The following is a 57,209-nucleotide window of genomic DNA, read 5'->3' on the forward strand; positions in this document are numbered from 1 at the left end:
AGCGGCGAATTGTCGTTAGAAAAAATTGATGAAGTGATCCTCATCCTGACCAATCTGCGCACAGGCTGGGAAGGCCTGTCGGCAAAATTGGGATAAGGCTATGCAAAGAGAGCATCAGCAACAGCAGCTTTATGCCCTGGTAAAAGAGATGAACGACGCGCTGGATAACAAGCGTTGGCGACGATTACCCGGCCTGCATCAGCAGGTGATGCGCGTTTTTCATGACTATGCCGCCTGGGAAACTGATGCCGGGGAGCTGAGGGAAGTGAAAAGCAAAATGCATGCGGCGTTTGAGGCGCTAATTGCCCGGCGAACGCAGCGTGCGGAAGAACTCAAAGCGCGCATGGATCAGCATCAGCAAAACCAGGAAGGAATGTTGGCGTATTCAATGGTTAATTTAATTTCGGAGAAGGCATGAATCCTGTATTACTGGCCTCGGCCAGTGCGTTGGCAGAGGCCACACCGGAAAAGGCGGCTATTTCGGCCCCAACGACTTCCACGGGCGGCAGTACGTTTTCTTTGCCGCAGGCTGGGCTTAACGTTGTAGCTGAACGGCTGATCGGTGCAAAAGTAAACCAACAGCAGGCTTCAGTGGCTGAGCATCAACGCAATGACGCAGATCCTGCGGCCATGCAGGCACTGCTGGCGATGCTGCTGGCACAGCCGGCTCAGGCGACAACGCCTGAGGTGGGGCAGAAACAGCCGGATGGTGAGATGCTGAAAATGCTGGCGCAGGTGCAAACCTCCCGTTCCGGGTCATCGCTTTTGCGTCAACTGGCGGACGCGATGGCTCAACAAGGAAAAACGTCCTCGCCGTCGGCTGAGCAGCATGCAACGGATTTATCGTCACTGCCGCCTAAGCTGCAAACGTTGCTGGCGTCGATCGGCGAGGATTTGCCTCAGGCAACTGCGGATCAGCAGGCCAAACTGGCGACATTCTCTGCCCAGGATCTGCGTGTTATTGCGCCTGAACCAGCATCTCTCTCGACTTCACAGCAAATTTCCGCCCGTGTGAAGTCTGCGGATCATAGCGTCCCTCGCCCGGTGGCAGTGAGAAAAGCGGATAGCGTGACGGTTAACCCAACGCTTGCGACACAAAGTTTGCTCACTACGGCGGCGCAGGGAAATCAGCCGATGAACGCCCTGAGCGACCATAACGTTGTGTCGACGCAAGTTTCGGCGCCGACCACTCTGTCAACAGAGGAACTTGGAGAGAAGCTTACCGCACTGCTCAAAGACAGAATTTAATTCCAGTTGGGCCAGCAACAGCAGGTGTCGACTATTCGTCTTGATCCTCCTTCGCTTGGCAAACTGGAAATTGCCGTGCAGCTGGATGCCGGAAAGCTGATGGTTCATATCGGTGCAAATCAGAGTGATGTCTGCCGCTCGTTGCAGCAATTTAGCGAAAACTTACGCCAGCACCTCACGGCACAAAACTTCATGGAAGTGAATGTTCAGGTCTCTTCCGAAGGGCAATCGCAACAGCAGCAACAGCAGTCAGGTAATCAACAGGACGAGGTGGCGTCGGCGCTAACGCTTAACGATGAACCTCAATTTCAACAGAACGAATCCGTTCTGATCAAAGTGTAAAAGCAAGATGAAGAAAATTGTTATCGCGTGTCTGATTAGCTCCGTCGTGGCGCTGGGTATTGCAGGGGGCGCAGGATGGGGCATTTATCATTCTATGACTAAAGGAACCGCAACTGCAGCAGATAAGCCTGCGCATGAAGCGGAAGATAGCCAGGATGAGTCCAGCAGTATTTTTGTCTCCCTGCCGGAAACGGTGGTTACGCTTCATGATAATGAAGGTAGCGATCGCTATATGGTCGCGGAACTGGTAATGGTCGTTGATTCAGAGAAAGACGCTGAAAAAATTAAGAAGGACGAACCGCTTTATCAAAGTATTACCGTAGATGAGCTCTCGAATATGAAATATGAAGATATTCGGGCGCTGAAGATCTCCGATATCAGAAAGAAAGTTTTTGAAAACCTGAAAACTGAATTAGCGAAACGCAAAATGGCGACACCTTATAAGGACATTTTGGTGAAAAAAGTCGTGTTTCAATAAGCGACACGCCAGGAAATAACATGATCCAGGATGCTTACGAGTCAGAAGACTTTAATGCGACGCCCGTGCTAACGCCAAAGCAAGAGAGCCATTATTTACAGGCTTATCTTCCTTTGGTGCGCAAAGTAGTGCGTCAACTTGCGCCGCAATGTACCTGCGTTATGGACAGGCAGGATATGGAACAAACGGCGCTGATGGGATTGCTGAACGCGATTCGCCGCTATGGTCAACCGGATGAGGGCTTTGCCGGTTATGCCGTCCACCGTATCCGTGGCGCCATACTCGATGAGCTGCGCAGCCTCGACTGGCGGCCTCGTCAGCTACGACAAAAATACCATCAGATTAAAGATTTGATTCGTGATGCGCGTACCCGGCTCGGGCATGAACCCTCATGTGAGGAGCTATCCCGGCTGGGATTGTCGTCTGAAGATTATCAGGAATACCAACAGCTGGAAGGCGCCGAATCGCTGGCCAGTCTGGATGAATTACTAAATGGCGATATGCCGATTGCACCGCTCGAAGGGCGGGGGCTTGAGGAACAATTCGTCACGCAGGAAATGTTGGGTTATGCCCTGAGCCAACTCAGCGAAAAAGAGGGACTGGTGCTCTCAATGTATTATCAGCACGATATGAATTTAAAAGAGATTGCGCTGGTATTAGGGCTGACTGAAGCCCGTATTTGTCAAATGAATAAAAAAATCACGCACAAGATTCGTGATTGTTTATATCCAGATTAACAATTCCGAATCAACATGCGGAGGACGTAATGCAAAAGATTTTTGGTTTATTGGTGGTTTTAGGCTGCGTATTTGGTGGTTATTTTGAAGCGGGTGGACAGCTTATTGCTATCTGGCAGCCAGCCGAGATTATTATTATTATGGGGGCCGGTCTGGGCGCGATGATTATCGGTAACCCGATGCATGTGCTGAAAGAGATCGTTCGCCAGATTAAAGGCGTAATCAGTAAAAAGAAAATGGGCCCGGAGTTTCAGCGTCAGCTGCTGATGTGTCTGTATGAGCTGCTGGAAATGGTGCAAAACGGCGGTCTGCGTATGCTGGATCAGCATATCGAACAGCCGGAAGAGAGTACCATTTTCCAGAAATACCCGCTGGTGCTGACCCAAAAACGCCTGGTGACCTTTATCGCCGACAACTTCCGTCTGATGGCGATGGGCAAAATTGATGCCCACGAGCTGGAAGGTATCCTCGATCAGGAACTGGATACCGCGGAAGAATCGCTGTTAACGCCTTCGCGCTCCCTGCAACGTACCGCCGAGGCCATGCCTGGTTTCGGTATTTGCGCGGCGGTGCTGGGTATCATCATCACCATGCAGTCAATCGACGGTTCCATTGCGCTTATCGGCCTGAAAGTGGCGGCGGCGCTGGTGGGGACATTCTTAGGGGTCTTCATCTGTTATTGCCTGATGGACCCACTGGCAAACGCCATGGAACAGCAGGCACGGGCGGAGCACTCTTTGCTTGAATGCGTACGTACCGTGCTGGTGGCGCAAGCAGGCGGTAAGCCGACGCTGTTGGCGGTCGATGCAGGGCGTAAACTTCTTCATCTGGCATCCAAACCTACATTCGCCAACCTGGACGCGTGGGTCAATGCGATGCTGGAGCAAGAATAAGCATGAGGAAGGGGCCAAATCGTCGCGATCGCGGCGCGAAAACCACTATTATCCGCCGACAAATAAAGAAGAGTCATGCAGGTCATCACGGAGGAGCGTGGAAGGTGGCATTTGCTGACTTTACGCTGGCGATGATGGCACTGTTTATGACGCTGTGGATTGTGAACAGCGTCAGTAAAGCCGACCGTGAAAATATTGTGGCGGCGCTGCATGGTCAGTCAATCTTTAACGGTGGCGGCATGGCACCGTTAAACAAACTGGGCAAGCAGCCGATAGCGCCGGGTGCGCAGAAGAAAAACGTCACGCGCAATAAGCTCGATAAAACCACCAACCCGCAGGAAACGGCGAAGATTACGGAAGATAACGCGAAAAAGGCGTTGGACGTAAACGAAAAAACGGCGTTACTGAAGCAAAAATCAGCCCGCGAATTGGGTGAGCTGGCGACCGACATTAACGTCATCGCCCGCAATGCGCATATGGAAACCAACCTTGAAATGGAAATTGTTCCTCAGGGGCTGCGCGTACTGATTAAAGATGACCAGAACCGGAATATGTTTGAACGCGGTAGCGCCAAAATTATGCCTTTCTTTAAATCGCTGCTGGTTGAGCTGGCCCCCGTGTTTGACTCGCTGGATAACAAGATAATCATCACCGGACATACGGATGCGATGAGCTATAAGAGCAACATTTACAACAACTGGAACCTCTCCGGTGACCGCGCCTTGTCAGCACGACGCGTGCTGGAAGATGCTGGAATGCCGCAGGATAAAGTCATGCAGGTCAGCGCAATGGCGGACCAAATGCTGTTAGATGCGAAAAACCCGGAAAGCGCCGGTAACCGTCGCATTGAGATTATGGTGTTGACGCAAAGCGCTTCCGATACGCTGTATCAATATTTCGGCCAGCAGGGAGAGAAGGTTGTGCAACCGCTGGTTGATAAACTGGACAAGCAAAAGCAGGTGACTTCTTTACGTCAACAATCTGCTCCTGTCACTCATTAACTACGTTCTCCGTCCCCCACGCAACGTGGGGGCAAACTATCCCTCAGGAAGGCAATATGATAGATGTAACCCATATTATTCCATTGGATATTCATATTGATAACGTCACCGATGTGGCCTGTCAGGGCGCACATTTCGACCAGGTTTCAGGTATCTGGTACACCGAGCCTCATGAGTTAAACGGGGCGCTGCGTGACTATGTTTACAATATCGACAGTTTCAATATTGTCGCGCCGTACTATCTGGTGATTACCTCGAAGATGCACTGCTGGAGCTGTCACCAAATTACCCGTATTCATGGCGTGATGTTTACCCGCTTTATTAAGAAAAATCAGGATGGTCAGGGCTGGCAGTCGGTCAGGCGTAACAGCTTTTTGTTCCACATTAATTCTCTGCCTGAAGAGATAAAAAAGAACATCAAAGCCAGCAATTACTACCTCGATAAAAGTAAAACCACCGGGCTACGCTACTGGATGAATCACTGTGAGATTTGCGGTGAACGTCTGGGTGATTACGAGCTTTTCTGCGTTGAAAATGATGCCTTTCGTCTGATGACGATCGAAAAACTGCTGCGGGCAAATATTCGCAAAGTGAATAAACTGTTTGTCAGCACGGCGGGCAATCCCGCGGAGCATACGAAAACGGATGTCGTGCGTTACCTGTGCGATGCACGCTTCGTTATGAATGGTCCGGCGTAAGGCATAATCATACTTCTCACATCATAAAAATACTGTATACTTAAACAGTGTTGTGGGAGGCGAACGATGCGTAAAATCATACATGTCGATATGGACTGCTTTTTCGCGGCGGTGGAAATGCGCGACAACCCCGCCCTGCGTGATATTCCCATTGCTATTGGCGGCAGTCGCGAACGCCGGGGAGTCATCAGCACCGCCAATTACCCGGCACGAAAGTTTGGTGTGCGTAGCGCAATGCCTACGGGAATGGCGCTAAAACTGTGCCCGCATCTCACCTTATTACCCGGCCGTTACGACGCTTATAAAGAGGCCTCTCGCCAGATTCAGGCCATCTTCTCTCGCTACACCTCGCTCATCGAACCCCTTTCGCTGGATGAAGCCTATCTGGATGTGACCGACAGCACCCACTGCCACGGCTCAGCTACGCTAATCGCTCAGGAAATCCGCCAGACAATTTTTAACGAGTTACAGTTAACCGCCTCGGCCGGAATTGCGCCGGTAAAATTTCTGGCAAAAATAGCCTCCGATCTCAACAAACCCAATGGGCAATATGTGATTACTCCCGCGGATGTTCCCGAATTTCTCAGAACATTACCGTTAGGCAAAATTCCCGGCGTCGGCAAAGTCTCCGCTGCGAAGCTGGAATCAATGGGGTTACGTACCTGCGAGGATGTTCAAAAATACGATCTGGCCCTGTTGCTTAAGCGGTTTGGTAAGTTTGGTCGTGTGCTGTGGGAACGCAGTCAGGGTATTGATGAACGCGATGTGAATAACGACAGGCTGCGAAAGTCAGTCGGCGTGGAGCGCACGCTGGCGGAAGATATTCATGAATGGTCGGAGTGTGAGGCGATTATTGAGCGACTCTACCCGGAACTGGAGCGGCGGCTGGCAAAGGTTAAGCCCGATCTCTTCATCGCTCGTCAGGGGATAAAACTCAAGTTTAATGATTTTCAGCAGACCACGCAGGAACACGTCTGGCCGCGCTTAAATAAAGAGGATCTGATCGCGACGGCGCGCAATACCTGGAACGAACGTCGGGGAGGGCGAGGTGTCAGGCTGGTGGGATTACACGTCACGCTGCTGGACCCGCAGATGGAAAGACAACTACTGCTGGGAATTTGACTCTGATGTATTGCCGGATGGCGGCATAAAAACTTTCTCTGGCCTACAAATTAGCATGTAGGCCGGATAAGCGTAGCGCCATCCGGCATTTAGCGCAGAATCTTACTTCGCTGGAATAGACTTCAGCAGCTCGGTCAGAAGCGTCCAGTAATGACCGACGCTTTCAATATGAACCTGCTCATCCGGAGAGTGCGGACCGGTGATGGTCGGCCCAATGGAAACCATGTCCATATCCGGATACGGTTTCTTGAACAGACCGCATTCCAGACCAGCGTGGATAATCTGGATGTTCGGTGTCTTGTTGAACAGACGCTGATAGGTTTCACGCACCAGGTGCATAACCGGTGAGTTTGCATCCGGCTGCCAGCCAGGATACGCACCTTTGGCTTCCGTTTTCGCGCCAGCCAGTTTGCCCAGCGAATCCAGCATGCTTACCACGTAGTCTTTACCGCTGTCGATCAGCGAACGAACCAGGCAGTGAATCTGCACGTTGTCGTCCGTCATGGTGACAACGCCAACGTTCAGCGAGGTTTCCACCACGCCTTTTGCCACGTCGGAATTGCGGATCACGCCGTTTGGCGTTGCGTTCAGCAGACGAACAAAGGTATCGCGGGACTGAACGGTCAGTGCGGCTTTGTCGTTGCTGACGGCATCCAGCAGCAGCGCCAGATTTTTCTCTTTGGCTGCCAGCTCGTTTTTCAGGATTTCCTGATACGTGCTGACCAGCGCTTTTAACGCATCGACTTTATCTGCGGCAACAGCAAGGGTAGCGAAGGCTTCGCGCGGAATCGCGTTACGCAGCGTACCGCCGTTGAAATTAACCAGACGCAGATCCAGCTCTTGGGCATGGCCTGCCAGGAAGCGTACCAGCAGCTTGTTCGCGTTACCAAGACCCACGTGGATTTCGCCGCCGGAGTGACCGCCTTTCAGGCCTTTTAAGGTCAGCTTAAAGCTCTGGAAGCCAGCAGGAATGGCTTCACGGGACAGCGGCAGGTTAGAGGTGAAGTCGATACCCCCTGCGCAACCCATGTAGATCTCACCTTCTTCTTCAGAGTCGGTGTTGATCAGGATATCAGCCTGCAGCCAGTTCGCCTGCAGACCAAATGCGCCGTCCATGCCCGCTTCTTCGGTCATGGTCAGCAGCACTTCCAGCGGACCGTGTACCACATTGTCATCAGCCAGTACCGCCAGCGCAGACGCCATACCGATACCGTTATCTGCACCCAGCGTGGTACCACGGGCTTTTACCCATTCGCCATCAATATAAGGCTGGATCGGATCTTTGGTGAAATCGTGCACGGTGTCGTTATTTTTTTGCGGGACCATATCCAGGTGCGCCTGCAAAACGACCGGCTTGCGATTTTCCATTCCTGCGGTAGCGGGTTTACGAATCAGGATATTACCAACCTGATCGCGCTCGACGTGGAAACCTTTCTCCTGGGCCCAGCTCAGAATGTGTTCAGCGAGTTGCTCTTCATGGTAGGACGGATGAGGAATAGAACAGATTTTGGCAAAAATATCCCACAGCGGTTGCGGGGATAACTGAGACAGTTCAGACACGTTGAGTCTCCTTGGCGATGTCCTACAAAATTGACTTGCAGGCCACGGGGTTAGCGGAATTAAAAACACCACAAGTCAGGCTTGCGCGATGCGATTGAGAATACCACTTTCTTCGCTGACGGCTAGTATAAAGCATGCAAAAAGAGGCGCGGATTCCGCGAAACACTGGTTTTTAGTGCGTCAGGTCTCTATAATCTCGCGCAACCTGGTTCACCCTCAATTTATTAATTAGCCGTAGATAAACAGGCTGGGACACTTCACATGAGCGAAAAATACGTCGTCACCTGGGACATGTTGCAGATCCATGCACGTAAACTGGCAAGCCGCCTGATGCCTTCTGAACAATGGAAAGGCATTATTGCCGTTAGCCGTGGTGGTCTGGTGCCGGGCGCATTGCTGGCGCGTGAATTGGGTATTCGCCATGTCGATACCGTATGCATCTCCAGCTACGATCACGACAACCAGCGCGAACTGAAAGTGCTGAAGCGTGCGGAAGGTGACGGTGAAGGTTTCATCGTGATCGATGACCTGGTAGACACCGGTGGTACCGCCGTTGCTATCCGTGAAATGTATCCTAAAGCGCATTTCGTCACGATCTTCGCTAAGCCGGCTGGTCGTCCGCTGGTGAATGACTATGTGGTTGATATTCCGCAGGATACCTGGATTGAGCAGCCGTGGGATATGGGCGTGGTATTTGTTCCGCCGATCTCTGGTCGCTAATCTAAAAAGTTTTCAACGCCCGCACTGTCGGGCGTTGTTCTTTTTGTGCGGTGTCAGGTTACACTATGCCTTAGTGAGTACTCATGGAGGCCGTAATCATGTCGCAGGCTAACCTCAGCGAAGTTCTGTTTAAACCCCGCTTCAAACATCCTGAAACGTCAACGTTGGTTCGTCGTTTTAACCACGGCGCGCAGCCGTCTGTGCAGTCCGCTCTGGATGGCAAAACAATCCCGCACTGGTATCGCATGGTGAATCGCCTGATGTGGATCTGGCGTGGGGTCGATCCGCGTGAAATCCTTGAAGTGCAGGCGCGTATCGTCATGAGCGAAGCCGAACGCACGGATAAAGAGCTCTACGATACGGTCATTGGCTATCGTGGTGGAAACTGGATCTACGAGTGGGCGAAGCAGGCGATGGACTGGCAACAGAAAGCGTCTATGGAAGAGGACCCGCAGGTGAGTGGTCGCCACTGGCTGCATGCTTCCACGCTGTACAACATTGCAGCATACCCACATTTAAAAGGTGATGAGCTGGCAGAACAGGCGCAGGCCCTGGCCAACCGCGCTTACGAAGAGGCGGCTCAACGACTGCCAGGTACGCTGCGCGAGATGGAATTTGCTGTTGCCGGCGGTGCGCCGATAACCGGCTTCCTGCACATGCCAAAAGGCGACGGCCCGTTCCCGACGGTGCTGATGTGCGGTGGCCTGGATTCCATGCAAACCGACTACTACACCCTGTATGAGCGCTATTTCGCACCGCGTGATATTGCCATGCTGACGCTGGATATGCCTTCAGTCGGATTCTCGTCAAAATGGAAATTGACCCAGGATTCCAGCCTGCTGCATCAACATGTATTAAAAGCGCTGCCGAATATTCCCTGGGTCGATCACACCCGTGTGGCGGCATTCGGTTTTCGCTTTGGCGCTAACGTCGCAGTACGCCTGGCCTATCTTGAATCATCGCGCCTGAAGGCGGTGGCCTGTCTCGGACCGGTGGTGCATGCGCTGCTTAGCGACCCGCAACGTCAGGCTTCAGTACCGGAAATGTATCTTGACGTTCTGGCCAGCCGTCTGGGGATGCACGATGCGTCTGATGAAGCGCTGCGCGTCGAGCTAAACCGCTATTCATTAAAGGTGCAAGGGCTGCTGGGCCGTCGCTGTCCAACGCCAATGCTGTCGGGGTTCTGGAAAAACGATCCATTTAGCCCGGAAGATGAGTCGCGTTTAATCACATCTTCATCTTCCGACGGTAAGCTGCTGGAGATTCCGTTCAACCCGGTGTATCGCAATTTTGACAAAGCGCTGCAAGAAATTACCGGGTGGATCAATCATAGATTGTGTTAATAGATTGCTAAATTTTATTGGTTTGGTAAAACAGTTGCTTCACCTAAGGAGATCGCAATGACGTTACCGAGTGGACACCCGAAAAGCAGATTGATCAAAAAATTCACCGCGCTTGGCCCCTACATCCGCGAAGGGCAGTGCGAAGATAATCGATTCTTTTTCGATTGTCTGGCTGTTTGCGTCAACGTGAAACCGGCACCAGAGAAACGTGAATTTTGGGGCTGGTGGATGGAGCTGGAAGCGCAGGAGAAACGCTTTACGTACAGCTACCAGTTTGGTTTGTTCGATAAAGACGGCAACTGGACCGCCGTGCCGATTAAAGAGACTGAAGTGGTAGAGCGACTGGAATACACCTTACGCGAGTTTCATGAAAAGTTGCGTGGGTTGTTAACGACGCTGAATCTGGCGCTGGAGCCTGCTGACGACTTTAAGGATGAGCCGGTTAAATTAACGGCATAATGAACAGAAAAAAGCCGGATGGCGGCGCAACCCCATCCGGCTTTTTTTATGCTATATCAAAACTGATAGACCATACCGACAGCGACGATATCATCATCGTTGATGCCCAGCTTATTATTGCTATCCAGTTGGTTGATTTTATAATCAACAAAGGCCGACATATTTTTGTTGAAATAATAGGTCGCGCCCACGTCGATATAATTCACCAGATCCTCATCGCCTACGCCTTCAATATCTTTGCCTTTTGACAGCACATAACCCAGGGATGGACGCAGACCAAAGTCAAACTGGTACTGAGCGACCACTTCGAAGTTCTGAGTTTTGTTAGCAAAGCCACCGGAAATAGGTGTCATATTGCGCGTTTCAGAATAGAACGTTGCCAGATAAATATCATTGGCATCATATTTTAAACCTGTCGCCCAGGATTCTGCTTTATCGCCAGTACCCCGGTTTTGCAGGTTCTGCTGATTGGTACGGTCAGAGTTGGTATACGCACCACTGATGGCGAAATCGCTGCCGCCAAAGTCATACGTCACGGAGGTACCAAAGCCGTCGCCGTTCTGTTTTTTTACATCGCGGTCCTGGTTTTTGCCCTGATATTGCAGGGTAAGATCCAGACCATCGACGACGCCGAAGAAGTCGGTATTACGGTAGGTGGCCAGGCCGCTGGCACGTTTGGTCATAAAGTTATCGGTCTGCGCGGAAGAGTCACCGCCGAATTCCGGGAACATATCCGTCCACGCTTCCACGTCATACAGCGCACCCAGGTTACGACCATAATCAAACGAGCCAAAATCTTTTAATTTCACACCGGCGAAAGCCAGACGTGTTTTTTGCTGGTTGGTTTCGTTTTCCGCTTTATTCCCTGCAAACTCAGCTTCCCAACGACCATAACCGGTCAGTTGATCGTTAATTTGTGTTTCGCCTTTAAAACCTAAGCGGATATAGCTCTGGTCGCCGTCTTTGCTGTCATAATCAGTCATGTAGTGCATCGCTTTGACTTTGCCATACAAGTCCAGTTTATTACTGTTCTTGTTATAGACTTCTGCCGCCTGTACGGACGCCGATGCAACAATTCCCATCACCACTAATGCCAGAGTGCTCTTTTTCATTTTCATTCCTGATTTAAAGTACGCGCTAATATTTACTGGGTGTGATCCCCGTTAAAAGACAGGAGGGTTTTTAACGTCTGGCAATGAACGTTTTATGACAAAATAAGAATATTTTTAAAAAAGAATGTTTTTTTGTGTCTGTAATAAATGCGTCAAAATCTGCCGCTACGCTTGCTGATCCTGCGCAATAAAATTCCATGCTTTGTGCGCTGGCTGTTGGCAACCGGGGCCAGTCCTGCTAAAACGTTCGTTTGATATCATTTTCCCCAATTTTGAATGGCAGAGAATCATGAGTGACAGCCAGACGCTGGTGGTAAAACTTGGCACCAGTGTGTTAACGGGCGGATCGCGCCGCCTGAACCGCGCCCATATTGTCGAACTGGTTCGCCAGTGCGCGCAGCTCCATGCCGCAGGGCATCGTATCGTTATCGTTACCTCGGGCGCGATTGCCGCCGGACGCGAGCATCTTGGTTACCCTGAACTCCCGGCGACGATAGCGTCGAAACAACTGTTGGCGGCGGTAGGGCAGAGTCGATTGATTCAACTGTGGGAACAGCTGTTCTCAATTTACGGTATTCATATCGGCCAGATGTTGCTGACGCGTGCGGATATGGAAGACAGAGAGCGCTTCCTTAATGCCCGCGATACGCTACGTGCGCTGCTGGATAACAACATTGTTCCCGTCATCAATGAGAACGACGCAGTGGCGACCGCTGAAATTAAAGTCGGTGATAACGACAACCTTTCGGCGCTGGCGGCGATCCTGGCGGGTGCCGATAAGCTGCTACTGTTGACCGATCAACAGGGCCTGTTCACCGCCGATCCGCGTACTAACCCGCAGGCGGAACTGATCAAAGACGTTCACGGCATTGATGATGCGCTGCGCGCCGTTGCCGGGGATAGCGTCTCGGGTCTGGGAACCGGCGGCATGGGGACTAAATTACAGGCTGCCGACGTGGCCTGCCGCGCGGGTATCGACACCATTATCGCCGCAGGCAGCAAGCCGGGCGTCATTGGTGATGTGATGGAAGGTGTTTCTGTCGGTACCCGTTTTCATGCGCAGGCTTCTCCGTTGGAAAACCGTAAACGCTGGATTTTCGGCGCTCCGCCTGCCGGGGAGATTACCGTCGATGAAGGTGCGACCGCGGCGATTCTGGAGCGCGGCAGTTCATTGCTGCCAAAAGGCATTAAAAGCGTGACAGGCGACTTCTCTCGTGGTGAAGTGATCCGCATCTGCAACCTCGAAGGGCGTGATATTGCCCACGGCGTCACTCGCTATAATAGTGATGCGCTACGCCGTATTGCCGGGCACCACTCACAACAGATTGACACTATTCTTGGCTATGAATATGGCCCGGTTGCTGTCCATCGCGACGATATGATTACCCGTTAAGGAACAGGCATATGCTGGAACAAATGGGCATTGCTGCCAAAGCTGCGTCATATAAGCTGGCGCTACTCTCCAGCCGCGAAAAAAATCGCGTGCTGGAAACCATTGCTGATGCGCTGGAAGCGCAAACGGAAAGCATCCTCAGCGCGAACGCACAGGATGTTGAACAGGCACGTGAAAATGGCCTGAGCGAAGCGATGCTTGATCGCCTGGTGCTGACTCCTGCGCGCCTGAAAGCGATTGCTGACGACGTGCGTCAGGTGTGTAATCTCGCTGACCCGGTCGGGCAGGTGATTGACGGCGGCCTGCTGGATAGCGGTCTGCGTCTGGAGCGTCGTCGCGTGCCGCTGGGCGTGATTGGCGTGATTTATGAAGCGCGTCCTAACGTCACCGTTGATGTGGCTTCGCTGTGCCTGAAAACCGGCAATGCTGCGATCCTGCGCGGTGGGAAAGAGACCTACCGGACGAATGCCGCCACCGTAGCGGTTATCCAAAAGGCGCTGGAAGCCTGTGGTTTACCCGCGGCTGCCGTACAGTCGATTGATAACCCGGATCGCGCGCTGGTCACTGAAATGCTGCGAATGGATAAGTACATCGATATGCTGATCCCTCGCGGTGGCGCAGGGCTGCACAAGCTGTGTCGTGAACAGTCGACTATCCCGGTGATCACCGGTGGTATTGGCGTATGTCATATCTATGTAGATGATACGGCTGAGATCGCCCCGGCGCTGAAGATTATCGTCAACGCCAAAACCCAGCGTCCGAGCACGTGTAACACTGTCGAGACACTGTTGGTGAATCAGAGTATCGCTGAGCGCTTCCTGCCTGCTCTAAGCCAGCAAATGGCAGAAAGCGGCGTGACGCTTCATGCAGATGATGCTGCGCTGGCCGCATTGCAGGCCGGACCGGCAAACGTCGTGGCGGTAAAAGCGGAACAGTATGACGATGAGTTTTTATCGCTGGATCTGAACGTGAAGATTGTCGCCGATCTGGATGACGCCATTGCCCATATTCGCGAACACGGCACCCAGCACTCTGATGCGATTCTGACGCGTACGCTGCGCAACGCCGATCGTTTTGTGAATGAAGTTGATTCTTCCGCCGTGTACGTAAACGCCTCTACCCGTTTTACCGATGGCGGTCAGTTTGGACTTGGCGCGGAAGTCGCCGTGAGCACGCAAAAATTACACGCACGTGGCCCAATGGGGCTGGAAGCACTGACCACTTACAAGTGGATTGGCTTTGGTGACGACACGATTCGTGCGTAATTGAAACCGGGTGATGCAAAAATAGGCGTTTGATTCACAAGGCCATTGACGCATCGCCCGGTTAGTTTTAACCTTCTACCCCGTGTTCGCATTCGTGGACATGTCCTTATCAGGGCCGATATAGCTCAGTTGGTAGAGCAGCGCATTCGTAATGCGAAGGTCGTAGGTTCGACTCCTATTATCGGCACCATCAAAATCAATTAGTTACGTTAAAAACTCTCTTTGCTTATATTATAATTTTTTCGCGTGTAACTGTATGTGTAAGTGATTTTCATCGACCTACATCAACAGTTGATATATGCAATTTCAGGTTGGCTCATTCCTGTCGATTTTTCACATTGATGATAGGATGTTCATTAGTAGTGATATCAGAACGATTTTTTTGAAAAATACGTATTGTGAAGCTTTGGTTCTTAGCCTGTTTAGGTATGCCTGATTTTAAGATAGCCCTTCCCTGTACACTTCCATCTGTGGTGTAATCCCTTGTGATTTTAAGGTTTCTTTCGAGAGATAGCATGGAATTATTCGAAAATTATTTGTCAACGTTACCTAAAAAAAAGCGATTGAGTGAAGTCAAGTTGACTATCCTGAAGAGATTATGGGGCTCGGATGATATTGATTTTCCTAAACCTTGGGTCTCATCAATAGAACTACTGGAACTGACAGGGCAAAAGTACTTCGATAGACGAACAAGAGAATTGCGAGATGAACTAGGCTGTGATCTCGAAAGCTCGTACATTGCGGAGTTCTCGGGGCATGCTTGGCGGCTAAAATCAAATATGATTGCCCCACCAATGGAAAGGGAATACCTGACAGAATCACAACGATCTGGTTTATTTTCTAACCACAGCAACACATGTGCAACATGTGGTAAAACTGTTGCTGCTGGGGTCAGGGGGCTACAAGCGGATCACAAAATACCTTTGTCACGTGGTGGTGGAAATGAGTTAACCAATTGGCAAGCTCTTTGCCACAATTGCAACGTAGGTAAGAGAAGAGCATGTGAGGGATGCACTGATGATTGTTACACATGCTCATGGGCATTCCCTGAAAAGTTCGGGATAACAACAATGCTCCATCTGCCAGAAGCTGCTTTAAGAAAAGCTCAGCAGCTAGCCGATGCAGATGGGATTTCATTAGACGAAATCGTTGCCTACGCAATACGCAAGCTCTGAATATCATTTGACTCGAGTGGTAACGCCAACTGTTGTTTTTTCATGATGTCAACAGCTTCGAGTGCTTTACGGATTTGCCTTCCTGTTGCCTCGGCAACAGGGGGGGGGAAAGCGTTACCGACTTGACGATAAGCAGCTGTTTTTTTACCAGAGAATTTCCACCAGTCGGGGAAACCTTGGATTCGTGCAGCCATTCTTACAGTCAAACGAGGCATATTTTCAAAACCAGTCCGAATTTTTCCGTCTCTTCCAACATACCCGATAAACCCCTTTTCAGGGCCATTATCCGCTATGGAATGTCCATTGACTCCAAGCGCTTGCCAGGATCTTTTGGCTCTTGTCGGGCCAAGATCTGGCCCACCATGCTTATGGGAGCCGCCAACAAGTGTAGGAGCTATATTATCTGCTGCCTTTCTCCAGGCTTCAGCTCCTTCCCAACCTCCCATTGACATTAAGTCAAAGAGGGCATCACCCACAGTCGGCGGTATCAACGTTTCACTCGGCCAATGAAAATGAGCTGCATATTCACCACGCAATGCCACTAAAAGAACACGTGGGCGAAGCTGAGGAACTCCGTAATCAGAGGCATGATGAAGTTTCCAAAAGGTTTTATAGCCCATTGCAGAGAAAGCATGATCTAGTTCTTGCCGGTATTGCTTAAACTTTGGGTCTAGTAAACCAGAAACATTTTCAATCATTACTGCTTTTGGCTTAATGGTGTTCACAATTTTGAGCGCCGTCGGAAACAAATCACGTTCATCATCTTTGCCAAGTTGCTTCCCTGCTTTTGAGAATGGTGGGCAAGGAACTCCCCCTGCAACCAAATCAACATCAGAAAAACTATATGCAGTGTGTTCAGCAAAATGCTTAACGCAACCTTCTACGATATCTCCCCAACCCAAAGAATGGAGCTCATTGTTGAGGCGAAGAGTTTCGCAGGCAGCTGGATCAATCTCGACTAGTGCGCGGTGAGCGAAGCCAGCGTTATGTAACCCTAAGGCTTGACCTCCTGCTCCTGCGCAAATCTCTACAGATGTATATTGTAACATGCCATTAAACCTGTATATAAAAACAGTTGTATATTTATCTGATCAGAGACCATTACGCAACTAATTGTACAAAACAAGCAGTACTACCGCCATTAAGCCGGTCAGCTTAGTTACTTGATTACTGTATGACAAGGCAATCTACTACTTTGTTATGGAACCCTCAATTTATCAAATGAGTAGCATTTAATAGTGTTAGGGGCATCATCTTGATCAGAGCTTGTTGTCTAGTGCTGGCTGAGACAAACTGTCTCAGTTGATCACGAAAGGTCTTACTATCTGTTTACATGATATTTTGTCCGTAAGATGTATTGCGTCCACTGTAAGTAGCAGACGCATTATGCAAGGAGTAAATAAAGGAGAAATATTGGTGATGAAGATTGGGAATGCTGCTCGTAGAATTCAGCGTTCTAGGTCACTTCGGCTTTGTCGTAACAAGCCAGTTGCCTGTCGAGCTCGCAGAATATCAACGGCCCGAAGATAAGGTGATTGTTCTTGCCAACTAAACCCTCTGCGATCGATACGAACCAGCTCGTACTTATCCACCAGAAAGTTAACGGCATCAGCCATCGTGATACCGGCATCAATGTGTTCCTGAATCACAGTTTCATCACTGAACGGGGTGTCGTTCAGTGTCAGGCCATAGTGCTGTTCAAGCAGGCGTGTCAGTAACATTTTCCAGACAGCCACGGGCAACAGACAGGGCTTCGCCGCCCGCGAAATTGTAGCAGGTAGAGTTTTCATGCTTGCTCTCGTGAAATTAGTTAGCGTTGAGTGGGATAAACAGCGATGTATACGTAGCCGCAACTACCAAGAGTATCGGCTTCGCAGGTAAAATCGTTGTGGTACAGGATGACGCAGTAGGCATGACGGGGATTCAGTTCACCAGTGGTCAGCATCGACTCTATCAGGCTGATAAAATGTGGAAATACCACATCCAGCTTAAGACATTCGGCGTCACTAAACTTACCGGTGATACTGGCCCGGTCAGCCAGATAGTGCAGCCGGTTGCCATCCTGCACCAGACGTGCTCCCAGGCGCGGCGTGATATCCCGCTGCAGGCCCCATGTAGTGTTGCTCATTTATAACCTCTTTATTGTCAGTTCAGGGTGATACTCATCAGACAGGTATAAGGTCCGTTGCGGTCCTGGCGGCGTTCGGCGTATACCGCCAGCACGCCGGGAATGTCAGGAACTACCTTACCGGTGTAATGACAGACGCTACCGTGCCACTGGTATCTGCCGGTGCAGTATCGAAAAATGCGGGAGGCCGGATGTTGACGGTAAATTGTCATCGCCCGGCGTTTACTGATAATTTTCATGTCATACCTCAAAGCAAACCATGTTCAGCGAATGAATAGATTTTCCTGCCACCGACAATCAGATGGTCAGGGATGCGGATGTCAACCAACTGAAGTACCTGAACCAGTCGCTGCGTAAGGGCTTTGTCCGCCTGGCTGGGCGTCGTCTCGCCGGAAGGATGGTTATGCGCCAGTATTACCGCCGCCGCGTTGAAATACAGGGCGCGCTTGACCACCTCCCGGGGATGGACCTCGGTGCGGTTAATCGTGCCGCTAAAGAGCGTCTCATGGGCAATAAGCTGATTCTGGTTGTCCAGATACAACACCCGGAACTCTTCCCGCTCAAGCGCGGCCATATGCAGTCGCAGCCATTCACGTACGGCGTGGGTGGAGGTGAAGGCTACCCCGGGCTCATGCAGATGCCGGTCCAGAATCCTGAGGGCGCGCTGGATGAGACGCCGGTCCTGTGGCGTTATCTCGCCGGGTAAAAAGGAAAGCTGTTTCATTCGTTGTACCTCCGGTCAGTCGATGATGCGCAGAATGGCGTAAGCTTCAGGATGCTGCAGGGCATAGTCCCGCAGGCGATAATAGTGTGCGTTCATTGCGTCACATTCTGTACGACAGGCGTGATGGCTGTATTCAATCAGGCAGATAGCAATACCTGCGGCTTCTGCGCTCATTTCCGCACCATTGCCGTTCATGCCGTTGAGCAGATGCCATTTATCGTCACTGTCAGCATCAGGAGCCATAAACGCGCCGCCATTGCTGAGCGTGTAAAAGGACCAGATACCACCGCTGTACTCATCACAGAAGCGGTCCATCCAGGCGAAAATGCGGGGTTCCAGCGTTATCCATCGTGGGATAGAGCCAAAGTACTGCGGCCAGAAATCGAGACGCTGTTCGTCAGGTACTGGTGTTGCAGTAAGGGCAAATTGAGGTTCATTAGCGGGTACCAATTCGCATTGAGTTTGTGTCGTCATGGATACTCTCCGTCAATAAAAACGCCAGCAACGATGGTTGGCGTATGGGAAATAAAGGATATACAGGGATGATGAATGGGTGTGGTCAGGAGGAGGATGCTCTGAGCATGCCTGACTTGCGGATATAACGGTTAAGCCCTTCACCGGCATCCGGTTCAAAGCACCACGCCCGCCAGATCATTCGACCTTCAGAGTCACGAACCACCAGGCGGAAGTGTGTGCCCTGGTCGTCTTCAATGCTGATGTTGCGATACCTGCGGGTAATCGCTTCGGCCTGCTGTCGGGTAAAAGGTCCCGGTGGCAGCATGTGAGATTCAGGCATTCGATGTACCTTAAAAGCAAAAACCCCTGACGCTGCCGCGTCAGGGGTTGTGGGTGTATGCAGGTGTGGGGTGATAATCAGTAACCGGTTTGTACCTTATACAGCCGCAGGGTTTTGCTACCCCGGACAATTTTCACATACAGGGCATTATCTTTCGTGCTGCGCACAAATCCGGCCTGCACATCGCCCTTACAGTCACCACCATCGTAAGGAATATTGACACCGGTCTGGCGCACCAGGTCGATAACCCCGAAGCTAAGGTCTTCACAGGCCGGGCCCGGCAGGTCCTGAATCAGGGCAAATTTATGGTCGTCGCTGACACCGGTCAGTGAACACATGGAAGTATTGATGTCGTTTCCCTGGCACCAGTACTCCTGGCCTGGATTGTCTTTATCCATCAGGTTTGCCGGAAGCTGAGCGGCACTGGCACTGAAGGTGGCGAGCAACAGAATGAGGGCGGATATGGCTGAAGTGATAATACTTAACATGGCATTCTTCCTGAATTAATGGGTGCCAGATGACACCCGATATATTTGCAGGGCATCTGGTGTGATTTAAAACGTCTTTAATCAGATGCTCAGCAGTTACCGGTACGGCGGCACAGTTCTTTCAGGCTTTGCTGAGAGGCCCACTGTTGCAGTTGGCGATCCTTTTCTGTCTGCCTGGCCTTAATGGCAGCCAGTTGTTGTTTATTTGTGCAGCTTTCAGGCAGCACCATCAATACACGGGGCTCCGCCTTTTTATTAACCATCTCAAGCTGCACCTGTGTATCGACGATACTGAAGTAACACCCTTTACCGTTATCCTCACCCTGGTACACCACATCAAGATCAGAAGCATATCCGCTAGCCGTTTTCAGGTTCAGATAACGGACGGTTTTTGTTTTTTTGTCAGCTAGATACAGAGGGGTGTTATAGGCCTGGCGCAGCAAAAATGTATTCGTCCACGGATAATAACCAATGATGTCAGCCTTCAACCCAAGCGCATTGAGCATTTTCACATCATCATAGCCATCCGCAGAGGTCCAGCCGCTTTTCTTCATGTCGTACCAGTTGGTGAGACGACCGGTGACATCGTAGGCATGTGCGCTGGTCGTGAGCAGCAGGAGCCCTGTAACAGCCAGAGTAGTGAGTCTTTTTTTCATCGTGATATCCTTTTATTGCATCATATAGGCATGTTGTTGTCTGAGCAGGATTCAGGCCATAACGGTCAGAACCAGCATTGCCAGCCATACCCAGAAGTAAGCCGGTTTCTGACCGAGGGTTTTCGCCCGTCGCCACAGATAGAACGGTACCAGCCACGCCAGTTTGCCGAACGTGATGGTGTCCACTCCGGCCTTACGCAGACGTCGCTCATCGAGATACCCCAATGCGATATTGAGCAGCAGCGTGATAAACCAGTACTGTCCGCCCGAGACAGCATCATATGCCTCGTCAAAGGACATACCGTTCAACCCTGCCGTCCACAGCTCAAGCGCATAACCAATGAAGGGAGCAAATGCCAGCGTCCATACCACTCCGCCGGGAATGCGGTGCCCCGGCAGTGCGGGCGGGATGGTGCTTTGCTGCAGTACTGTAGCAAGCGGGGTGGCGGAGACCGGTTGCCAATCCGTCATACCCTGTCGCCACACCAGCGTGGCAGCGGTGAGTTCACCGCGCGCAATCAGGTCAGTGATGTCATCTTCGGTCACATTGTCGTGACGTATGCCATTTTTCTCGTAATGCCAGGTCATTGTTTTTCCTTCTTAACAGAGGTCATTAAATCAGTGTGTTGCCCTGCTCCTCCTCAGAGGCTCCAGAAGACAGGACTTCGCGAATACAACTGAAGTGCGGAAGAGCCCGGATAAAGCCCGCCTGTGTGGTTAACTGGCTGAGACGTTTTCGCGGGGTAAAAGTGGTGTTCAGGACTGTCACCGCATGGATGGTCGCCAGAGGGTGCACGGTGATATACCCGTTAAGTTCACCGGTGAGGTACCAGCAGCCGTCGAGTGATATCAGGCGGTACGGGGCCAGCCCGTCACAGCGCTCTCCCTCGGCCAGCAGCAGGACCCGCTGGCAGGCAGTAATGGCACTGACAAGACGGTAGAAGACCAGTGAGCTGGCCGGTGACACTGACTGTGGCGGCTGCCATACCAGACACGGCATCCCTCCTGCAGTGAGCAGCATGCCCGCCAGACGCCGGTCCAGCCCCGGAAAAATATCGGCCAGTCCAGCCCGGTGAGCAAAGGTCAGCGCATCCAGTTCACCCTGTACGCCTCCACCGGTACTGCGCAGGCGGCATTGCCCCCGTAGATACTCCAGGTCCAGATACATCAGCCGTTCGCGAAAATCCCGTCGCAGGGTACGGACTGACACACCAAACTCAGCAGCCAGTCGGGCCATGTTCAGCGTCTCACCGGCAACCAGGCGGCTGATTATCAGTGACAGCCTGACAGCCAGTCGGTCATGACGGCGCTCTGCCTGTGTCATCTTAAATCTCCGTAATAATTAACTGACTGAATATGAAATGATTCTAAAGAGGGGGGCGGACAGGGTATGGACATGGAATGAACTATTTTTTATCTGCCACCGAAGGCAGGCCCGACGCGGCATTCCGTAGAATACGGTGATAAAACACCCAACCCAATGGAGGTAAAACGGACAGGGAGTGTCCCTTCCCAACATGCTGATAACAAGCTCAGGACTGAAGCCCATTCAGCATCGCTTCCGCCATCACCCAGAGAGCCCGGTTGAGCTTCACATCTCCGTCAATACCACGCACGGCGCGGGTATGCGTTCGCCCACCTTTCGCACTCCGGCCACTGAGCCCGCCCTTAATCAGGTTCTCCTGAATACGCTGGTATGTGGTCCACAGGTCGTTGCTCTCATCCTGCCAGCGGCGTGGGGAGAGTATCTGAGGTGCTGTCACCGGCTGGTGGTCCTCACCGAAACGGTACGTCAGTGCAGCCTGTGCCAGAGCCTGTTGTGCAGGTGGCGGCAGCATCAGCGACTGCATGGCATCCCGCTTCTCTTCCACACGGTCAAAAATCCCCAGCACCTCATACGCTCCCTCAATCACCTGGCTTACGACATCTCCTTTGTGCGGCACCCGCACCTCGCCAAACGACTCGCCGCAGACGAGCCCGTTCTGGCATACCGCGCGGAATAATCCCGGCAGCATCTGATACGAGCTGGTGCCGTCATGAGAGTTCAGCAGAATGATTTCCGGGACTTGCTTGCCGGTAATCTGCCCTTCTCGGCGCAGGCGCAGCATGTGCTTTGTGTGATCGCGGCGACCTGGGTCACGCACTCTGGTCTGACAGGCAAAGAAGGGCTGAAAGCCTTCGCGCTGCAGGCTGTCGAGGAGAGAAATCGTGGGTATATATGTGTATCGTTCACTGCGGGATTCGTGTTTGTCCTCGCTGAAAACGCTGGGCACCACAAGAAACAGTTCTTCGCGGGTTAACGGACGGTCGCGACGGATAAGATTTACTGCGCCAAAGCGCGAAGCCAGACGGGTCATAAGCAGACTCCTCATGATGGAAAATAAATACAAAAAGCCCTGCCGCAAAGTCGCGGCAGGGCTCAGGAAACTACGGGTTAGATTAGAAGGGTTAATTTTCAGAAGAAGAAATTCCAGACTGCACGAGCGACTGATACCACGATGTCGCGTACAGACTGGATGACTGTCCGAACCGGGGCCGGTATCAGGGGCATGGAACTTACTGTGTCCAGTACCGAGCCGACCGTTTCACCAAAATCGTCACGGGCTTTTTTATTAACGGTATCGGTACGAAGTGGAGCACTAAGCTGTACCGCTACCGGACTACTGGCCTCCCGCGGCAGGCAACGAATCATCCGTTCAGCCATCACCCGCAGTCCCCACTGCAAACGTACCGACACCGCACAGACAGGGTTTACAGGTTGGAACAACTCATGCAATAGACAGATTTTGCGGCTGATATTTTGTTTCTGTTCTGTTGACAGCTTTTCACCACCGCAGGTGGGGTCAACCTTGTCGGACTGACTGATAACAAAGAGCACCTTTTGCCGGTATGCCCCGCCAATCACCTGATGATAAAAATGCTCATCCACCGCCAGTGCCCGGTCATCGGCCTTGATCAACCACAGCACCAGGTCGAGCCGGGGAAGCTGTTGACAATACAGCGCGGCATACTCGTTATCGCGAACGCTACTTTCGCCCACACCGGGCAGATCCACGATGGTCATATAGCGCTTTCCCAGCTGCAGGCGAAAGCGCAAAGGTTCACGTGTGCAGGCGGCCACGTCGCTGACCGGTGAAACGTCCCCGGCAAACAGCGCATTGCACAGACTGCTCTTGCCTGCGCCGGTTTTCCCCATAATGCCTATTGTAGGCTCGTAGTGGGTTAACTGATTTATCTGCTGCAGAATGCGTTCAGAGACCCACTGGGGCAGGCCGGAAAGCGTTTGCTGCAGTGACTGCAGACCGTCAAATTGTTTCATTACTGCTCCTCTGAAAAAGAATACAAAAACGGCAGAACCATAAGGTTCTGCCGTTAAGGGGTATGTTCAGGGAGGTGATATCTGTCTGAAGTTTTTTATAATGCTGGTATGCGTTTCCATTCGTTGGACTCACGGCACTAGCGAACCGTCTGAAGCAACGAGGGATCTGTTATGAGCGATGTACAGCTATTCGAACCCTGATAATTACACTTTGAAGTGATTCAGGGTATCCCCAAAAGTTTAAATCATTAAACCCGACAACGTAGATACCTGCATAACTTCTATCACACCTCACAGAAAGGTAGCACTGACAACTGGTACTCCACTCAATTTATATATCATCAAGAAGTTATCAGCGTTGTAAGCCACCAAGAACCATAAAAAACGTTTAATTCTTACTGCAAGATGAAATCAAGCTCACTATAAAACCCTTGCTAATTCGGTTAGCATATCCCTAATTTTTTTAGGGCAGAAAATGCAATAAGGAAAATCTGAATGCTCAGAAGGTTCCGGTTAGAGCGGAAGTCTGACTATGAAAAGCTGGTAATTGCTCAGCGTCTGGCGGACATGCTTGAGAAATTCTTAAGTGGAAGGCTGGCACCTCTGTCGATTGGTGCTGAACAAGGTGGCATTGAGGAGTGGGACGATGTGGTAATCATGCACACCGCAGACCACTATGAGCATTTACAGATTAAGCGTCAGTCGACTGACTTTTGTACCAAAGATCCTGATAAAGCTGTACAACTCGCTAAAAAACCCAGAAAGGGTTCCTCGCCCATCTCCCCGACCAATTCCGTTTTAGACTCGGCATTTTCCAGTCTTGCCAGAATCGCGAAAGCGGGAAAACTTGATGAATCTCCTAACCGTGAGTTTAGACTCACCCTCGTGGGTCTGCATCTACAAATAAAAGATAGTTTTTCAGTCAATCATTTAGAAGAAGTCTGTGATCTTTGTCGTCAAAATGGACTCAGTATAGAGGAATTAGCTAAGCGTCAGGATGGTCCAACCACGAGGGCTTATTTATGGCTAACAACCTGGTGTGGATTCGAAGACTGGAGTCAGATACGAAATGTACTTCGCCGGGTTAAAATCAATTGTATCGGTAACGATGCGACATTAAAAGATCGGACAATTCACTCGCTTGGTCGTTACTTCAGCGATCCGAATCGTACACTGGACCGTTTAATTACCTATATCGCGGCAGAAACATCTGACGTAGCAGCCTTGGGATGCCATGACGTCGTCCAGGAACTGCGAAGTGAACTGCGCCCTGATGTTGAAACCTGGGTGCAGTATCAGTTAAGCGACGGTTCTACTATGGCTGGTAAAACTTGGTCATTAGCCGGAACGCTTGATCTTGCCGGTTCAACAGAAAGGTCCGCAAAAGGGGTCGTTGAGCACATGTGGAGTCGTGAGCCCGGCAACCGCAAACTCAGAGTTTATGCCAATTACTCCCCCCCTGCAGGCGATAATCTGACTCTTCTTTCTGCCATTGTGCGTATGGCTTTGCATTTACCCCAAGGCAGTCAGGGGCTGATGTTAGGTGAACCAGCGTGGCGTAGTAGCATTGGTCATGAAATTGGACACACACTTGGCTGTGCAGAACATGACTTCAGCGACCTACCTTGGCTTGAAAATGCCGAACGCCTATCCTGTGCACAGGATTATGAATTTAAGACAGTAAATGCTGCTCGAGGAGAAGCTGAAGCGCTTGCTAAAGCTATGGACGACGTGCTGTGGCAACGCCTTCTTCAAGGGGTTTCAGAAAAGCTTGGCTCAATCTCAGATTCGGCGCTAGCAGATGCGATGGAGACGGTTTGGCAGTCATGGCTGAGCGGGTTCGCAGCTGCACCAGAAAAACGCCGAAAATTCATGGAGCAGCTTCTCTATCCGAAAACGGAGAAAAAAAATGAAAGACATGCGCTTCGCCTGGGCCTTCGTACTTTAAATCTTCTTGTTACCGCTGTTGAAACCTTATTACTGGTTGCTGTGGGTTTGCCTGAGGACAGTAATAACTGGGAATCTTTTCAGGAAGGTGGCCCAGTATTGAGCATTGCTCTTAAGTACTGGTCTGGTCCTGCGGGTGGTTTTTCGGGAGTACGTGAGCTTTCTGACGATCCGTTAATAGACGTTATTGGCCCTAATCCGGATCCCATCGTTATCTTATCGGGTGTGAGTACATCCCCATCAGAATTATTGAATATAGGTATGGCTGACGACGCAGAGACTGCGACCAGTATGGCCGCGGAGCGTCAACCTCACCTGCTCGTCACGCGGTCTGGTATGTTTCGTCATTTACATAACGGAACACTTGACTCCGTACGCCAACATTTCACTAAGCAGTGGCAAGATCGAAAGCTCGCTCGTGAATCGGCCATTGAGAAGAATGCGAAGGGATCCTGAAATGCCGACAATCCAAGAACTCGTTACTGCTATAACCAAGCGTGCTAAGGGCCGCTATGAAGTTCATTTTCCAGATGTGGACGAAATGGTTTCACCCTCAATTGATATCGGCATGACTGCAATACAACTCAGACGCATTAATCGGGAGAATGCTGGATGGCGAACAGTGCTGATCACAGCATTTCCTAGTAACGTGGATAATATCCAGAGTGCTTTCCGATGGGCCGCTGATATCCGAGACATACTTGCAGAGCCTCAGACAGCAGACCTTTACATGTTTATGCTCATCGATGGAGTTGAGTCAGAAGATGCTGCCCGTTTTGAAACGGACGATCGATTTTGCAGGAAGGTGGTGCTCAGAAAGCAGGAAGATATTGACTCCTTCCTTGATCGAAGTTTTCTGGCGTCTTTAACACCTGCGAGAGGTGGGAATGATATCAGCGATCCTCTGCTAGCGTCTCTGAACTCGATGGGGCAAGCACACTCTTGGGTAGAACCTCATCTCGAAACATGGCGTGAATTGTTGCTCTCTGAGAAATCTGGCGATGAAATTGTTAATGCGCTGAGGGATATGATGTTTGGAGAGAAGGACTTTCAATGAAACAACTTAAATCTATCACGCTCTCAAATGTCCGCCGATACGGTACCGACACCAAAATTGAGCTCAGTGGCGGTGCAACCATTTTACTGGCCCCTAACGGTACGGGGAAAACGGCCTTCTTCGAAGCGATCGAATTTAGTCTCACGGGTAATATTTCTCGTCTAGGCGAGAATCTTTCACCCATTATCAGGGACAGCCAGACTGTCGCTAAGGTGGTCTTGGATTTTGGGGATGTACAAGCCTCTGCGCAGGTGAGCAACGAAGGTGACGTCGAAAGGACTGGTGATTTAAGCTCTCTTTTTCCGGATACGAATTCGGAGGACATCCCCTTTTTATTAAGACTTACCCACTTACTGGATCAGCGCGAGGGCCAATGGCTGGTCAAAGCGGATGCAAAAGTTGCGGGCGCTCAACTGGCTCGCTTGCCAATCGGTAAAGATGGAACCCTAGTTAGTAATGCTCTTGGCGGCATTCGCCGCGTTCTCACTGAAAAGCTGAAGCAAGCAAAGGGAGCCCTTGAGGCGCTCGAAGCTGAGTTTGGGGAGTGGCAAAGTCTGATTCTTGATCGGGACCAGGCGGCATCACAATCTCAGGGGGCCCTGCGCAGTAAAGAAAACATCGCAGAATCAATCTCAGACATAGCTCGCAATACTCAGAGTGCAGAACAATTGCCAGTAGGTTTACTGGTTCCGCCAGTGGGTATCAGCAATCTGGAAACAATGCACGAGGCATTAGAGCAAACAGTACAAGCAAAGCTGAACCGACTTCGCGAACAGATTACTGCGCTTATGGAAGTGGATGGACTAATTGGCCGGTTCGTTTCTGAGCAAGCGCGTTCTGAGCAGCTTGGCAATGCGCTTATAACTGCTAAAGAGGAACTGACACAAAAACAACAGGAACGAGCCCAGCTAGTTGATAAAAAAGATAAACTCCAGAAGGAACTTGTCACAGCTGAAGCAGAACGTGATGTAATTATACAGCAGCTTAACCGGCTCAATAGTGAGGCGCGAACCAAAGAGGCCTTCGAGCAATGTAAGCTTGACTTGGCGTCAGCTGACAAAGCGTTGGCCGACGCCCAGTCTCTGGCATCAACCTTGCGTCACATACATGAGGGGAACGAACAGCTACGTATTGAACATGAACTTATAAATAAACAGCGTAAGTCTCTGCAGCTTGTAGATAGTGAAGTACTCACTGCTCATCAACTTATCAAGCGCTGGGAAGACATTCTTCAACACATTGCGACAATTACCGACTTGGTTAGCAATGAGGAAATTCAGGAGCGTGTACTTCAGGAGCATCTTCATACCGCGAATTCGTTAAAGGTATCAGCTGAAACAGATGAGCTTTCAGCGAAGCAGTTCCATGAGATGCTCACGTCTACTGCTGACTCTATAAGGCAATCCGTAGCCACCATTGCCGCACATTTACCAGAGGATCGCGGGGACTGCCCTTTATGTGGAGTGGAACATGGCGCTGCCGTTCTTCATAAACGCATTACTAGATCATTAGAGGCTATAGACCCCAAAGTCATCGAAGCAGAACAGCGCGTTAAAACAGCATCCGATCACTTGCGGAAATGCATAGAAACAGTGACGCATACCGAAACAGAATTGAAAGCGTGCCAGAGTAAAATTGTTGAATTGCGAGGCGATATCGTTCGCTCAGTAGCAGAGATCAATCAACTCAAAACAAACATCCTTCTTGACGGAGATACGGTACAACTAGCGAAAGCATCTATCCAACGTCGCGAAGAATCAAATGCTTCAGCGAAACAGCAGATTGACGAAAAACAGCTTAACCTTGCCCCCTTACCGACACCTGAAATATTGGAAGCGTCTAAAAACGCATACCAATTGTCGACTCGCGAACTGGATACTGCGCGGCATAATCGGGCCGGAGCCTTGGCTAGCCTTGAACAAACAACCGCTGCATTAGCTGCAATAACAGCAGGGGCACTCCCTTCAAAAACGTTGGCTGATTTATCCACTGAACAAAACAAAAATACGATTCAACTAGCTGAATTAAAATCAAAAATTGAGGCTGGGCAATCTGCATTGGATAGACAGAATATCCCTTTAGCTGAAGTTAATAATAAGATAAATGGCCTCGAAAAGCAGATCACTGACGCTCATGCTCAGCTAGCCTCAATTCGGTATTCATGGAGACAACTGTCCTTTCCCGGCGATCCCGCTCTCGAAGTGGCGAGCAGTAAAGAGATTCAACTGCAGTCATCCGTTGCTGACCTGTCCCGACATTCAGAACAGTTACAAACACTCAAAATTGAGATTGGCACTTGGAACAAGCTGGAACAGACTCGTTTGGCACAAGGGCTTATAGATCGTCGCCGAGGAACATCATCTGAGCAGGAATTCGCTACAAGTCTTAGCCAGCGAATTGATAACGAGAGAACAAATCAGATGCAGTTGCTGCAATTATCTGAAGCGATGGAGACGCTCAATCGATGCCTATCTACTGAGATCTCGAATGTACAAAAACATGTGCTCTCTGTCGTTCCAAGGTGGCAGGCTTTGCTCAAACGCGTAGTCAGAGAACAGCGCTTTACTGGCACCAGTTTGGGTTTTCGCAGTATCTACAGAAAGGAACATGCTGAAGTATCTGTTCCGTTACATGGGGAGTCAGTACCGGTTCCGGCGATAGCAAGCGAAGCTCAGCTTACTGATCTACAGCTTACCTTCTTGCTCTCCATGGCATTGGAACACCAGTGGTCCTCATGGCGCTGCCTGCTTCTGGATGACCCAACACAGCATCATGACTTGGTCCACGCAGCGTCCGTATTCGATTTACTGCGTGATTACATAGTTGATCATGGCTTCCAGGTTGTAATTGCAACACATGATGCCCTTCAGGCGCGTTATTTCATGCGCAAACTGCAAAATGATGGCATTGATGCACGCTTGTGGTCACTCGTTCCTACACCTGAAGGGGTGACGGCATCTGAGATGCGGATAACCAGGTAACCTAACAGCGCTGGGCCAGGTGATAAAGCAGGGCTGTTAGGATCTCAACCTGAGAAAACTCGAGGGCTGTTCATTTTAGGAGGAAAGGATGGAATCTGCTCGTGACAAACGCACCGGAGAAAAAGTGGATGCTGAAGAGCTCTGGTTGTTGGATATCGTTGATACCAGTGGTTATGTTTGCTGGGGATGCGGAATCGAAATGTATCCTTCCGCCTGGCAAAAAGGCAGTAAGAAAAGACCGTCGTTTAATAAAATGCCAGGAAAAGAACACATCAACTGCGATGCTGATGCTGAGAGCACTGTTGTTAAGCAGGGCCAGAAGAAAAGCGTCCGCCATCTCTTGGACAGTGCACCGGGTTTGATGCCTGCAGGGTTAAAGTTGATTGAAAAACGCCCGGTTGTTGATCCTGACACAACGGGTGGTGAAAACAATTCGAGCACAACGCGTTCTGCATCATCAACATCCAGTAAAGGCAATCCCCCAACACGGCAATCGCGTCGTCCGGTTAATGCTATTCGTCAGATTTGTAGAGCGTTTATTCGTTTCCCGTATGATCGAGGTATGTCACTACATATACCGGATATTGATGCCGATACTTACATGACTGTCTTTAAAAAACTTAAAGATCCGATTCAGCCCTATCCGGAACTGCGAGTTTTCTACTCACAGTTGTTGTGGCAGAAATTTGAGCAAGATGAGAATCGGATTGTCATTCCGCTTTCGGGAGAATGGGTTAAAGATGAATCCGGAAAGCTCAAGCCTTCTCGAAGTTATAAACTCCATGTGGAATGGAGCGGCTGGTCCCAAGCTAAACGCACAGCACTTCGTAACGAGTTGGAGGCCGCCCAGGAAGAAGCGAAAGATGCGGGGAAGAAAAAGCTAAAAGACAGGGCTCAGATTTTCTTCATCGGTGAGCAAAGTACTGAGGACCATGAGGTCTTCTATGTAGCCGATTACAGGTTGATTTGTGCGATCATTGGGCATATCACTTATCCGAGAATTGAAAATATAATCAGGTAGTTGAGTTGCAATTTTTAACAAGTTGATAACCGAGGCGACATCTTTAATAAACCTTGCCCTGGGATTTGAATCTTCCATCAGCCAAGAGAAAAAAGGATAAATAGATGTGGTCAGATAAGGAATCATCAGAGGATTACCTAAATTTTGGTGAAGTATCCCAGTTAGCTGTAGACGTGCTTACTACCGAAAACATGTTACCAGTATCAATCGGCATTTTTGGGAATTGGGGGGCAGGCAAATCTTCACTTTTGAAATTGATAGAGCAAAAACTTGAGCAAGATAAAAAAGATTGGATTGTAATTAACTTTGACTCCTGGCTCTATCAGGGCTATGACGATGCGCGAGCAGCTCTACTTGAAGTCATCGCTACAGCATTGACAAAAGCTGCTGATGGAAATACGCCTCTCATCTCAAAAGCGAAGAGACTTCTGAGCCGAGTTGATGGGTTTAGAGCAATGGGGCTTCTGGCGGAAGGAGCTGCTTTATTTGCTGGAGTCCCTACTGGCGGTTTACTTTCTAGGGGAATTGGCGCGTTTAGGAATGTTACCGACGGTATCCAAAGCCAGGAAGAATATGAGGCTTTGGGCAATCTGGCTAAAGAAGGCAAAGAGAAGGCTGGTGGTTTGATTAAACCTGAGGCTAAAAAAAGCCCTCCTCAGCAGATTGATGCATTTCGTAAGGAATATGGAGAAATTTTAGAAGAGCTTGGTAAGCCACTCATTGTGGTAATTGATAACCTCGACCGCTGCCTACCGGCTAATGCTATCCATACACTTGAAGCAATCAGGTTATTCCTTTTCTTAACTAATACAGCCTTTATCATTGCAGCAGATGAGGACATGATTCGTTCTTCAGTAGCTGATTACTTCAAGGGAGCATCACAGCGGCATCAAATAGACTATCTTGATAAGCTCATCCAAGTTCCTATTCGGGTGCCAAAAGCTGGGGTTCGTGAGATTCGTTCATATCTGTTCATGCTTTATGCCATTGAACATGGCTTAAAAGGCGAAAAACTTACTACGCTCCGTGACGGCCTAGAAAAGGCATTACAGCAATCTTGGAAAGATGAACCTATTACACGCCAGGACGCTCTGAAAATGACTGGTGAGTCTGAGGATAGTAACCTCGCTTTGGCATTTGCTCGTGCGGACCGTATTGCTCCTGTGTTAGCCAATTCGCCAATTATCCATGGCAATCCTAGAATCGTTAAGCGCTTGTTGAATGTTGTCAAAATGCGATCTCAAATTGCCAAGCGGCGAGCAATGCCTTTGGATGAAGCAATCATCACTAAGTTAGTAATCTTTGAGCGATGTGTTGGAGTAGATGGTACCGCTGACTTATATCATCTAGTGGATATTGAACAAGGTATACCACAGTTGCTTAAACAGCTTGAGGAAGCTGACGGTCAAATACCTACTGAAGCGCCAAAGACATGGACTGATAATCCAACAACTAAAGCTTTCATTGCTCAATGGGCTCAGCTTGAACCGCGCCTTGGTGGAATCGATTTGAGAGCCGCCATATATCTGTCCAGAGAAACTATGCCAATAGGTGCATATGTGGTTGGTTTATCGTCGTATGGGCGGGAAGCACTGAATGCACTCATTGAAATGAAAAATACCAGTTCTCCCGCAGCAGAAGCTCTTTTGGAAACGCTTCCTCGTGAGGAACAAGTGCCTGTAATGGAAGGTTTAATTAGCCAGTTAAGGCAAGCATCGGATTGGACTCGTAGACCTAAGGGGTTTTCTGGTGCATGCCTTTTGGCTCGCCACTCGGCAGATGCTGCCAGTATATTAATTCGTTACTTGCAGGAATTGCAGCAGGGAACGAAGCCACCTGTATGGATGGCTGCAGCATTGAAAGATGAGCAATGGAATAAGGACGCTTAATGGGAACTTCACAATCAAGTATAGGCCCGGGTGGTGGTTCTCCACTGGTTCCACCATGGGCTGATGATCAGCCACAGCAACCCTTAACCCCGCCACAAGAACGAAGGTTTGCGCCTTTTAGGGAGTCTTTGGGAAATGCAGTTTCAAACGGCAATAGAGCAGACTTTAGAAAAGCAATAGGGCATTACGCGCGAAAAGCGTCTGGAGGGAGCAGTAGTGCAGCTCGACGACTAGGGAGTGTCACACAGGCTGGGGGCGGATTGTTTGGGGCTCTGGCGGGAGTGCAAGCGGCTCCAGGAGAACCAAGCATTGATTTGGGAAGCTTGGCTGGCCTTCCATGTGAAATAGCAATATCGGCTATTGCTCAAGCTTTAACATCACAGGATGGTGATTCAGAAAAGATTTGTGCTGCCATGAATCATGCCTTAGTGGAAGCTCTCGATGGTGTGGCAATTTTCGATCCTCAAAAAATAACTGATAGTGTGATCGTTGACACAATGATTTGTTATTTAGCTGAAAGCATTTTTCTGCAAATGGTCATGGATTCTAACAAGGCATGGAATAAAGCGGACACTCCTTCAAAGGCCATTCATGCAGAAATTGAACTTCGAGAATTGATCAAAGTTGTTGTTGATAAGCATATGGCTCCAAAACTTGTCGGTAACATTAGGACTTTTACGAAAAACCAAATGGTTAAAATCGAGCGTCAGGTAATTACTGAGGCTTGGCAAGAATGGGAGGCCTATCAATGACACACTTAGTTTTTCATCATGATCATCGTCTCTTACCGCCAGCAAGTGAGAACTTGTTGCCCGTACAGCTTTATGGATTAAGTGGGCAGGGGCGGGGTGATATATCCATTATTGGGAATCCTGCGATTGAGCGAATTAAGCGCTTGGGAGTCAAAATTCCAGCTCAGGTCATGGATTTTTTGAGCATCGCACTAGCGGTTACAGCGGCTGATACCTTCGTTCAGCGTGAAAGCTCTGAGGATGGTTGGACTCGTCAATTCTCGCTACGACTTCCCCTTCATGAGCCATCTCGATGGATTGCTCTAAAGAAGGAACTTGAAAGCGCTTTGCATTTCCTTAGCGGAGACATCTGGGATTTCGAGTTTTGCACTGGTGGTTATGCACCGCCAGAACCCTATAGTCAACATTCAAGATTTCACCTAATCAAGCTCAAAGAACTTGATTGTGTCTGCTTGTTTTCGGGAGGATTAGATTCGGCTATTGGCGCAATAGATCTTCTGACAATGGGGCGCGCTCCGCTTTTAGTTAGTCATGCTTATAAAGGAGATAAGTCACGCCAAGATCAAATCGCTGAAAGATTAAATGGTCGATATTCACGGTTTGAAATTAATGCTGATCCGCATCACTATCAAGGTGTGACTGACATTACGATGCGAACGCGGAGCCTCAATTTTCTTGCTTTTGCGGCAGTGGGCGCTTGTGCTATTCAAGAAGTATCTCAACAAAAAAAGGTCGATATTTTTGTGCCCGAAAACGGGTTTATCTCGTTAAATGCACCACTAACCCCACGCCGGATCGGTACGTTGAGCACACGAACAACACATCCATATTTTATTGCCAGCATCCAACAGCTGTTTGATGCGGTCGGAATTCCTTGCCAAATAATCAACCCATATCAGTTCAAAACAAAAGGGCAAATGGCTTATCAATGTTTGAACAAGCCACTATTGACTGAAATTGTAGAAAGTACAGTATCTTGCAGTCATTGGAAACGCACTAATCAGCAGTGCGGGGTATGTGTACCGTGCATCATTCGACGGGCATCGCTTCATGCAGGGGGAATTAATAGAGACGCTGGTTACACTTTCCAGTCCCTGGCTAAAGTAATGAATGAAATTGATCGTAGGGATGACCTTATCGCTCTAAGGATTGCAATCGCCCAGAAATCCACTTTGAAAATAGGAGCATGGGTCGCCAAGAGCGGTCCCTTGCCTGTGGCCGCTTTCAGTAATTTTAAGCAAGTGTTTATGGAAGGGCTAAATGAGGTCGAAAACTACTTATTGAGTGAGGGCATTGTGTGAGTATCGACATGCACTGTCATCTTGACTTATATCCTCAGCCAGAACAAGTGGCTGAGGAGTGCAGACGTCGAGGGACTTATATACTGTCGGTTACAACGACACCGAGAGCATGGCATGGGACTTCTTTACTGGCTAAAGGAAGCCAACGAATCCGAACTGCTCTTGGGCTTCATCCCCAAATTGCGCATCAAAGATCTCATGAGTTAGAGCTGTTTGATTCGTTACTTTCGGAGACCAGGTATGTTGGCGAAATAGGGCTTGATGGAGGTAAGGGGTTTAAAGAACATTGGGACGTCCAGCTGAAGGTATTTCGACACATACTTAATAGTGTGCATCGTGCCGGAGGTAAGATTATGACTATTCACAGTCGGGGATGTGCATCAGATACTATTGATGAGATTGAAAATATTGATGGTATAGCGATATTACATTGGTTTACTGGGACTCCAAAGCAGCTAGAAAGAGCAATTGATTTAGGGTGTTGGTTCTCCGTAGGACCCGCTATGCTCGAAACAATTAAGGGGAAAGCGTTAGTTTTGAAAATTCCTAAATCACGCATTCTTACAGAAACCGATGGGCCATTTGGTAAGTTTCATAATGTTCCACTAATGCCATGGGATAGTGAGATAGCCGAGACTCAGTTAGCCGCATTATGGGGGGTGAGCCTGAAGGATGTTAAAGCTCAGCTTGCTGATAATTTAAGAAGACTGTGTAGTTATTAAGTGCTTAGATAAACTCACATCTTCTCAAAAATTTTTGGTTTTGGCTGTGCACAGATAATTCCGACGTTCAAGCGTCCCTTAAAATGCTTGTTGAAGTCAGGGTTGTTGGTGTCCAGCACGAAGTGGCAACCATCTGGAAAATGCACCTGACCTTAATGCTCTTCGAGTTCCAGCCTTGGGTGCTGTGCCATGCCCCGATAATCATATCTCCTATGTTGTCTTCATGATTGTAAACACCGTGATGGTAGTAGGCATCTTTGTTGAATAACAAGCAAATGTGGTAATGGTATTTATCGCTTCCTAGAAACTGCTACAACCTGCTACATGTAGCAGGTTGTAGCAGGGTACCGAGGCAAACTATAAAAATTTCACTGAGAAATGTGTCAATTATGTTAATTGACAGAATGAGGATAAATACCTCAGCTAGAGAGCTATCAACTGGCTAATCCGCTTAACCGCGGACATTGGCTTGTACCAAAGTTGCGGTAACCGCAGTGGACATCCTTAGTTCTGGTTTTGGCCAAGTACGCCAGTCGAATCAGGAAATCCCAGTAGACTGAGTTACGATCCAAAGCATCGAATCTGCTAAACCTGTAAACAGCATTAGGTGGGAATTCAGCTAATGTCGCGTACTCTTCGTGAGCAAGCCCTATAGCACTGCACCAAGCTTTCTGTATTCGGGTTGCCATATTTTTAGCATTGAGTTCTTGGTAATTGCCCAAGTATCCATACACATCCGCATTAAATAACAGCATCAGGTGGTAATGGGGATGCTCACTTGTGTCACGTTCTCTACACCACCCATAAGATGGAAATGTCGGGTCACCCGGTCTCTTGGACCGGTTATGATCTACCCGTAGCTGACTTTTCAGTGACTCGAAGAAGCGAGTGATTGCCTGCGTATCATCGCGCTGGAAGCAGAGGGGTAGATCAGGCTCTCCCAGTACATGGGACTGGGCAAATCTCAGATCAGAACGAATACCTAGTATTCGGTTATTCTGCACTAGTGCGCCGTAGACCATGTTAAGTAGTGGGATGAGAATATCGCGGTCGATAGGTGATCTATACTTTTTGGAGGCTATTTCTACCAAGTCATCAATTTCTTCGTTGGTAAGTGTATATTGTGATTCCATAATAATCCTTAAGTATGTAAATAATAATCTTTGGCTAATGGGTAGCCCTCACGCTACCCATGTGATGTTGGATATAACTCCTGTAGGGGAGTTATTATTACTATTGATAAGTACTGATTAGGTATAGAACCTTAATTAAGGTATATTACATATACCACCTTAAAATCATGAGTTGCCCTCCCTAGTCATTTAAGTTGAGGCCGCAGGATTATTGAGCTTTAGAACAAAAAAATATTATCCAGAAAAACTTAGCTACTCTGAAGTTATTCGTTCTTTGGTAGTTTATTAAAAGCAACAGATCCAGATGAAATTAAAGGTATGTTTGATGCTTTAGCCATATCAAAAGGATGCACGTCTGAACCAATATATTTTACATAGTCAACGCCGTCCATTTTAAATAACTGCACTATGCCATCTTTCTCAAGTTCCTTTAAAACGGGTATCAGACGCTCTATGTTTCTAAGAGAGTATGGACCATCTCTACGAATAGTGTGCCTCCTAAAATCGTAAGATTTATTACTGATAACATGTTCCTCAAGCCAAAATAGCAACTTTTCTTTCTCGCTAGGTTTTCTGGTAGAATCTACTTTTAAAATTAAGTGGGTAATACACCATTCACTTATTTTAGCTGCTGACAGAAAAGTATCCCTAGTAATTATTGGTGAGTCGGGTGTAATAAACATTTGCATTACTGCTGCGATTCGCGTAGCTTGTTCCATTATTCTGGAACCAAAATCATCATAGTGATGCAACTCACCTCCTGATTGCATAAGTTCCCTGATTCGCTTATTTTGTGTTTCCCATAATGCTTTCGCCTCTTCAGATAAAGTAATACAGATACGTTCTTCATTGTTTTCTCTACGCTGTATGCCGTCTTGCAAGTGCTTAACAAGAATAGAGAAAAAACCATCAAGCCCTGGTTCATCAGACCATGAACATACATCAGGGATATCGCATGGTTCAGGTACTTGCTCCAGATCAATTAATAATAAACGGGCTAAGAACCCTGAGTTTCTTAATTTTTTTCCTTGCTTGCTTAGGAAATCGTTAAATATTGCAGGTTGCAGTAACAGCAATATGGTCAGCCGGACATCATCAACATCGTAGCTGTCACGAGATGCTCTGCTGTCTGAAATTCTCCCTTCTCCCCAAAGAGAGTTGAGAACTGATATATCGCGAAAAAGGCTACTGTCAAACACCCCTCCGGCTTCATCAGAACCGAGCATCAAGGACGGAGATCCCAGAGCTAATGTCTTTTTAAGTCCCTCGCTTGTTGAATCATTTTTAGTAAGATACTTTCTAACCGGTGCTACCGGTCCACTTTTCTGACATTCCTCCAGTGCTTCGCGTGTTTCAGCTACATCAACCTTCTGGCGAACAGCTTTGCTAAATTGCTTTTTAAGTTCTTTTAATTCCGTATCCCAAGATACTTTTTTCAGTTCATAAATTTTTTCCTTTTCCAGAAAGATATTCTTCATTCCCTTTTCCATTTGATGGATTGTTTCCATCAGTGCTTTGAATACCGTTGACTTCCTGCTACCTGACCGTGCTAATAAAAGGAGATAAAGTGATGTAAATGTTCTCCCATTTTTAAGCTGAACATCAAATTTATCCTGACAGGAAAATGCCATTACCCCAAGTAATACTATTAAAATAAGCTCAATGGGAGCTCCTGTTTTGTAATGTATGTAACTTATCAATCGCTGTGCAAAAGTGGGCAGCGTATGAAACTCCAGACAAAGTTCTTTATTTTGCTTAGATTTTTTTTCCTTAGACATGCATTGTATAGCTCCTCTTTTTTAGAAAAATTATACTGTTTTTGAAGCAGTCCACTTATCTATAGAAGTGGACCGCCATCCTACCAATGAAAAGCCAAGTTGATGGACTAAGAAATATTTCCAGAATCATTTTTAATGATGAATAAATATCTCACAAACATTTAACGTTGGCTGTTTTTAACGTTTTTAGATAATTTTTAACATCATCTTCAAACCAATAATTTCTATTGTTAATTTTGATTGGTCTGACTAGACCGAAGGGAAGGCGATCTTCATGCAACCACATTCTTATCGTTTGAGGTTTGCGCTTTAGAAAATCAGCTAACTCAGTAGTAGATACCAAGGAAATATTATCTAGATCTAATGAGTGTAACATTTTAGATTGATTCATGCTGCCACCTCTGTAAAAGAGTTGTTGGCAAATGAATTAAAGAGGAAATTTATATGACAAAAACAAGAAGGGAATATGGAACCAAAAGCCTCAGCAGGTTCGGGATCACTTCCATCGCTAGAACTAGAAGACAAAGAATTTTTAACTGATTTGGTGGTGCTGCGACGTGACCTTGCAGCCGAGCCTGTATGAGGCACACTCCGAAAAATTACATTCTGAAATGCAATGCTAAGTGACTTAATTCTTACGTGTTTCCGTTTCATAGCAAGGTTCATTGCATGAAGAGCAACTTTCTTGTAATGATTTTTAAACCATTGAGCGAGTGGTCCTGCATCTGCTGATGGGGCATGGTAATAGATTTCAAAAGCCGCATTATTTAATCCCAGCATGTTCGCCAGAATCTCTTGGTCATTGTCTAAAGCGCTGGTCTTTGAATCAAACATTCTGATACATCTCCTTTATGGTTGAGGTTTATGAGTCGATTTTCATCTAAGTTTGTATTCCTGTCAATATATCCACACTCCGTTTAACTTATTGATAATATTGAATATCAACGCAACTCAACATTCTTTTTTTTACTGGTTTTGGTTTGTTCTAAGATCCAAGTCTCAATTTTTTCATGCCATTTGCGCAACAGATCTAAGGGACGACGGCGGTAGTGTTTTTCCGCCAGTGCACTTGGTTTGTGTCCCATAATTTGAGCAACAATACCTGTTGGCACTTCAACCCATTCTGCCAGGGTTCCAAAACTACGGCGTAAGCCGTGAAGGCTGATATGTGGCAACTCAGCTCGAGCTAACGCTCTGTTGTGTGCTGAACGCGGTTCAATAATTTTGCCACTTTTGCTGTTACTTCTGAAAACCCAACACTCCTTATTTACGTCAGAATTTGGGAATTGCACTAGTGCACTTAACAGCTCAGAAACATAAGGAGTGAGAGGGATGATACGTTCGCCTTCGATCTTGTCTTTAATCCTCATGCTTGACCATTTGAAATCTACGTCAGACCACCGAAGTGACGCAATTTCTTCACGCCGTGCACCGGTGAGCAAAAGTACCTGGAGATAGGCCGATGCAATGGGATTATTGAGGCTACGTACGGCACTGAACCAGCTTTTTAACTGTTCTTTTTGTAAGCAATCTCCCGCTTTACTCGCTGATACTGGAACCATTTTTCTCACGTTATGATCTTGTGCAAGATCGCCATGGATTATTCCCTGATATTTTTTCTGGTAATTAGCCCATTTGATAAATGCACGCAACAGACGGTAGGCATGAGCAGTGACGGTAGGCCGATTTTGTCTCTCTGTACTTAGCCATACGGCAATGTTCTCTGGTGTTAGTTCCGATAACGGTAGGTCGAGTAAGCTAGCCAATGGTCCAGACGAGGTTGGGCCCCGGCCTCTTTTTTTACTTTCGCCTCCACGGCTGGACAAGTTCACGTGATCGGCAATATAACGTGCAGAGTAAGGACGTTTAGTTTTTGCGCTGATTCCGGTTCTCAATTCTTGAAGATAATCTTCCCAAGCGCTTGAGAAGGTTACCTTCGTTTTACGAGATTCAGCCTGCTGTGATTCCGCTTCAGCAATTTTTTCTGCTTTAGCTATACGCGGATCTATCCCAGTATCGATTAATGTTTGCAGCCGCCTGGCTTCGGCCCTGGCATCATCAATCCTCCAATCGTTAATGTTGCCAATGGTCATGCGAAGGGTTTTTCCCGCATATACGCTTTGGAACACAAAAGCTTTTGTTCCGCGAGTTGCCCGGCATGCCAGAGTTGGTACATCCGCATCCCAAAGAAATGCTTGGTTTTTACCTTCAGTTAAAGCAAATTTTCGAATGCGCTCGAAGGTGAGTTTTTGTCTCGGAAGTGCCATTTTTGGTCTCCAGATGAGAAAGGTTACATCACCATAATGTAACGGCTGGTGTAAGTAAATTGGGGAAATACACATCAACACCTGTCAATTTTTATCAACAGGTGTTTTTTATAAGTTAATGTTTTATAATGAAATAATTGTTTTAAGAGTAGGTTTTTAAAGGGGTAAAAGTATAATAACTTCGCATTCGTAATGCGAAGGTCGTAGGTTCGACTCCTATTATCGGCACCATTTCTCTATTTCTTCGCACTGATTTTTACCCTTTCCTGTACCAGGACCAGCCCGTCTGATGTCATCAGCACGATGAGCAGCATCATCATCTCATTGTACGCAAATATATCTTCTGTATTACCGCTATCCTTCCTGCAGAAAAAGGAGCAGCGACAGCCGCTCCCTTCTGGCATCAGGATTTTGGGAACACCCAAACATGTTTTTCGGGTAAGGCCAGGTGGCAGTGCTGCGGATCGCGTACTTCGTTGCCGTAGGCGCGGATGACAAAATCATCAGCCACGGTGCGGAACAGGTACTCCCAGCGGTCACCGAGATACATGCTGGTGAGCAACGGGAGAGCCAACTGGTTTTCGCCTGGCCCGTCGGCCAGCACCACACGTTCAACGCGGATCACCGCGGTGCCCTCATGGCCAACCTGAACGCCGTCGCCCGCCTGACCCCACAGAACCCAGTCACGTCCCTCAATACGTGCTTTGCCGTCGCGCAGTTCAGTGACCTTGCCGTGCAGGCGGTTGTTGCTGCCCATAAACTCGGCGGTGAACAGCGTTTTCGGCGAGCCGTACATCTCCTGCGGCGTGCCCTGTTGCTCGATTTTGCCGTTGTTGAGCAGCAAAATGCGGTCGGAAATCGACATCGCCTCGTTCTGATCGTGCGTCACCATCAGCGCTGAAAGGCCGAGCTTGATGATAAGCTCCCGCAGGAACACGCGGGCCTCTTCGCGTAGCTTGGCGTCGAGGTTGGACAGCGGCTCATCGAGCAGGATAACCGGCGGGTTGTAGACCAGCGCACGGCCAATCGCCACGCGCTGCTGCTGGCCGCCAGAAAGTTGATGCGGATGGCGCTTACCCAGATGTCCCAGGCCCAGTTGATCCAACACCCCCTGTACCCGTTGGTTGATCTCTGCGGTGGAGACTTTGCGCAACTTCAGCGGGTAGGCCACATTCTCAAATACGGTTTTATGCGGCCACAGAGCGTAGGACTGGAACACCAGCCCCAGGTTGCGCTCCTCGGCGGGGATTTCGCTGCGCGGCGTACCGTCGTAGACTTTGTTGTTGCCGATGGTAATTGACCCTTGTGTCGGTTTTTCCAGCCCGGCCACGGCGCGCAGGAGGGTGGTTTTACCGCTCCCGGACGGTCCCAGTAACGAAACCACTTCGCCCCGTTTGAGGTCCATGGTCACGCCCTTTAGCACCGGGTTATCACCGTAGGTTAAGTGCAGGTTCTCGACCGATAATTCAATCATGTAATTTCACTCCAAAACGTAGGGCAATACCCAGGCCAATCACCACCAACACAATGTTGATAAACGACAGCGCCGCAACGATATCGATAGCGCCTGCCGCCCACAGAGAAACCAGCATCGAGCCGATGGTCTCCGTGCCCGGCGACAGCAGATAGACGCCCGTTGAGTACTCGCGCTCAAAGATCAGGAACATCAACAGCCAGGAGCCAATCAGCCCGTAGCGCGACAGCGGAATGGTGACGTGGCGGGTGATCTGCCCACGCGTCGCACCGGTGCTGCGCGCGGCTTCTTCCAGCTCTGGCCCTACTTGCAGCAGGGTTGAGGAGATAAGCCGCAGGCCGTAGGCCATCCACACCACCGTATACGCCAGCCAGACGCTGAACATGGTGCTGCGTAACGAGCGCAGCCAGACAATCAGGTTATCGCGCAGCCACTGCGACCATGGCATGCCGGAAAGCCAGCCGGATTTCAGTGCGTTATCGAGCCACATCGGCAAGAACAGGAACACCCACAGAAACGCCAGACCGGCGAGCAGGCCGGGCACCGCACGGGGAACCAGCACGCTGTAGTCGAGGAAGCGGGTGGTGTTGTCCGGTTTACGGTGCATGGCGATGCCGATAAACAGATAGCAGCCCACCGCCAGCGCGCCGCCAATCACGCCAATCGCCATGGAGTTAACGATGGCCCGCAGCAGGTTCGGCTGTTCCCAGATGGTACGGAAGGTGCTGAGGGACAGCTCATCCCACAGCGACACACCCACACCCCAGTTAGAGATAAACGCACGCAGCACCACGCCCATCAACGGTACGCCAATGGTGATGGTCAGCCAGAACGCGACCACAGCCCCCGCTATCCAGCGCCATTTACCCAGCGGCAGCGCACGGGCCTGCGAGGCTTTACCCTTCATGGTGACGAAGCGGTTAGCGGTACGCATCAGGCGACGCTGTAGCATCACCAGTGGTATGGTCAGGCAGATCAGTACCACGGCAACGGCCGCCATCAGGTGATACGACGGCGTACCCAGTTTATTGGTCAACTGATACAGGTAGGTCGCCAGCACCATGTTGCCTTCCGGATCGCCCAGCACCAGCATCAGGCCAAACACTTCCAGACCGAGGAAAAACAGCAGCACCACGGCGTATAGAATAGACGGGCGAACCATCGGCAGGCTGACCGAGGTCATCACCTGCAGCGGGGATGCGCCGGAGATACGTGCGGCTTCCTCCACGTCCGAACTCACGCTGCGCAGCGCCGAGGAGATATAGAGATAAGCGTGCGGTACGTGTGTCAGGCCTGCAATGACCACGATGCTCGACATGTCGTAGATGTTCCACGGCACGAAGCCAATCAGCGATTGTGCCCACAGTGACAGGAAGCCTACCGGGCCTGCGGCCACCACATAGCCAAAACCCAGCACCATCGGTGAAACAAAAATAGGCACCAGGATCAGCGGCTCAATCAACCGTCTACCCGGTAAGTCGGTACGTACCATCAGGAAGGCCAGTATGCCGCCCAGAGGAATGGCGATAATGACCAGACCGAATGCGAGAATAAAGCCGCTTTTCAGCGCTTTATAGAAGTCAGGGTCGGTAAAAATAAAGCCAAAGGATTCAAGGCTCCAGTCCTTTGCCGGCGAGAAGAACGGCGCAGACAAAAAGCTTTGTATCACGATGAACGACAACGGCGTGTAGATAACCAGCGCGGTTAACAGCACGACGATGCCACGCGGCAAGCTTTGCCACTTTCTGCGTAATGCATTCATAAGCGGAGATCCGGTAACACGTATTCAGGAAACGAGCACCAGGCGCACCAGTGAACTGTGCGCCTGGTTCTGGCTCTTATTTGGCCGCGGCTTCACGCCACTGTTTGATGTAATCCAGACGTTTTTTCGGTTGCAGGTATTCAAGTAATGACTCATCAACCGGGATCGGCTTCAGCGCGCTACCCAGCATTTTGGTCATACCGTCGATGTCATTTTTACCGTCGATATCGTTGCGAATAGACGGAATATCGGCCTGGTTGGCGAGGATGTTTTGCCCTTTTTCAGACAGCACATAGTCCAGCCACAGTTTGGCGGCATTGCTATGTTCTGCCTGCTGGCTGATGAAAGAAACTCGTGACAGCACCAGGGTGTAGTCCTTCGGATAGGAAATGCCCAGTGACGGGTCGTTCTTGGCACGCGCTTCGGCGTAAGAGCCGAGGATATTATAACCAATCAGGTTTTCACCCGATGAAACCCGCTCCATCATCGTACCGGTGGACGATTGCACGGCTAACCCGCCTTTCGCCACGTCGGCCAATGTTTTGAAGTAGTTCGGATCGGCCTTGTAATCCAGCACCGATAGCATGAAGCCAACCCCGGATTTTTCGATATCGTAGGTGGTGACTTTGCTTTTGAATTTATCCACCTGGCCTGCAATCAGCTTGGCCAGCGCGGCGTGGGAGTCCGGAACCTCGTTCGCCGGGATGAGGCGCTTGTTGTAAATAAACACCACCGGCTCGTAGGTGGTGCCGTAGGCTTTGTTGTGCCAGACCGCCCATTTCGGTAGCTGGTTCTGCTCTGCTGAAACATACTCCATGGCATAGTCGGTCGCGAGCTTCATCGCGGTATCCATAGAGGAACTCCAGATAACGTCACCGCTGCCGCCGCCAGCAGCCTGTTCGCTGATATAACGGTTATACAGCTCGGTGCTGTTCATATCGTTATATTCAACTTTGATGCCCGGATAGGTGGCTTCAAAGCCCTGAATCAGCGGCCCCGCCGCTTTGGTATCCGTTGTGGAGTAAACCACGACTTTGCCTTCTTTGGTGGCGGCATCAACCACCTTTTGGTAGTCAGCCGGATACCCCTGCGGCAGCGCGGACAGGGCAGAAAACGACATGAAAACAGCAGCAGAGATCAGAGAGATGCGGAATGTGTTCGCCATTATTATTAACCTTTTAGTTACATTTGAGGAACTAAAAGTCAACATAGCGGATGGGAGGGGAGAGACAAGAGGGGGGAGAGAGCCGGCTGGTGGAAATGTGATTGTTGGCGTTGTTTCGGTAATTAACACCATAGAAACCGTGAGGGCGATGGGTTGAGAGAATAGAATTCTCGCCGTTGTAGGCCGGATGGCGCTTCGCTTATCCGGCCTACAGTGATTGTTACTCCTGAGCCCCCCTCCGATACAGCCGCCTCGGATGCCCAATACTCCCATACTGAATCTCAATCACCACAAACCCAATTTCCACGCAATACTCCAGATAGCGGCGACCCGTGGTCTTGCTGATCCCTGCATCTTCCACCACCTGCTCAACTGACCAACTGGTGTCAGGATGTTCGCTGAAAATACGCTTCACCCGCTCGAGCGTTGCCGGTTCAATGCCCTTTGTTGATGGCTGGGTTGATGCCTCACCCGCGGGTAAATTGAACAGTTTATCCAGTGCATGTTGGTCAACAACCTTCACCTGGCGCAGAGTGTGTACCAGCAACATAAAGCGCTCCAGCGAGGCCCGCAGACGGTGGGAAAACACGGGTTTTAGCAGGTAGTCAAACGCGCCGCTGCGCATAGCATGGCTGCAGGTTTGCATATCGCTGGCGGCGGTGATGAATATCACCGAGCACTCAAACTGTTTGAGCAGCGGGCTATCAATAAGCTCAACGCCCTGACCGTCCGGCAAATAGTTGTCCAGCAGCAGCAGACGCGGCCGATGACGGAGGATCAGCTCGCGGGCCTGTTCCAGCGATCCCGCGATCCCCACGATGCGCAGATGGAAGTTTTGCTCAATAAACTCCCGATGCAACTGTGCCAGATGCGGCTCATCTTCAACAATAACAACCTCAAGAGGGCGGATATCAGTCATGGGAAGGTCCTGTCGAAAGTGAAATCTGGAACGGGATGAAAACCGAAAATACGGTACCCTGCGGGATGTTATCGCTTATTTCGATGCTGCCACCGGCCCGACGAACATAGCCCGCGACCAGGTACAGGCCAATACCATGTTCTGCACCGGTGAGTGCACTGCTGTCCGTGGGTTTACTGGTAAAGCCTTGCTCAAAAATATGCGGCTTCATGGCTTCATCAACGCCACAGCCCCGGTCAGCCACTTCAATCACCAGTTCGTGGTTGCGATCCGATATATACACTTCCACCGGCGCGGTACGTGCTGGCGTTTTCAGCGTGGCATCGACCGCATTGTCCACCAGATTGCCAATTACTGACATCAGCTCCGTTTCGCTCAGCCCCTCCGGCAGGCGCGAGAGCTGGCAGGCAGGGTCGAAAATCAGCTCAACACCTTTCTCGCGGGCACCGACATATTTCCCCAGCAGCAGGCCGCACAGCGCCGGAGAGACAAACTGCCTGGAGAGGAAATCCAGCACCTGCTGGGCCCCCTCTGACTGTACCTGGATATAACGCAGCGCATCGTCATAGCGCTGCATCTGCAGCAGGCCGACGAGCGTCGCCGTCCAGTTGAGCTGCTCGTGGCGCATGATGCGCAGGTTATCGGCATAGCGGGTCACCTGGCTGAGTTGGCTGCTGAGCGTATTGATATCGTTCTTATTGCGGAAGCTGAATACCCAACCGCTTTGGGTGCCCGGCTCAACTTCAATAGCCACGCGGTTGACGATGGTTTCCCGTTGATTCAGGACGGTAATATGATCGTGATGGCGGCTGTCATAAGCGGTATTGCCTGGCGCGAAAAACGACGGTGGCAGCTGAATCACCTCATCCAGCGGTTTGCCGAGCAACGCTTGTTCACTCTGGCGAATATTGAGCATCTCCCTGGCGGCGCGGTTGATGAGTATTAGCTGTTTATCGGCATTCACCGCAAACACCCCTTCGTACATGGCCTCCAGTAACGCCTTTTGCTGTAGCACCAACTGGGCGATATCTTTGGGTTCCAGGCCGAACATCTGTTTTTTCAGCGTGCGGGTCAGTAACCAGGAAAAAATAAACAGCAGCAGCAGCAGGGCAAGGCCGTACATTCCGGTGCGCCACAGCAGGCGGGCGTTGATATTGGCGATGTAGGAGGTGAGGTAACCGACGGAGACAATGCCGATTACCTGATGATGGCTATCGAAAATAGGTGCCTTACTGCGTAACGAGACACCGATCCCGCCCTTACGCACTGTGATTATGGTTTTGCCCTTCAGCACGTCAGCATTGTCGCCGCCGATCATCGGCAGGTTAAGGCGCTCCGGGGATTCTGAGTGGTAAAGATGCTGTTCACGCGCATCACCAATCACAATATAGCTGGCGTCGCTTTCAGCGCGCAGCGGCTGAATCAGTTGTGCGATACCGGGAATATCCCGCTGTTGTACTTTTTCTGCCAGACCGGGAATCAGGGCAATTTCGCTGGCCTGTACCCGCGCACGTTGGCCCAAATCGTGGTGCAACTGGCGGTCGATAAAGTGAAACAGCAATACGCCAAGCAGCGCCAGCAGAAGGCAGGAAAAAGCCACCAGTGAGAGGAACAGCTTTACCTGAAAGGACAATCTGAGTTTCATGTAGTCCGCAGCGGCCAGAGCAGAAAGGGTCATCTGAAAAGCCTATCATGCGAAAATACGAACCGTAATCGAGGGACAACAGAGTTGTGAACTGCCTACATTCTCCGCGAATTTCTGAGGCAATAAACGGTATGTCGACGATGCGATCCAACGGCTGTATCCCTTGAAAATGCGCATCGTTGACGGTGATTTTTTTTGGATCTTCCGGTCTATGACTCTGGGTGTCCGTCGATCGCGGCTTTCAGATCGCGATATTCTTCGCATTGGGTGCCGCAGATAGTCTTAATGGTGGCCAGCTCTGCTTTCGCCAGGTCGGGACGGCCTTTAACCATCCATGCTTCCCCAAGATATTCGCGCACTTTCGCATAGTGCGGATCAAGGGCAATCGATCGTTGGTAGTAACTTATCCCTTCATCCGTACGCCCTAGCTTGCGCGTCGCATAGCCTCGATAGTTCCAGGCTTCACGCGTATTGGGCTGCTGTAAGGTATCGAGTAAATTGATGGCATCCTGATAATGGCCGGTTTTCGCCAGGTGATACGCATACTGCGTTTTATCCTGATCGTCGATCATGCTGCTTTTTTCTGGCAAACATTTTTGGGTTTTGTTGTCGTAAACCTGACCCTTCGGGCATGTTGGTGTGGTGGTATCGTCATTTCCCATGGCGCTGGCTGCAGCGGAGTAGAGCAGCCCGCCTGAGATCAGGCAAATCAACGGCAGTATTTTCGTCATGGCGTGCATCTTCATGGTCCTGTCCTCTCGGTATGAGTGAAGGTTCTTGCATGCTGTAAACCGCGCAGACCATGCTTTATTCATTATCGATGCCTATAAATTGACCTGCCGTTTATTTTTAATACACCGCTGATCCAGCCGATTGTTCTGCGGTATTTAGTAATGTCCCGAGTCGTGTGAACTATAGTAAAGATGGCCGTTATTTCTCATTATTAATAACCGTGAGTGGGGGATGTGCATGAAGAAGATTCTGATGCTGGTCGGGGATTATGTCGAAGATTATGAAACGATGGTGCCTTTCCAGGCTCTGCAAATGCTCGGTCACTGGGTTGATGCCGTCTGCCCGGATAAAAAACAAGGCGACTATGTTCAAACCGCCATTCACGATTTTGATGGGGCGCAGACCTACAGTGAGAAACCAGGGCATCGCTTCACCTTGAATGCGAATTTCTCTGATGCGCGCGAGGCGGATTATGACGCCTTGTTGATCCCTGGTGGGCGGGCGCCGGAGTATTTGCGTCTGAATCCGGATGTCATTCAACTGGTACAAGACTTTAACTCCGCGGGCAAACCTATCGCCGCTGTGTGTCATGGCCCGCAACTGCTGGCGGCAGCCGGAGTGTTAGAAAACCGGACCTGCAGCGCGTATCCAGCGTGTGCGCCAGAAGTTCGGTTAAGCGGTGGGCATTATGCCGATATCGGCATTGACCAGGCGCACGTCGACGGCAATCTGGTTACCGCGCCGGCATGGCCTGCTCATCCTGCCTGGTTGGCTAAATTTGTTGAAGTATTAATGAAGTAACGGGTACCGGCTTTGCAGGTCGGTATAACTCATCCGGCTATACCGACTGCAAAAAATTACCGTTGCATGAGTGCGAATACTCCCCAGCCGAGATATTCCCGGGTGAAGGTGACATGGCGTCCCGGTGACGTCCTCAGTTGCTCTCTGACTTCCTGCGCAAAGTCATCGTTTGGGTTCGCCTCCAGCCATCGAACTGCCCCCGCATGCCTGGGCAATATCTTTCGTGGCGGGTATTTGACGCCAGTAATAGTAAAAATTCTGGGAATATCCATCACTCTCTCCTTAGCGATTATCTAACTGGGCGCGAACATTGTTTAATCCGGTGGTGTTGATGCGGTAGGGCTGGCCATTGACGGATTTGATCAATTTTTTGGTTCTGAGCTTTTTAAACACCTCAAGCGTGCAGTCGCAGAGCAGCAATCCTTCGCGGCTATAACATTCAACGGATGTGACGCGGCCAGCGCTATCGCGGACGTGCGCAATGCGGCCACCTTTGGCGAGAACGTGTAAGGTACGTTGTTCCTGACGGGATAAATTCATACTGGAAAACCTGTTTAATCATCATGTGCAAAACGTGCAAACACACTGCGGTGTCCGCATTCGATTTCAGCGCATTGATAACCAGTCCGGCCTGATAAGGTCGGCAAACTGATTATCTGATGATGACATTCTCCAGCATCAAAGCCTCGGGTTGAGTTGAAAGATATTTACATGCTGAATGATAACAGGCGGTCCCTCGAGGGGAACCCTTGTGACGCTAATTTGTGATCTGTAACCGCAGTGCGGCCACATTGTAGAGAATGCCAAACACCGCTACCGCCAGCAGGAACAGGGACGAGATAAAAACGCTGTCTCTGACAAACCGCGTGGGCATCCAGCGTTTGAAAATCACGATATAAAATGACAGAACGGCAACGTCAAAAATGACCCATACCAGCGTGAGTATCAGCATGCTGGTGGCGAAATTATGTGTAATGGTGATGAACTGGGGAAAGAATGAAACGAAAAACAGAATATCTTTCGGGTTTGACACGCCAATCAGGAAACCGTTGATAAATCCCCCATGAGACGGCTGGCGAAAGCCTTCGCTGGCGGCTTGATTTCTGGCTCGCAGGCTGCAAAACGCGCTATAGCCGATATACAGCGATCCGGCGAGACTCAGCACACACAGCAGCAGAGGAGAGAGTGATACCACCCCCGCCAGCATCAGCGCAGCAAGCGCGAGCAGTAGCAATGAAGCGCCGTTCGTTCCGCATAGCGTCATAAAGGCCTGGCGATAGCCGTACTGTGCCGCCGTCGCGGTAATCAGCGCCACAACAGGGCCAGGCGTTAGCAACAGTGTTAGCACCGAGAGGCTGTATACAGCCAGTAAAGCGAGATTCATATCTGATGATCCTGACGTTATTTTTCATCAGTATTCCGCCTGCGTGTCACATTGAAAAACGAATAAAACTGCGCTCTACTGTGAGTAAAACTCAACATAGAAGCCGATGATGACGCTACCCCCACTGTATGCCCTGAGAGCTTTTGAAGCTGCTGCCCGTCTGGGGTCCTTTAGTAAAGCGGCTATTCAACTGAACGTCACGCCTGGTGCGGTAAGCCGTCATATCCGCACACTGGAAGCCTGGTTTGGCTGCGAACTGTTTGTTCGTAGCGGTCCCCGTATTGAGATAACGCCTTCAGGTCAGGGGTTAGCGCAACAGCTGACGGCCGGGTTTCAGAGTTTAGAACATGCCTGCCATGCTTTTCGTAGCAGCAGTCATGAGCTGCGGTTGAAAGCCCCCTCAACGTTGACCATGCGCTGGCTGCTGGATGTGCTGCGCCGTTTCCGGGAAGCCCATCCAACGCCGGTGATTGAAATTTCCAGCGTGTGGATGGACACCGATTCCGTCGCATTCAGTCGCGAACCGTATGACTGTGCAATCCTGTTGGGGAATGGTTATTTTGGTGAGGATACGGACAGCCGTTTGCTGTTTCAGGAGTGGCTTATCCCGGTCTGCGCGCCTGCGTTACAGGCTCAGGCGCAAAGTGATATCGCCGCCTGTGAATTGATTCATCCTTCTGCCGATCGCCGCGACTGGCGTCGCTGGCTGCAGCGTAGTGGAGCGTTTCCTGCGTTGAACCTGGCACGTGGCAACGTGTTCGACACCCTGGAACAGGGGAGTCTTGCGGCAATGAGCGGGCATGGGGTGGCGGTCGCCGATCTGCTCTTAAGCCTGACGGCAATTCAGAGTGGGATGCTGGCGTTACCGTTTAAACAGGCGGTCGCGACAGGAGACGGCTATTACCTCGTCTGGCCAAAAGCGTCAACCCGGCTTCGAAATATTGAGTTGCTGTATCGCTGGTTAAAAGAAGCTGCGCCCGAGGCTAACATAGCAGAACTGCTCTGGCTGGAGTAACCCGCGAATGTCATATTGATAACAATTCTCATTATTATTGTTGTGTTGTGCGGGTAATGGTAATGTTGCCACTCATCGTACGTTGCAAATTCCATTTCTTGTGCAGAAGACAGCATGAACAACACCACCGCCCAGAATGCATCCGGACGTTTTACCCGCACCTTCTCCGTCAGTGAGTTTAGGGACTTTGGTGAGCGTTACGGGATCGATTACCGTTTTCCGTTGCTGGCGCAAAAACCGGGTCTTCCGTGTTCCAGTGCCGTGTTGCAAGGGGAAGTGGAGGAGATGATGCTCCCTTGCGGGATGTGCGTCACACACTCTGATGTACAGGTGCTGCAACCGTATGAAACCACCTCCCGGCACAGTAGTCCCTTGTATATGCTGGTGGTGCTGGAGGGTTGCGTGATACTGACGCTCAACGGGCAGGAACATGTGGTACGTTCCGGCATGGCGTTTAGTTCGCGTCTGAGTGAACGCCAGGCGATGAGCGCCCGTCACCCTGCAGACTGCAAGCTACGGACGCTATCACTCGGGTTGTATCCTGACGGGGCATGGCGCACAGGATTACTTGAATCCCTTATGCGTGAGTGGGAAAGCTGCCAGACGCCAACGCTTATCTGGCAGGTGCCGGGGTTTTTACTCAGCGGATTACAGTATGCGCAGCAGGGCTCGCTCAGCCAGGTTTCGCGCCAGTTGATGCTAGAAGGACTGATTTTACAATTATTTGGTCACGGTCTCAGCGTTTGTCAGGTAGAGAGCGGTAAATGCCTTGCCGCCAGTGGCGAGCAGCAGCGGCTGGAAAGTGTGCGTCGCCTGTTGGAGCAAACCCCTGAAAATGACTACACGCTTAACGAGTTGGCGTAGCGTGCGGCGATGAGCCCCAGCAGTTTGCGCAGTAAATTTCGCACGGCCTATGGCTGCTCGGTGTTTGACTACCTGCGCGACTGCCGCCTGGAACGCGCGCGTGGCTATTTGCTGGAAGGATATAGCGTACAGCAAGCGGCATGGATGTCTGGCTACCAGCACGCCACCAACTTTTCTACAGCTTTTCGTCGTCGCTATGGCTTCCCGCCTGGTGATGTTCTCAAACTTTGCTAATCCATTTTCCCGTTTTATGCGCGTGGCAGATTAATAATTTGGCATTGCGCATACGCAACCTGGCATTCGGCATAGCGACTCCTGATACAAAAATGGCAATAATTCTCATTTACAATTAGACATGCCTTGGGAGATGTTCATGTTCGCGAAGACTCGGTTGGCGCTGCTGGTAGGATGGGTGACCGGCAGTGTGGCTTTTCCTCTGCTGGCGCAGGAAACAACAAAAAACGATACGGTGGTTGTCACCTCGCAAATGCAAAGTGGGGCGACCAAGCTTGCCACACCGGATATCGAAACGCCGCAATCGGTCTCTATCGTTACCCGTGAACAATTTGAAGAACAAGGTGCAACCAGCGTGCGCCAGGCTGTTAGCTACACGCCTGGGGTGTACAGTAACCAGATTGGTGCCTCCAACCGCTTTGACTACATTGTGCTGCGCGGTTTCTCCGATGGTAGTCTGGACAACGTCTATCTCGACGGCCTGAAAATGATGGGCGACACTAACTCGCACAGTTCGCTGGTGGTCGATCCGTGGTTTCTCGACAATATTGAAGTGGTGCGTGGCCCGGCTTCCGTGCTGTACGGCCGATCTTCTCCGGGCGGGATCGTGGCGCTGACATCGCGTAAACCGTCGTTTGATGCGGGCGGAGAAGTGAAACTGTTTGCCGGAAACAACAATCAGCGCGGCGCCGCGTTTGATGTCACCGGGGCGCTGGACGATAACGACCGCGTGGCGGCGCGCCTGAGTGGCATGACGCGCTATGCTGATTCGCAGTTCGGCCCGTTGAAAGAAGAGCGCTACGCGCTGATGCCCAGTCTGACCTGGCGCATTACAGACCAGACGCGTCTTGACCTGATGGCCTATCTGCACCGTGACCCGGAAGGTGGCAGCCACTCCGGCCTGCCGTATGACGGCACCGTTGTGCCACACTATGGGCAGAAGATCGCCAACACCTTCTACGAAGGCGAGGATGATTACGACAAATACGATCGCCGTGAAAATATGGTCGGCTACAACATTGAGCACATGTTTGATAGCGGCTGGTCGGTGCGGCAAAAGTTACGCTATTTGCATACCGACGTTGAGCTGAACCAGGTGTATGCGGCAGGCTGGTTGAATGAAACAGAGCTTAATCGCGGCTATTCCGGCTCTGATGAAAACATGTCGGCCATTACGCTGGATAACCAGCTCGACGGCAGTTTTGATACCTGGCAGGTCAATCACCGCTTGCTGGTGGGCATCGATTATCAGGATCGCAGTAACAATACTACCGGCTATTACGGGGCATTTCCGCCGATCGATGCGTTTAACCCGGTGTACGGGGCGAAGCCGGATTACATCAATATGTATGCGCGCGAGAAACACAAGTTGCGCCAGACGGGCTACTATTTGCAGGATCAGATGTCATGGGATCGCTGGCGTATAACGCTCGGTGGCCGCTACGATCAGGTGAGCATATCGAATATTGATAAGCAAAACGGCACTCGCAGCGATCTGGACAAAAATAACTTCAGCAGTCGCGCTGCTCTGCTTTATTTGTTTGATAACGGTGTTGCGCCGTACATCAGCTATTCCACCGCCTTTACGCCAACCAGTTTTGCGGATGAGAACGGTAACCTGTTGGAACCGATGAAAGGCAAGCAGTGGGAAGCCGGGCTGAAATATGAACCGGAAGGGTTGAATAGCCAGTTTAGCGCGTCGGTGTTCCGCATTAATCAGACCAATATTGCCACCAAAGAAGAGCCGACCGATCCGTACCGTTCGATTGGCGAAATTGAATCTGAAGGGGTGGAGCTGGAAGCTATTAGCCAACTGACGGACAGTTTCCGTTTGCAGGCGGCGTATACCTACACCGATATTCGCTATAAGAAAAGCAGCCCGGAGGAACAGGGTAAGCGTGCCGTTTATGCACCGCGCAATCAGGCCAGCACCTGGTTAAGCTACGATGTGAAAAGGGGGCCTCTGGAGGGGCTGACGTTGGGTTCAGGCGTGCGCTACGTTAATGGTATTACCAGCGATCGCCAGAATACTCACACCCTGCCGTCCTACACGCTGGTGGATATGGCGATAGGTTACGACTTAACGAATATCGGTATTAAAGGGTTGAGCGCGCAGTTGAACGTTAACAACCTGACCGATAAACGCTATGTCGCGGCCTGCAACTCGCTTTCTTATTGTTACTTTGGCGCAGAACGCAGCATTGTTGGCAGCGTGTCCTGGAAATTCTGAGTCTCTCTTTTTAGCCGGATGCGGCGCTGGCGCCTTATCCGGCCTACGGCAGCGTGCAAATTGTAGGCCTGATAAGCGCAGCGTATCAGGCATAGTGAGTGCGGCTATTTTGTAAAACCGTTTTGCATACAAATCTGCGCGCTGGTTCTCAGGGTGAAGGCTAACTTGTCAGGATACTGGCGGTAATAGTTATGTTCTTCTTCCAGCCCTTTTGCCTGCGCCAGACGTACCGTTTCCAACGAACAGGTTCGGTAGATCAAATCTTTATTCATATTGCTCTGCTTCTCGCGCCGTTTATCTGCAGACAGCGCCAGCCAGCGTTCTGAAAGCGTATAATCGTAGACTACCCGATTATCTTTCGCCTGAACGTTCTCAATGGTAATAAACTCGTCAATTTTCAACCTTGGCTGCCCGCGCATTTTTTTCTTATCTTCTGCGGCGGCATATTGCGCCAGCGTATTAATATCCATGCTGGCTATTTTTTGCTTATAGACTTCAACGTAAGCCGCAGGCTGCTGATAATGGTGAGCATAGGCATTTCTTAATTCCCCGTCACTCATTGAACAGCCAGCTAAAAATAAAGGTAATAGCAGCGTCAGTTTTGTTTTAGTCATGATGTTATCCCATTCATTATTGTGGTCCCCAGTCGCCCATAACAAAATAAACATCATCGCATTACAGGTGAGCTTTAGGGTTGTATAAACGGGGCGGCGACAGCACAAGTGCAATTATCTTAAAATGGTGGAATAATCGGGAAACCCTGCCAGAATTGGCAGGGTTAATGGATGAAGAGGATCAGAATTCCATTTTCACCGTGAACTGTACCTCTCGCGGGTCGCCAATCTGATTACCCAGATTATTGGTGGCAATGGATGAGGTGTAATAGGTCTTATCAAACAGGTTTTTCACATTGAGCTGCAATGTGACCGGATACTGCATCTTCATCTTATAAGCGGCAAAGGCATCGGCGACAAAATAGCCCGGCAGATAATAGTCTGCGCCATTGGTTGCGGAACGGCGACTCACCCCATGACCCCCACCGCCAATCGTCAGGGTATTGCCCATAAAGGCATTCTGAATATCGTAGGTGAGGAATAATGAGCCGGTATGCTTCGGTACATTGGGCAGCGGCTTACCTTTGTAATCAGGATCTTCCGTCACTTTCGCGGCGGTATAACCGTAGCTGGCGATGATATTGGTGTTGGTGGTCAACGAACCGGCGACATCCACTTCCACGCCTTGTGAACGCACGCGACCCGCCGTTTTCGCCACGGTTTCGCCATTGATCATTTCGTTGTACAGCACATTGCGCTTATCAATATCAAACAGGGCAATATTGGCGGTGATACCGTCAAAGATATCGAATTTTGCCCCCACTTCATAAGCCGTTGAGGTTTCAGGTGGCAGCTCGCCAATATAACTGGCGATAGAATATTGCGGCATAAAGGATCGCGACACGTTACCGAACAGCGATACGGACGGTGTCAGTTTGTAAACCATACCGAATTTGGGTACCCACTGTTGGTCGCTACTGTCGGTGTTAACGTTGAACGGACGGCCTTTGCCAGCGTATTCGGTGTAGTACTGATAACGCATCCCGGCGACGGCGATCCATTTATCGGTCAGGTACAGCGCGTCCTGCACATACGCAGAATAGCTCTCTTGTTGAATGGTCTGATCGCTATCAGCAGCAGAAACGTTAGTGCATTTACCCAACGTACCGTAGACAGGATTATAAATATTGAACCCTTTTACGTTCTTGCAGCGGATCATGTCGGTGCGCAGCAGATCGTAGTTCTCATAAGAGACACCAGTGAGGATCTCGTTATAAAAGCCAGCGATATCGACGTTGCCCTGCAAATCGGCACGCGTGGCGTGCATGCGCTGGGTGGAGCCTTGAGTGGCATCAACACGGCGGGTCAGATTTCCGGTGGCAGAATCATAAGCCATCACGCGAGCCTGATTGTCGCTGTATTTATCCTGGCTAAAGCTGTAGTCGAATTTCGCTGTCCATTCGCTGTTGAAGCGGTATTCGGCATTTAGCTGCGCCAGATCCGATTCGCCATCGGTGATATTAAACGGCTCATCAAAACGGGTTTTGCGATCCACATTAACCGCGTGTTTGGTGTTGAGATCGAAAATGGTGCCGCGATCGAACGGGGCTTTATAGTCGCGATGTGAATAGAGCACGTTGACGGTGGCGTTGTCGCCAAACCAGGTCAGGGAAGGGGAGATGAAAGTGCTCTGATTGGTGCCGAAGTTACGCCAGTAATCCTCATGCTGATATTCGCCGATCAGGCGATAGGCCAACTGTGTGCCTTCAATCGGCCCGGTCACGTCAAACTGCCCTGTGCCGCCGCCAAAGCTGCTGGAGGTTGCTGAAATCGACCCGCCAAACTGCGTTTCCGGACGTTTGGTGACGACATTAATCAGGCCGCCGGGATCGAGAATCCCGTACAGGGTTGAGGCCGGGCCTTTC

The 57,209-nt window shown here is 50.1% G+C and carries 57 protein-coding genes, 1 tRNA gene and 3 pseudogenes (2 of these 61 running past the window's edge); 29 read left to right on the top strand and 32 right to left on the bottom strand.

Annotated elements, in window-relative coordinates:
- The 9 genes and pseudogenes from fliS to dinB all read left to right on the top strand — a co-directional run.
- A protein-coding gene (gene fliS / locus RYZ59_RS03175) for a flagellar export chaperone FliS (protein WP_003843794.1) crosses the window boundary here: on the top strand, positions 1-96 show its 3' portion. Its footprint begins 297 nt before the window's first position; 96 of the gene's 393 nt are visible here — the last part of the coding sequence; its start codon lies off the left edge, out of view; it ends in the stop codon at positions 94-96.
- Positions 97-100: 4 nt separating this feature from the next.
- On the top strand, positions 101-418 hold the full coding sequence (locus tag RYZ59_RS03180) for a flagellar protein FliT (RefSeq protein WP_318045066.1): 318 nt from the start codon (positions 101-103) through the stop codon (positions 416-418).
- Positions 415-1,590 (top strand): annotated as a pseudogene (locus tag RYZ59_RS03185) (flagellar hook-length control protein FliK). The gene RYZ59_RS03180 and the pseudogene RYZ59_RS03185 overlap by 4 nt, the downstream one beginning before the upstream one ends.
- 7 nt (positions 1,591-1,597) lie before the next feature.
- Complete coding sequence (fliL, locus tag RYZ59_RS03190) at positions 1,598-2,068, top strand: flagellar basal body-associated FliL family protein (protein ID WP_318045065.1); 471 nt, start codon at positions 1,598-1,600, stop codon at positions 2,066-2,068.
- 20 nt (positions 2,069-2,088) lie between these two features.
- Positions 2,089-2,805 (top strand): FliA/WhiG family RNA polymerase sigma factor, encoded by a 717-nt coding sequence (locus tag RYZ59_RS03195; RefSeq protein WP_318045062.1) that lies wholly within the window; start codon positions 2,089-2,091, stop codon positions 2,803-2,805.
- 29 nt (positions 2,806-2,834) lie between these two features.
- A complete protein-coding gene (gene motA / locus RYZ59_RS03200; protein ID WP_079939432.1) occupies positions 2,835-3,698 on the top strand; it encodes a flagellar motor stator protein MotA in 864 nt (287 codons plus the stop codon).
- 2 nt (positions 3,699-3,700) lie between these two features.
- On the top strand, positions 3,701-4,699 hold the full coding sequence (lafU, locus tag RYZ59_RS03205) for a putative lateral flagellar export/assembly protein LafU (protein ID WP_079939431.1): 999 nt from the start codon (positions 3,701-3,703) through the stop codon (positions 4,697-4,699).
- A gap of 56 nt (positions 4,700-4,755) precedes the next feature.
- Entirely contained in the window at positions 4,756-5,397 is a 642-nt protein-coding gene (locus RYZ59_RS03210) for a DNA primase (RefSeq protein ID WP_318045057.1), read from the top strand.
- A gap of 66 nt (positions 5,398-5,463) precedes the next feature.
- Positions 5,464-6,519 carry a DNA polymerase IV gene (gene dinB / locus RYZ59_RS03215; protein ID WP_318045055.1) on the top strand — a complete coding sequence of 352 codons (1,056 nt, stop codon included), beginning with the start codon at positions 5,464-5,466 and terminating at the stop codon, positions 6,517-6,519.
- A 102-nt stretch (positions 6,520-6,621) separates the two neighbouring features.
- Here dinB and pepD read toward each other — a convergent pair whose 3' ends face one another.
- Positions 6,622-8,079: a cytosol nonspecific dipeptidase gene (gene pepD / locus RYZ59_RS03220; RefSeq protein WP_318045053.1), complete on the bottom strand. Its 1,458-nt coding sequence runs from the start codon at positions 8,077-8,079 to the stop codon at positions 6,622-6,624.
- Positions 8,080-8,340: 261 nt separating this feature from the next.
- Here pepD and gpt point away from each other — a divergent pair, with 261 nt between their 5' ends.
- From gpt to crl, 3 genes are all read left to right on the top strand, one after another.
- Entirely contained in the window at positions 8,341-8,799 is a 459-nt protein-coding gene (gpt, locus tag RYZ59_RS03225; RefSeq protein ID WP_003031380.1) for a xanthine phosphoribosyltransferase, read from the top strand.
- A 98-nt stretch (positions 8,800-8,897) separates the two neighbouring features.
- Entirely contained in the window at positions 8,898-10,142 is a 1,245-nt protein-coding gene (gene frsA / locus RYZ59_RS03230; RefSeq protein WP_318045052.1) for an esterase FrsA, read from the top strand.
- 57 nt (positions 10,143-10,199) lie between these two features.
- Positions 10,200-10,601: a sigma factor-binding protein Crl gene (gene crl, locus RYZ59_RS03235; RefSeq protein ID WP_005133595.1), complete on the top strand. Its 402-nt coding sequence runs from the start codon at positions 10,200-10,202 to the stop codon at positions 10,599-10,601.
- 56 nt (positions 10,602-10,657) lie between these two features.
- On the opposite strand, the gene phoE is transcribed toward crl, so the two are convergent.
- Entirely contained in the window at positions 10,658-11,713 is a 1,056-nt protein-coding gene (gene phoE / locus RYZ59_RS03240; protein WP_137384434.1) for a phosphoporin PhoE, read from the bottom strand.
- A 289-nt stretch (positions 11,714-12,002) separates the two neighbouring features.
- Here phoE and proB point away from each other — a divergent pair, with 289 nt between their 5' ends.
- The 4 genes from proB (at position 12,003) to RYZ59_RS03260 (ending at position 15,546) form a co-directional block, all read left to right on the top strand.
- On the top strand, positions 12,003-13,106 hold the full coding sequence (gene proB, locus RYZ59_RS03245) for a glutamate 5-kinase (protein WP_271450293.1): 1,104 nt from the start codon (positions 12,003-12,005) through the stop codon (positions 13,104-13,106).
- An 11-nt stretch (positions 13,107-13,117) separates the two neighbouring features.
- A complete protein-coding gene (gene proA / locus RYZ59_RS03250; protein ID WP_318045045.1) occupies positions 13,118-14,371 on the top strand; it encodes a glutamate-5-semialdehyde dehydrogenase in 1,254 nt (417 codons plus the stop codon).
- A gap of 114 nt (positions 14,372-14,485) precedes the next feature.
- Positions 14,486-14,561, top strand: a tRNA-Thr gene (locus RYZ59_RS03255).
- 325 nt (positions 14,562-14,886) lie between these two features.
- Positions 14,887-15,546, top strand: a complete 660-nt coding sequence (locus RYZ59_RS03260) for an HNH endonuclease (protein WP_039026460.1) — start codon at positions 14,887-14,889, stop codon at positions 15,544-15,546.
- On the opposite strand, the gene RYZ59_RS03265 is transcribed toward RYZ59_RS03260, so the two are convergent.
- From RYZ59_RS03265 to RYZ59_RS03325, 13 genes are all read right to left on the bottom strand, one after another.
- Entirely contained in the window at positions 15,525-16,595 is a 1,071-nt protein-coding gene (locus RYZ59_RS03265; RefSeq protein ID WP_039026461.1) for a DNA cytosine methyltransferase, read from the bottom strand. The two genes, RYZ59_RS03260 and RYZ59_RS03265, sit on opposite strands and share 22 nt — an antisense overlap.
- A 399-nt stretch (positions 16,596-16,994) precedes the next feature.
- Positions 16,995-17,336 (bottom strand): TA system toxin CbtA family protein, encoded by a 342-nt coding sequence (locus tag RYZ59_RS03270; protein ID WP_039026462.1) that lies wholly within the window; start codon positions 17,334-17,336, stop codon positions 16,995-16,997.
- 20 nt (positions 17,337-17,356) lie between these two features.
- A complete protein-coding gene (locus tag RYZ59_RS03275) occupies positions 17,357-17,674 on the bottom strand; it encodes a type IV toxin-antitoxin system YeeU family antitoxin (protein WP_039026463.1) in 318 nt (105 codons plus the stop codon).
- A 17-nt stretch (positions 17,675-17,691) separates the two neighbouring features.
- Positions 17,692-17,913: a DUF987 domain-containing protein gene (locus RYZ59_RS03280; protein WP_039026464.1), complete on the bottom strand. Its 222-nt coding sequence runs from the start codon at positions 17,911-17,913 to the stop codon at positions 17,692-17,694.
- A gap of 8 nt (positions 17,914-17,921) precedes the next feature.
- Positions 17,922-18,398, bottom strand: a complete 477-nt coding sequence (locus RYZ59_RS03285; protein ID WP_039026465.1) for a RadC family protein — start codon at positions 18,396-18,398, stop codon at positions 17,922-17,924.
- Positions 18,399-18,413: 15 nt separating this feature from the next.
- Positions 18,414-18,872: an antirestriction protein gene (locus RYZ59_RS03290; protein ID WP_039026466.1), complete on the bottom strand. Its 459-nt coding sequence runs from the start codon at positions 18,870-18,872 to the stop codon at positions 18,414-18,416.
- Between the two features lie 85 nt (positions 18,873-18,957).
- The gene (locus RYZ59_RS03295; RefSeq protein ID WP_039026467.1) at positions 18,958-19,194 is read right to left on the bottom strand and encodes a DUF905 domain-containing protein; all 237 of its coding nucleotides are present in this window, start codon (positions 19,192-19,194) and stop codon (positions 18,958-18,960) included.
- Between the two features lie 77 nt (positions 19,195-19,271).
- The gene (locus RYZ59_RS03300) at positions 19,272-19,682 is read right to left on the bottom strand and encodes a hypothetical protein (protein ID WP_039026468.1); all 411 of its coding nucleotides are present in this window, start codon (positions 19,680-19,682) and stop codon (positions 19,272-19,274) included.
- Between the two features lie 89 nt (positions 19,683-19,771).
- A complete protein-coding gene (locus tag RYZ59_RS03305; RefSeq protein ID WP_039026469.1) occupies positions 19,772-20,338 on the bottom strand; it encodes a hypothetical protein in 567 nt (188 codons plus the stop codon).
- 51 nt (positions 20,339-20,389) lie between these two features.
- Positions 20,390-20,926 carry a DUF4339 domain-containing protein gene (locus RYZ59_RS03310; protein ID WP_039026470.1) on the bottom strand — a complete coding sequence of 179 codons (537 nt, stop codon included), beginning with the start codon at positions 20,924-20,926 and terminating at the stop codon, positions 20,390-20,392.
- 25 nt (positions 20,927-20,951) lie between these two features.
- Complete coding sequence (locus RYZ59_RS03315) at positions 20,952-21,662, bottom strand: DeoR family transcriptional regulator (protein WP_039026471.1); 711 nt, start codon at positions 21,660-21,662, stop codon at positions 20,952-20,954.
- 208 nt (positions 21,663-21,870) lie between these two features.
- Positions 21,871-22,695, bottom strand: coding sequence for a DUF932 domain-containing protein (locus RYZ59_RS03320; protein ID WP_062856123.1), 825 nt, complete (start codon positions 22,693-22,695; stop codon positions 21,871-21,873).
- A gap of 98 nt (positions 22,696-22,793) precedes the next feature.
- Positions 22,794-23,657 carry a GTPase family protein gene (locus RYZ59_RS03325; protein WP_062856124.1) on the bottom strand — a complete coding sequence of 288 codons (864 nt, stop codon included), beginning with the start codon at positions 23,655-23,657 and terminating at the stop codon, positions 22,794-22,796.
- A gap of 495 nt (positions 23,658-24,152) precedes the next feature.
- On the opposite strand from RYZ59_RS03325, the gene RYZ59_RS03330 reads away from it, so the two are divergent.
- The 8 genes from RYZ59_RS03330 to qatD all read left to right on the top strand — a co-directional run bounded on the left by RYZ59_RS03330 (position 24,153) and on the right by qatD (position 35,327).
- Positions 24,153-26,060 carry an ABC-three component system protein gene (locus RYZ59_RS03330; protein ID WP_039026474.1) on the top strand — a complete coding sequence of 636 codons (1,908 nt, stop codon included), beginning with the start codon at positions 24,153-24,155 and terminating at the stop codon, positions 26,058-26,060.
- A 1-nt stretch (position 26,061) separates the two neighbouring features.
- A complete protein-coding gene (locus RYZ59_RS03335; protein WP_039026475.1) occupies positions 26,062-26,661 on the top strand; it encodes an ABC-three component system middle component 1 in 600 nt (199 codons plus the stop codon).
- Complete coding sequence (locus tag RYZ59_RS03340; RefSeq protein ID WP_062856125.1) at positions 26,658-29,642, top strand: AAA family ATPase; 2,985 nt, start codon at positions 26,658-26,660, stop codon at positions 29,640-29,642. Before RYZ59_RS03335 ends, RYZ59_RS03340 begins: the two co-directional genes overlap by 4 nt.
- 88 nt (positions 29,643-29,730) lie before the next feature.
- Positions 29,731-30,663, top strand: coding sequence for a hypothetical protein (locus RYZ59_RS03345; RefSeq protein WP_039026476.1), 933 nt, complete (start codon positions 29,731-29,733; stop codon positions 30,661-30,663).
- A 104-nt stretch (positions 30,664-30,767) separates the two neighbouring features.
- The gene (locus RYZ59_RS03350; protein WP_039026477.1) at positions 30,768-32,552 is read left to right on the top strand and encodes a P-loop NTPase fold protein; all 1,785 of its coding nucleotides are present in this window, start codon (positions 30,768-30,770) and stop codon (positions 32,550-32,552) included.
- Entirely contained in the window at positions 32,552-33,304 is a 753-nt protein-coding gene (locus tag RYZ59_RS03355; protein ID WP_039026478.1) for a hypothetical protein, read from the top strand. Before RYZ59_RS03350 ends, RYZ59_RS03355 begins: the two co-directional genes overlap by 1 nt.
- Positions 33,286-34,605, top strand: coding sequence for a Qat anti-phage system QueC-like protein QatC (gene qatC, locus RYZ59_RS03360; protein WP_181033768.1), 1,320 nt, complete (start codon positions 33,286-33,288; stop codon positions 34,603-34,605). Before RYZ59_RS03355 ends, qatC begins: the two co-directional genes overlap by 19 nt.
- Positions 34,606-34,613: 8 nt before the next feature.
- The gene (gene qatD, locus RYZ59_RS03365) at positions 34,614-35,327 is read left to right on the top strand and encodes a Qat anti-phage system TatD family nuclease QatD (RefSeq protein ID WP_039026486.1); all 714 of its coding nucleotides are present in this window, start codon (positions 34,614-34,616) and stop codon (positions 35,325-35,327) included.
- 67 nt (positions 35,328-35,394) lie between these two features.
- Here qatD and RYZ59_RS24700 read toward each other — a convergent pair whose 3' ends face one another.
- The 9 genes from RYZ59_RS24700 to RYZ59_RS03405 form a co-directional block, all read right to left on the bottom strand.
- Positions 35,395-35,598 (bottom strand): hypothetical protein, encoded by a 204-nt coding sequence (locus RYZ59_RS24700; RefSeq protein ID WP_072038564.1) that lies wholly within the window; start codon positions 35,596-35,598, stop codon positions 35,395-35,397.
- Positions 35,599-35,761: 163 nt separating this feature from the next.
- A complete protein-coding gene (locus RYZ59_RS03370; RefSeq protein WP_039026480.1) occupies positions 35,762-36,460 on the bottom strand; it encodes an inovirus Gp2 family protein in 699 nt (232 codons plus the stop codon).
- 263 nt (positions 36,461-36,723) lie between these two features.
- Positions 36,724-38,238, bottom strand: coding sequence for a YfjI family protein (locus RYZ59_RS03375; RefSeq protein WP_039026481.1), 1,515 nt, complete (start codon positions 38,236-38,238; stop codon positions 36,724-36,726).
- Positions 38,239-38,389: 151 nt separating this feature from the next.
- The gene (locus RYZ59_RS03380) at positions 38,390-38,629 is read right to left on the bottom strand and encodes a helix-turn-helix transcriptional regulator (RefSeq protein WP_064753720.1); all 240 of its coding nucleotides are present in this window, start codon (positions 38,627-38,629) and stop codon (positions 38,390-38,392) included.
- A complete protein-coding gene (locus RYZ59_RS03385; protein WP_039026482.1) occupies positions 38,626-39,072 on the bottom strand; it encodes a hypothetical protein in 447 nt (148 codons plus the stop codon). The genes RYZ59_RS03380 and RYZ59_RS03385 overlap by 4 nt, the downstream gene beginning before the upstream one ends.
- A 107-nt stretch (positions 39,073-39,179) precedes the next feature.
- Positions 39,180-40,580, bottom strand: coding sequence for a tyrosine-type recombinase/integrase (locus tag RYZ59_RS03390; RefSeq protein WP_077781699.1), 1,401 nt, complete (start codon positions 40,578-40,580; stop codon positions 39,180-39,182).
- Positions 40,581-40,908: 328 nt separating this feature from the next.
- Positions 40,909-41,979, bottom strand: coding sequence for an ABC transporter ATP-binding protein (locus RYZ59_RS03395; protein ID WP_318045022.1), 1,071 nt, complete (start codon positions 41,977-41,979; stop codon positions 40,909-40,911).
- The gene (locus RYZ59_RS03400; protein ID WP_202039382.1) at positions 41,972-43,741 is read right to left on the bottom strand and encodes an ABC transporter permease; all 1,770 of its coding nucleotides are present in this window, start codon (positions 43,739-43,741) and stop codon (positions 41,972-41,974) included. The genes RYZ59_RS03395 and RYZ59_RS03400 overlap by 8 nt, the downstream gene beginning before the upstream one ends.
- 76 nt (positions 43,742-43,817) lie before the next feature.
- Positions 43,818-44,906: an ABC transporter substrate-binding protein gene (locus tag RYZ59_RS03405; protein WP_137384443.1), complete on the bottom strand. Its 1,089-nt coding sequence runs from the start codon at positions 44,904-44,906 to the stop codon at positions 43,818-43,820.
- Between RYZ59_RS03405 and RYZ59_RS03410 the strand changes: the two genes are divergently transcribed.
- A complete protein-coding gene (locus RYZ59_RS03410; RefSeq protein WP_202039747.1) occupies positions 44,860-45,063 on the top strand; it encodes a hypothetical protein in 204 nt (67 codons plus the stop codon). The genes RYZ59_RS03405 and RYZ59_RS03410 overlap by 47 nt on opposite strands.
- 63 nt (positions 45,064-45,126) lie before the next feature.
- Here the strand turns inward: RYZ59_RS03410 and RYZ59_RS03415 are convergent, their stop codons facing one another.
- From RYZ59_RS03415 to RYZ59_RS03425, 3 genes are all read right to left on the bottom strand, one after another.
- On the bottom strand, positions 45,127-45,825 hold the full coding sequence (locus RYZ59_RS03415; protein ID WP_318045018.1) for a response regulator: 699 nt from the start codon (positions 45,823-45,825) through the stop codon (positions 45,127-45,129).
- Entirely contained in the window at positions 45,818-47,470 is a 1,653-nt protein-coding gene (locus tag RYZ59_RS03420) for a sensor histidine kinase (RefSeq protein WP_318045220.1), read from the bottom strand. Before RYZ59_RS03420 ends, RYZ59_RS03415 begins: the two co-directional genes overlap by 8 nt.
- A gap of 209 nt (positions 47,471-47,679) precedes the next feature.
- Positions 47,680-48,216: a tetratricopeptide repeat protein gene (locus RYZ59_RS03425; RefSeq protein WP_137384445.1), complete on the bottom strand. Its 537-nt coding sequence runs from the start codon at positions 48,214-48,216 to the stop codon at positions 47,680-47,682.
- Positions 48,217-48,433: 217 nt separating this feature from the next.
- Between RYZ59_RS03425 and RYZ59_RS03430 the strand changes: the two genes are divergently transcribed.
- A complete protein-coding gene (locus tag RYZ59_RS03430; RefSeq protein ID WP_318045015.1) occupies positions 48,434-49,003 on the top strand; it encodes a DJ-1/PfpI family protein in 570 nt (189 codons plus the stop codon).
- Between the two features lie 56 nt (positions 49,004-49,059).
- Here the strand turns inward: RYZ59_RS03430 and RYZ59_RS03435 are convergent.
- The 3 genes and pseudogenes from RYZ59_RS03435 to RYZ59_RS03445 form a co-directional block, all read right to left on the bottom strand.
- Positions 49,060-49,194: pseudogene (locus RYZ59_RS03435) on the bottom strand (SAM-dependent methyltransferase); the annotation flags it as partial.
- Positions 49,195-49,285: 91 nt separating this feature from the next.
- Complete coding sequence (locus tag RYZ59_RS03440; protein WP_048212521.1) at positions 49,286-49,543, bottom strand: YjhX family toxin; 258 nt, start codon at positions 49,541-49,543, stop codon at positions 49,286-49,288.
- Positions 49,544-49,760: 217 nt separating this feature from the next.
- Positions 49,761-50,387 (bottom strand): LysE family translocator, encoded by a 627-nt coding sequence (locus RYZ59_RS03445; RefSeq protein WP_318045013.1) that lies wholly within the window; start codon positions 50,385-50,387, stop codon positions 49,761-49,763.
- 109 nt (positions 50,388-50,496) lie between these two features.
- On the opposite strand from RYZ59_RS03445, the gene RYZ59_RS03450 reads away from it, so the two are divergent.
- The 3 genes and pseudogenes from RYZ59_RS03450 (at position 50,497) to foxA (ending at position 54,730) form a co-directional block, all read left to right on the top strand.
- Positions 50,497-51,402 (top strand): LysR substrate-binding domain-containing protein, encoded by a 906-nt coding sequence (locus RYZ59_RS03450; RefSeq protein WP_318045217.1) that lies wholly within the window; start codon positions 50,497-50,499, stop codon positions 51,400-51,402.
- 114 nt (positions 51,403-51,516) lie between these two features.
- Positions 51,517-52,500 (top strand): annotated as a pseudogene (locus RYZ59_RS03455) (AraC family transcriptional regulator).
- A 121-nt stretch (positions 52,501-52,621) separates the two neighbouring features.
- Complete coding sequence (gene foxA, locus RYZ59_RS03460) at positions 52,622-54,730, top strand: ferrioxamine B receptor FoxA (RefSeq protein WP_318045011.1); 2,109 nt, start codon at positions 52,622-52,624, stop codon at positions 54,728-54,730.
- 104 nt (positions 54,731-54,834) lie between these two features.
- Here the strand turns inward: foxA and RYZ59_RS03465 are convergent, their stop codons facing one another.
- Positions 54,835-55,344 (bottom strand): hypothetical protein, encoded by a 510-nt coding sequence (locus RYZ59_RS03465; RefSeq protein WP_318045009.1) that lies wholly within the window; start codon positions 55,342-55,344, stop codon positions 54,835-54,837.
- A gap of 181 nt (positions 55,345-55,525) precedes the next feature.
- On the bottom strand, positions 55,526-57,209 hold the 3' portion of the coding sequence (locus RYZ59_RS03470; RefSeq protein WP_318045007.1) for a TonB-dependent siderophore receptor. The gene runs 479 nt beyond the window's last position; 1,684 of the gene's 2,163 nt are visible here — the last part of the coding sequence; the start codon falls outside the window, past its right edge; its stop codon occupies positions 55,526-55,528.

The organism is Citrobacter sp. HN-141, assembly GCF_033341895.1.
Lineage (GTDB): Bacteria > Pseudomonadota > Gammaproteobacteria > Enterobacterales > Enterobacteriaceae > Citrobacter.

Coding starts and splice junctions, on each gene's coding strand:
- RYZ59_RS03380 (WP_064753720.1), bottom strand. CDS start 38,629: ATGAATCAATCTAAAATGTTACACTCATTAGATCTAGATAATATTTCC.
- fliL (WP_318045065.1), top strand. CDS start 1,598: ATGAAGAAAATTGTTATCGCGTGTCTGATTAGCTCCGTCGTGGCGCTG.
- foxA (WP_318045011.1), top strand. CDS start 52,622: ATGCCTTGGGAGATGTTCATGTTCGCGAAGACTCGGTTGGCGCTGCTG.
- RYZ59_RS03310 (WP_039026470.1), bottom strand. CDS start 20,926: ATGACCTGGCATTACGAGAAAAATGGCATACGTCACGACAATGTGACC.
- lafU (WP_079939431.1), top strand. CDS start 3,701: ATGAGGAAGGGGCCAAATCGTCGCGATCGCGGCGCGAAAACCACTATT.
- RYZ59_RS03370 (WP_039026480.1), bottom strand. CDS start 36,460: ATGGAATCACAATATACACTTACCAACGAAGAAATTGATGACTTGGTA.
- RYZ59_RS03295 (WP_039026467.1), bottom strand. CDS start 19,194: ATGCCTGAATCTCACATGCTGCCACCGGGACCTTTTACCCGACAGCAG.
- RYZ59_RS03445 (WP_318045013.1), bottom strand. CDS start 50,387: ATGAATCTCGCTTTACTGGCTGTATACAGCCTCTCGGTGCTAACACTG.
- proB (WP_271450293.1), top strand. CDS start 12,003: ATGAGTGACAGCCAGACGCTGGTGGTAAAACTTGGCACCAGTGTGTTA.
- RYZ59_RS03285 (WP_039026465.1), bottom strand. CDS start 18,398: ATGAAACAGCTTTCCTTTTTACCCGGCGAGATAACGCCACAGGACCGG.
- RYZ59_RS03430 (WP_318045015.1), top strand. CDS start 48,434: ATGTGCATGAAGAAGATTCTGATGCTGGTCGGGGATTATGTCGAAGAT.
- RYZ59_RS03350 (WP_039026477.1), top strand. CDS start 30,768: ATGTGGTCAGATAAGGAATCATCAGAGGATTACCTAAATTTTGGTGAA.
- proA (WP_318045045.1), top strand. CDS start 13,118: ATGCTGGAACAAATGGGCATTGCTGCCAAAGCTGCGTCATATAAGCTG.
- motA (WP_079939432.1), top strand. CDS start 2,835: ATGCAAAAGATTTTTGGTTTATTGGTGGTTTTAGGCTGCGTATTTGGT.
- RYZ59_RS03385 (WP_039026482.1), bottom strand. CDS start 39,072: ATGTTTGATTCAAAGACCAGCGCTTTAGACAATGACCAAGAGATTCTG.
- RYZ59_RS03305 (WP_039026469.1), bottom strand. CDS start 20,338: ATGAAAAAAAGACTCACTACTCTGGCTGTTACAGGGCTCCTGCTGCTC.
- phoE (WP_137384434.1), bottom strand. CDS start 11,713: ATGAAAAAGAGCACTCTGGCATTAGTGGTGATGGGAATTGTTGCATCG.
- RYZ59_RS03345 (WP_039026476.1), top strand. CDS start 29,731: ATGGAATCTGCTCGTGACAAACGCACCGGAGAAAAAGTGGATGCTGAA.
- RYZ59_RS03325 (WP_062856124.1), bottom strand. CDS start 23,657: ATGAAACAATTTGACGGTCTGCAGTCACTGCAGCAAACGCTTTCCGGC.
- RYZ59_RS03400 (WP_202039382.1), bottom strand. CDS start 43,741: ATGAATGCATTACGCAGAAAGTGGCAAAGCTTGCCGCGTGGCATCGTC.
- RYZ59_RS03320 (WP_062856123.1), bottom strand. CDS start 22,695: ATGACCCGTCTGGCTTCGCGCTTTGGCGCAGTAAATCTTATCCGTCGC.
- RYZ59_RS03290 (WP_039026466.1), bottom strand. CDS start 18,872: ATGACGACACAAACTCAATGCGAATTGGTACCCGCTAATGAACCTCAA.
- RYZ59_RS03260 (WP_039026460.1), top strand. CDS start 14,887: ATGGAATTATTCGAAAATTATTTGTCAACGTTACCTAAAAAAAAGCGA.
- RYZ59_RS03335 (WP_039026475.1), top strand. CDS start 26,062: ATGCCGACAATCCAAGAACTCGTTACTGCTATAACCAAGCGTGCTAAG.
- RYZ59_RS03375 (WP_039026481.1), bottom strand. CDS start 38,238: ATGTCTAAGGAAAAAAAATCTAAGCAAAATAAAGAACTTTGTCTGGAG.
- RYZ59_RS03210 (WP_318045057.1), top strand. CDS start 4,756: ATGATAGATGTAACCCATATTATTCCATTGGATATTCATATTGATAAC.
- RYZ59_RS03395 (WP_318045022.1), bottom strand. CDS start 41,979: ATGATTGAATTATCGGTCGAGAACCTGCACTTAACCTACGGTGATAAC.
- RYZ59_RS03195 (WP_318045062.1), top strand. CDS start 2,089: ATGATCCAGGATGCTTACGAGTCAGAAGACTTTAATGCGACGCCCGTG.
- RYZ59_RS03355 (WP_039026478.1), top strand. CDS start 32,552: ATGGGAACTTCACAATCAAGTATAGGCCCGGGTGGTGGTTCTCCACTG.
- RYZ59_RS03425 (WP_137384445.1), bottom strand. CDS start 48,216: ATGAAGATGCACGCCATGACGAAAATACTGCCGTTGATTTGCCTGATC.
- dinB (WP_318045055.1), top strand. CDS start 5,464: ATGCGTAAAATCATACATGTCGATATGGACTGCTTTTTCGCGGCGGTG.
- RYZ59_RS03265 (WP_039026461.1), bottom strand. CDS start 16,595: ATGTTACAATATACATCTGTAGAGATTTGCGCAGGAGCAGGAGGTCAA.
- qatC (WP_181033768.1), top strand. CDS start 33,286: ATGGGAGGCCTATCAATGACACACTTAGTTTTTCATCATGATCATCGT.
- RYZ59_RS03330 (WP_039026474.1), top strand. CDS start 24,153: ATGCTCAGAAGGTTCCGGTTAGAGCGGAAGTCTGACTATGAAAAGCTG.
- RYZ59_RS03415 (WP_318045018.1), bottom strand. CDS start 45,825: ATGACTGATATCCGCCCTCTTGAGGTTGTTATTGTTGAAGATGAGCCG.
- frsA (WP_318045052.1), top strand. CDS start 8,898: ATGTCGCAGGCTAACCTCAGCGAAGTTCTGTTTAAACCCCGCTTCAAA.
- RYZ59_RS03465 (WP_318045009.1), bottom strand. CDS start 55,344: ATGACTAAAACAAAACTGACGCTGCTATTACCTTTATTTTTAGCTGGC.
- RYZ59_RS03270 (WP_039026462.1), bottom strand. CDS start 17,336: ATGAAAACTCTACCTGCTACAATTTCGCGGGCGGCGAAGCCCTGTCTG.
- RYZ59_RS03315 (WP_039026471.1), bottom strand. CDS start 21,662: ATGACACAGGCAGAGCGCCGTCATGACCGACTGGCTGTCAGGCTGTCA.
- RYZ59_RS03340 (WP_062856125.1), top strand. CDS start 26,658: ATGAAACAACTTAAATCTATCACGCTCTCAAATGTCCGCCGATACGGT.
- gpt (WP_003031380.1), top strand. CDS start 8,341: ATGAGCGAAAAATACGTCGTCACCTGGGACATGTTGCAGATCCATGCA.
- RYZ59_RS03300 (WP_039026468.1), bottom strand. CDS start 19,682: ATGTTAAGTATTATCACTTCAGCCATATCCGCCCTCATTCTGTTGCTC.
- RYZ59_RS03275 (WP_039026463.1), bottom strand. CDS start 17,674: ATGAGCAACACTACATGGGGCCTGCAGCGGGATATCACGCCGCGCCTG.
- RYZ59_RS03420 (WP_318045220.1), bottom strand. CDS start 47,470: ATGAAACTCAGATTGTCCTTTCAGGTAAAGCTGTTCCTCTCACTGGTG.
- RYZ59_RS03450 (WP_318045217.1), top strand. CDS start 50,497: ATGACGCTACCCCCACTGTATGCCCTGAGAGCTTTTGAAGCTGCTGCC.
- RYZ59_RS03410 (WP_202039747.1), top strand. CDS start 44,860: ATGAAAACAGCAGCAGAGATCAGAGAGATGCGGAATGTGTTCGCCATT.
- RYZ59_RS03280 (WP_039026464.1), bottom strand. CDS start 17,913: ATGAAAATTATCAGTAAACGCCGGGCGATGACAATTTACCGTCAACAT.
- crl (WP_005133595.1), top strand. CDS start 10,200: ATGACGTTACCGAGTGGACACCCGAAAAGCAGATTGATCAAAAAATTC.
- qatD (WP_039026486.1), top strand. CDS start 34,614: ATGCACTGTCATCTTGACTTATATCCTCAGCCAGAACAAGTGGCTGAG.
- RYZ59_RS03390 (WP_077781699.1), bottom strand. CDS start 40,580: ATGTGTATTTCCCCAATTTACTTACACCAGCCGTTACATTATGGTGAT.
- RYZ59_RS03440 (WP_048212521.1), bottom strand. CDS start 49,543: ATGAATTTATCCCGTCAGGAACAACGTACCTTACACGTTCTCGCCAAA.
- RYZ59_RS03180 (WP_318045066.1), top strand. CDS start 101: ATGCAAAGAGAGCATCAGCAACAGCAGCTTTATGCCCTGGTAAAAGAG.
- RYZ59_RS03405 (WP_137384443.1), bottom strand. CDS start 44,906: ATGGCGAACACATTCCGCATCTCTCTGATCTCTGCTGCTGTTTTCATG.